The organism is Nocardia sp. NPDC001965 (genome assembly GCF_053594175.1).
In genome coordinates, this window is sequence record NZ_JBSFDZ010000032.1 from 1 (window position 1) to 57,671 (window position 57,671).

General features: G+C 67.3%; 51 protein-coding genes, 1 tRNA gene and 1 riboswitch (1 of these 53 running past the window's edge). Of the genes, 32 read left to right on the top strand and 20 right to left on the bottom strand.

Translation table 11 applies throughout. The features are described from left to right. Positions 1–287: 287 nt before the first annotated feature. Positions 288–1,970, bottom strand: coding sequence for a type VII secretion protein EccE (gene eccE, locus ACWCPQ_RS28820; protein ID WP_449904697.1), 1,683 nt, complete (start codon positions 1,968–1,970; stop codon positions 288–290). A gap of 111 nt (positions 1,971–2,081) precedes the next feature. Here eccE and eccB point away from each other — a divergent pair, with 111 nt between their 5' ends. Continuing rightward, on the top strand, positions 2,082–3,551 hold the full coding sequence (gene eccB / locus ACWCPQ_RS28825) for a type VII secretion protein EccB (protein WP_449904699.1): 1,470 nt from the start codon (positions 2,082–2,084) through the stop codon (positions 3,549–3,551). Positions 3,552–3,582: 31 nt separating this feature from the next. On the opposite strand, the gene ACWCPQ_RS28830 is transcribed toward eccB, so the two are convergent. The 3 genes from ACWCPQ_RS28830 to eccD all read right to left on the bottom strand — a co-directional run bounded on the left by ACWCPQ_RS28830 (position 3,583) and on the right by eccD (position 6,879). Next, a complete protein-coding gene (locus ACWCPQ_RS28830; protein ID WP_449904701.1) occupies positions 3,583–3,864 on the bottom strand; it encodes a hypothetical protein in 282 nt (93 codons plus the stop codon). Positions 3,865–4,006: 142 nt separating this feature from the next. After that, positions 4,007–5,371, bottom strand: a complete 1,365-nt coding sequence (mycP, locus tag ACWCPQ_RS28835) for a type VII secretion-associated serine protease mycosin (protein ID WP_449904703.1) — start codon at positions 5,369–5,371, stop codon at positions 4,007–4,009. A 41-nt stretch (positions 5,372–5,412) separates the two neighbouring features. After that, positions 5,413–6,879, bottom strand: coding sequence for a type VII secretion integral membrane protein EccD (eccD, locus tag ACWCPQ_RS28840; protein WP_449904705.1), 1,467 nt, complete (start codon positions 6,877–6,879; stop codon positions 5,413–5,415). Between the two features lie 171 nt (positions 6,880–7,050). On the opposite strand from eccD, the gene eccCa reads away from it, so the two are divergent. The 9 genes from eccCa to ACWCPQ_RS28885 all read left to right on the top strand — a co-directional run bounded on the left by eccCa (position 7,051) and on the right by ACWCPQ_RS28885 (position 17,881). After that, positions 7,051–11,082: a type VII secretion protein EccCa gene (gene eccCa, locus ACWCPQ_RS28845; protein WP_449904707.1), complete on the top strand. Its 4,032-nt coding sequence runs from the start codon at positions 7,051–7,053 to the stop codon at positions 11,080–11,082. Beyond that, positions 11,082–12,521 carry a type VII secretion-associated protein gene (locus tag ACWCPQ_RS28850; protein WP_449904709.1) on the top strand — a complete coding sequence of 480 codons (1,440 nt, stop codon included), beginning with the start codon at positions 11,082–11,084 and terminating at the stop codon, positions 12,519–12,521. The genes eccCa and ACWCPQ_RS28850 overlap by 1 nt, the downstream gene beginning before the upstream one ends. A 131-nt stretch (positions 12,522–12,652) precedes the next feature. Beyond that, positions 12,653–12,988, top strand: a complete 336-nt coding sequence (locus ACWCPQ_RS28855) for a WXG100 family type VII secretion target (protein WP_449904711.1) — start codon at positions 12,653–12,655, stop codon at positions 12,986–12,988. A gap of 37 nt (positions 12,989–13,025) precedes the next feature. Then, positions 13,026–13,313 carry a WXG100 family type VII secretion target gene (locus ACWCPQ_RS28860; protein ID WP_449904713.1) on the top strand — a complete coding sequence of 96 codons (288 nt, stop codon included), beginning with the start codon at positions 13,026–13,028 and terminating at the stop codon, positions 13,311–13,313. A gap of 355 nt (positions 13,314–13,668) precedes the next feature. Then, positions 13,669–14,403, top strand: a complete 735-nt coding sequence (locus tag ACWCPQ_RS28865; RefSeq protein WP_449904799.1) for a lytic transglycosylase domain-containing protein — start codon at positions 13,669–13,671, stop codon at positions 14,401–14,403. Between the two features lie 131 nt (positions 14,404–14,534). Continuing rightward, positions 14,535–15,818, top strand: a complete 1,284-nt coding sequence (eno, locus tag ACWCPQ_RS28870) for a phosphopyruvate hydratase (protein WP_062998939.1) — start codon at positions 14,535–14,537, stop codon at positions 15,816–15,818. Between the two features lie 5 nt (positions 15,819–15,823). After that, positions 15,824–16,411 carry an FtsB family cell division protein gene (locus ACWCPQ_RS28875; protein WP_449904715.1) on the top strand — a complete coding sequence of 196 codons (588 nt, stop codon included), beginning with the start codon at positions 15,824–15,826 and terminating at the stop codon, positions 16,409–16,411. Beyond that, the gene (locus tag ACWCPQ_RS28880; RefSeq protein ID WP_449904717.1) at positions 16,408–16,941 is read left to right on the top strand and encodes a DUF501 domain-containing protein; all 534 of its coding nucleotides are present in this window, start codon (positions 16,408–16,410) and stop codon (positions 16,939–16,941) included. Before ACWCPQ_RS28875 ends, ACWCPQ_RS28880 begins: the two co-directional genes overlap by 4 nt. Next, the gene (locus ACWCPQ_RS28885; protein ID WP_449904719.1) at positions 16,934–17,881 is read left to right on the top strand and encodes a Ppx/GppA phosphatase family protein; all 948 of its coding nucleotides are present in this window, start codon (positions 16,934–16,936) and stop codon (positions 17,879–17,881) included. The genes ACWCPQ_RS28880 and ACWCPQ_RS28885 overlap by 8 nt, the downstream gene beginning before the upstream one ends. Before the next feature lie 69 nt (positions 17,882–17,950). Here the strand turns inward: ACWCPQ_RS28885 and ACWCPQ_RS28890 are convergent, their stop codons facing one another. Next, the gene (locus ACWCPQ_RS28890; protein ID WP_449904721.1) at positions 17,951–18,646 is read right to left on the bottom strand and encodes an NAD(P)-dependent oxidoreductase; all 696 of its coding nucleotides are present in this window, start codon (positions 18,644–18,646) and stop codon (positions 17,951–17,953) included. A 281-nt stretch (positions 18,647–18,927) separates the two neighbouring features. Between ACWCPQ_RS28890 and ACWCPQ_RS28895 the strand changes: the two genes are divergently transcribed. The 5 genes from ACWCPQ_RS28895 (at position 18,928) to ACWCPQ_RS28915 (ending at position 24,479) form a co-directional block, all read left to right on the top strand. Further along, positions 18,928–20,382, top strand: a complete 1,455-nt coding sequence (locus ACWCPQ_RS28895; RefSeq protein ID WP_449904723.1) for a peptide MFS transporter — start codon at positions 18,928–18,930, stop codon at positions 20,380–20,382. Between the two features lie 39 nt (positions 20,383–20,421). After that, positions 20,422–21,900, top strand: coding sequence for an amino acid permease (locus tag ACWCPQ_RS28900; protein ID WP_449904725.1), 1,479 nt, complete (start codon positions 20,422–20,424; stop codon positions 21,898–21,900). A gap of 5 nt (positions 21,901–21,905) precedes the next feature. Then, positions 21,906–22,460 carry a hypothetical protein gene (locus ACWCPQ_RS28905; RefSeq protein WP_449904727.1) on the top strand — a complete coding sequence of 185 codons (555 nt, stop codon included), beginning with the start codon at positions 21,906–21,908 and terminating at the stop codon, positions 22,458–22,460. Between the two features lie 57 nt (positions 22,461–22,517). Next, positions 22,518–22,591: transfer RNA gene (locus tag ACWCPQ_RS28910), tRNA-Leu, on the top strand. 1,075 nt (positions 22,592–23,666) lie between these two features. Next, complete coding sequence (locus tag ACWCPQ_RS28915) at positions 23,667–24,479, top strand: hypothetical protein (protein WP_449904729.1); 813 nt, start codon at positions 23,667–23,669, stop codon at positions 24,477–24,479. 1,008 nt (positions 24,480–25,487) lie between these two features. Here the strand turns inward: ACWCPQ_RS28915 and ACWCPQ_RS28920 are convergent. Further along, positions 25,488–25,793, bottom strand: a complete 306-nt coding sequence (locus tag ACWCPQ_RS28920; protein ID WP_449904731.1) for a hypothetical protein — start codon at positions 25,791–25,793, stop codon at positions 25,488–25,490. A gap of 261 nt (positions 25,794–26,054) precedes the next feature. Between ACWCPQ_RS28920 and ACWCPQ_RS28925 the strand changes: the two genes are divergently transcribed. Next, positions 26,055–26,810 (top strand): helix-turn-helix domain-containing protein, encoded by a 756-nt coding sequence (locus ACWCPQ_RS28925; RefSeq protein ID WP_449904732.1) that lies wholly within the window; start codon positions 26,055–26,057, stop codon positions 26,808–26,810. A 532-nt stretch (positions 26,811–27,342) separates the two neighbouring features. Continuing rightward, entirely contained in the window at positions 27,343–27,978 is a 636-nt protein-coding gene (locus tag ACWCPQ_RS28930) for a DUF6069 family protein (protein ID WP_449904734.1), read from the top strand. A gap of 88 nt (positions 27,979–28,066) precedes the next feature. Here ACWCPQ_RS28930 and ACWCPQ_RS28935 read toward each other — a convergent pair whose 3' ends face one another. After that, complete coding sequence (locus ACWCPQ_RS28935; RefSeq protein WP_449904736.1) at positions 28,067–29,104, bottom strand: NADP-dependent oxidoreductase; 1,038 nt, start codon at positions 29,102–29,104, stop codon at positions 28,067–28,069. Between the two features lie 184 nt (positions 29,105–29,288). Here ACWCPQ_RS28935 and ACWCPQ_RS28940 point away from each other — a divergent pair, with 184 nt between their 5' ends. Continuing rightward, entirely contained in the window at positions 29,289–30,299 is a 1,011-nt protein-coding gene (locus ACWCPQ_RS28940; protein WP_449904738.1) for a sulfite exporter TauE/SafE family protein, read from the top strand. Between the two features lie 131 nt (positions 30,300–30,430). On the opposite strand, the gene ACWCPQ_RS28945 is transcribed toward ACWCPQ_RS28940, so the two are convergent. After that, on the bottom strand, positions 30,431–30,796 hold the full coding sequence (locus ACWCPQ_RS28945; protein ID WP_449904740.1) for a VOC family protein: 366 nt from the start codon (positions 30,794–30,796) through the stop codon (positions 30,431–30,433). Between the two features lie 452 nt (positions 30,797–31,248). Between ACWCPQ_RS28945 and ACWCPQ_RS28950 the strand changes: the two genes are divergently transcribed. Together ACWCPQ_RS28950 and ACWCPQ_RS28955 are read left to right on the top strand one after the other, a co-directional pair. Further along, the gene (locus ACWCPQ_RS28950) at positions 31,249–31,968 is read left to right on the top strand and encodes a hydrogenase assembly protein HupF (RefSeq protein WP_449904742.1); all 720 of its coding nucleotides are present in this window, start codon (positions 31,249–31,251) and stop codon (positions 31,966–31,968) included. Next, positions 31,965–32,576: a D-sedoheptulose-7-phosphate isomerase gene (locus ACWCPQ_RS28955; RefSeq protein ID WP_449904744.1), complete on the top strand. Its 612-nt coding sequence runs from the start codon at positions 31,965–31,967 to the stop codon at positions 32,574–32,576. The genes ACWCPQ_RS28950 and ACWCPQ_RS28955 overlap by 4 nt, the downstream gene beginning before the upstream one ends. On the opposite strand, the gene ACWCPQ_RS28960 is transcribed toward ACWCPQ_RS28955, so the two are convergent. Beyond that, a complete protein-coding gene (locus ACWCPQ_RS28960) occupies positions 32,541–34,028 on the bottom strand; it encodes an MFS transporter (protein WP_449904801.1) in 1,488 nt (495 codons plus the stop codon). The two genes, ACWCPQ_RS28955 and ACWCPQ_RS28960, sit on opposite strands and share 36 nt — an antisense overlap. 269 nt (positions 34,029–34,297) lie before the next feature. Between ACWCPQ_RS28960 and ACWCPQ_RS28965 the strand changes: the two genes are divergently transcribed. After that, positions 34,298–35,554 carry a serine hydrolase gene (locus tag ACWCPQ_RS28965; protein WP_449904745.1) on the top strand — a complete coding sequence of 419 codons (1,257 nt, stop codon included), beginning with the start codon at positions 34,298–34,300 and terminating at the stop codon, positions 35,552–35,554. Positions 35,555–35,574: 20 nt separating this feature from the next. Here the strand turns inward: ACWCPQ_RS28965 and ACWCPQ_RS28970 are convergent, their stop codons facing one another. Further along, positions 35,575–36,138 carry a TetR family transcriptional regulator C-terminal domain-containing protein gene (locus ACWCPQ_RS28970; RefSeq protein WP_449904747.1) on the bottom strand — a complete coding sequence of 188 codons (564 nt, stop codon included), beginning with the start codon at positions 36,136–36,138 and terminating at the stop codon, positions 35,575–35,577. Positions 36,139–36,170: 32 nt separating this feature from the next. Then, positions 36,171–37,208 (bottom strand): SDR family NAD(P)-dependent oxidoreductase, encoded by a 1,038-nt coding sequence (locus tag ACWCPQ_RS28975; RefSeq protein WP_449904749.1) that lies wholly within the window; start codon positions 37,206–37,208, stop codon positions 36,171–36,173. Between the two features lie 135 nt (positions 37,209–37,343). Between ACWCPQ_RS28975 and ACWCPQ_RS28980 the strand changes: the two genes are divergently transcribed. Both ACWCPQ_RS28980 and ACWCPQ_RS28985 read left to right on the top strand, forming a co-directional pair. After that, positions 37,344–37,796 (top strand): hypothetical protein, encoded by a 453-nt coding sequence (locus ACWCPQ_RS28980; protein ID WP_449904751.1) that lies wholly within the window; start codon positions 37,344–37,346, stop codon positions 37,794–37,796. 8 nt (positions 37,797–37,804) lie between these two features. Next, on the top strand, positions 37,805–41,131 hold the full coding sequence (locus ACWCPQ_RS28985) for an error-prone DNA polymerase (RefSeq protein ID WP_449904753.1): 3,327 nt from the start codon (positions 37,805–37,807) through the stop codon (positions 41,129–41,131). A gap of 83 nt (positions 41,132–41,214) precedes the next feature. On the opposite strand, the gene ACWCPQ_RS28990 is transcribed toward ACWCPQ_RS28985, so the two are convergent. Then, positions 41,215–41,526, bottom strand: a complete 312-nt coding sequence (locus ACWCPQ_RS28990) for a hypothetical protein (protein WP_449904755.1) — start codon at positions 41,524–41,526, stop codon at positions 41,215–41,217. 198 nt (positions 41,527–41,724) lie between these two features. On the opposite strand from ACWCPQ_RS28990, the gene ACWCPQ_RS28995 reads away from it, so the two are divergent. Next, the gene (locus ACWCPQ_RS28995; RefSeq protein ID WP_449904757.1) at positions 41,725–42,873 is read left to right on the top strand and encodes a DUF4349 domain-containing protein; all 1,149 of its coding nucleotides are present in this window, start codon (positions 41,725–41,727) and stop codon (positions 42,871–42,873) included. 4 nt (positions 42,874–42,877) lie between these two features. Then, a complete protein-coding gene (locus ACWCPQ_RS29000) occupies positions 42,878–43,150 on the top strand; it encodes a DUF167 domain-containing protein (protein WP_449904759.1) in 273 nt (90 codons plus the stop codon). Here ACWCPQ_RS29000 and ACWCPQ_RS29005 read toward each other — a convergent pair. Continuing rightward, positions 43,123–43,587 carry a tRNA (cytidine(34)-2'-O)-methyltransferase gene (locus tag ACWCPQ_RS29005; RefSeq protein WP_449904761.1) on the bottom strand — a complete coding sequence of 155 codons (465 nt, stop codon included), beginning with the start codon at positions 43,585–43,587 and terminating at the stop codon, positions 43,123–43,125. The two genes, ACWCPQ_RS29000 and ACWCPQ_RS29005, sit on opposite strands and share 28 nt — an antisense overlap. A 303-nt stretch (positions 43,588–43,890) precedes the next feature. Between ACWCPQ_RS29005 and cycA the strand changes: the two genes are divergently transcribed. After that, complete coding sequence (gene cycA, locus ACWCPQ_RS29010; RefSeq protein WP_449904763.1) at positions 43,891–45,372, top strand: D-serine/D-alanine/glycine transporter; 1,482 nt, start codon at positions 43,891–43,893, stop codon at positions 45,370–45,372. 50 nt (positions 45,373–45,422) lie between these two features. On the opposite strand, the gene ACWCPQ_RS29015 is transcribed toward cycA, so the two are convergent. From ACWCPQ_RS29015 to ACWCPQ_RS29040, 6 genes are all read right to left on the bottom strand, one after another. After that, a complete protein-coding gene (locus ACWCPQ_RS29015; RefSeq protein WP_449904765.1) occupies positions 45,423–46,373 on the bottom strand; it encodes an STM4011 family radical SAM protein in 951 nt (316 codons plus the stop codon). 6 nt (positions 46,374–46,379) lie between these two features. Beyond that, the gene (locus ACWCPQ_RS29020) at positions 46,380–47,720 is read right to left on the bottom strand and encodes an STM4012 family radical SAM protein (RefSeq protein WP_449904767.1); all 1,341 of its coding nucleotides are present in this window, start codon (positions 47,718–47,720) and stop codon (positions 46,380–46,382) included. After that, complete coding sequence (locus ACWCPQ_RS29025; RefSeq protein WP_449904769.1) at positions 47,717–48,559, bottom strand: STM4013/SEN3800 family hydrolase; 843 nt, start codon at positions 48,557–48,559, stop codon at positions 47,717–47,719. Before ACWCPQ_RS29025 ends, ACWCPQ_RS29020 begins: the two co-directional genes overlap by 4 nt. Position 48,560: 1 nt before the next feature. Continuing rightward, entirely contained in the window at positions 48,561–49,706 is a 1,146-nt protein-coding gene (locus tag ACWCPQ_RS29030) for an STM4014 family protein (RefSeq protein WP_449904770.1), read from the bottom strand. Continuing rightward, positions 49,703–50,686: an STM4015 family protein gene (locus ACWCPQ_RS29035; protein WP_449904772.1), complete on the bottom strand. Its 984-nt coding sequence runs from the start codon at positions 50,684–50,686 to the stop codon at positions 49,703–49,705. Before ACWCPQ_RS29035 ends, ACWCPQ_RS29030 begins: the two co-directional genes overlap by 4 nt. A gap of 88 nt (positions 50,687–50,774) precedes the next feature. Beyond that, positions 50,775–51,434, bottom strand: coding sequence for a hypothetical protein (locus tag ACWCPQ_RS29040; protein WP_449904774.1), 660 nt, complete (start codon positions 51,432–51,434; stop codon positions 50,775–50,777). Between the two features lie 481 nt (positions 51,435–51,915). On the opposite strand from ACWCPQ_RS29040, the gene ACWCPQ_RS29045 reads away from it, so the two are divergent. The 3 genes from ACWCPQ_RS29045 (at position 51,916) to ACWCPQ_RS29055 (ending at position 53,702) form a co-directional block, all read left to right on the top strand. After that, entirely contained in the window at positions 51,916–52,242 is a 327-nt protein-coding gene (locus ACWCPQ_RS29045) for a hypothetical protein (RefSeq protein ID WP_449904776.1), read from the top strand. Positions 52,243–52,283: 41 nt separating this feature from the next. After that, positions 52,284–53,348, top strand: a complete 1,065-nt coding sequence (locus tag ACWCPQ_RS29050; protein ID WP_449904778.1) for a DUF6745 domain-containing protein — start codon at positions 52,284–52,286, stop codon at positions 53,346–53,348. A gap of 108 nt (positions 53,349–53,456) precedes the next feature. After that, positions 53,457–53,702, top strand: a complete 246-nt coding sequence (locus tag ACWCPQ_RS29055) for a DUF3017 domain-containing protein (protein ID WP_449904803.1) — start codon at positions 53,457–53,459, stop codon at positions 53,700–53,702. 26 nt (positions 53,703–53,728) lie between these two features. Here ACWCPQ_RS29055 and metX read toward each other — a convergent pair whose 3' ends face one another. Further along, the gene (metX, locus tag ACWCPQ_RS29060) at positions 53,729–54,874 is read right to left on the bottom strand and encodes a homoserine O-acetyltransferase MetX (RefSeq protein WP_449904780.1); all 1,146 of its coding nucleotides are present in this window, start codon (positions 54,872–54,874) and stop codon (positions 53,729–53,731) included. A gap of 248 nt (positions 54,875–55,122) precedes the next feature. Then, positions 55,123–55,233, bottom strand: a riboswitch (SAM riboswitch). 275 nt (positions 55,234–55,508) lie between these two features. On the opposite strand from metX, the gene ACWCPQ_RS29065 reads away from it, so the two are divergent. The 3 genes from ACWCPQ_RS29065 to ACWCPQ_RS29075 all read left to right on the top strand — a co-directional run. Next, the gene (locus ACWCPQ_RS29065; protein ID WP_449904782.1) at positions 55,509–56,726 is read left to right on the top strand and encodes an NADP-dependent isocitrate dehydrogenase; all 1,218 of its coding nucleotides are present in this window, start codon (positions 55,509–55,511) and stop codon (positions 56,724–56,726) included. Positions 56,727–57,119: 393 nt separating this feature from the next. Next, on the top strand, positions 57,120–57,431 hold the full coding sequence (locus tag ACWCPQ_RS29070; RefSeq protein WP_449904784.1) for a hypothetical protein: 312 nt from the start codon (positions 57,120–57,122) through the stop codon (positions 57,429–57,431). Between the two features lie 4 nt (positions 57,432–57,435). Beyond that, positions 57,436–57,671 carry the 5' end (the start) of a hypothetical protein gene (locus tag ACWCPQ_RS29075; RefSeq protein ID WP_449904786.1) on the top strand. Its footprint extends 436 nt past the window's final position, so only the first 236 of its 672 coding nucleotides appear in the window; the start codon lies at positions 57,436–57,438; its stop codon lies beyond the right edge, outside the window.

Consider the following 57,671-nt stretch of genomic DNA (forward strand, 5'->3'; position numbering starts at 1 on the left):
CGCCCTCGAGACTCGAGCCTGCGGCTCATGCGCTTTCGAGGGCGCAACGGCGGGACGGGCCTCGACCTTTGTGGGCCTCGTAAGAGAGTGAGGATGGGTGTGGCCCCGCAGCGCTGGTGTCCGGACCCGTCGTAAGCATCTCGGCACCGAGGGGCGTGACAGTTTCTGAAAGGGGACGGCCCGGTGAGGCCGGGGACTACCGCGTCGGTGTCCGCCGGGATGAGGTCGGGACAGTGGCCGTGTCCACCTGGCGGATTTCGAACTCGCGGGGCCGGTGACGGACCGTGTCAGTGGGTCTGGGGTTGGCGGGGCGGGGCCGGGCGGCTCTGGGGCGCCGGCCGGCGGGTGCGGGGTTCGCCGATGTAGGTGTGTTCCCGGGGGATCGAGACCAGGTTGAGGGGGATCTGGGTGGTCGCGGTGCGGATGATCACCCGGTTACCGATCGCCCCCGGCTGCTGTATCGACAGGTCCGGTTTGGTGGCCGGCCAGCCCATGGGGTCACCGGTGACGTAGATGGTGGTGATACCGGCGTGCGGCGCCGGCGCGAGTACACCGTCGACCACGGTGGCGGTGAACATGGCGTCCGACTGGTGCATCTCCACGGCCAGCATCAGCCGTTCCGGATTTCCGATCGTCTCGATCAGCTGGTACCAGGCCTGCGGACGGTCGGTGCGGACCAGGATCCGCTCGCCCACGGCCAGCGCCCGGAACACCAACTGCTGGGCGAGATACAGTTCGCCGGCCACATACACCGACGAGATACTGGCGCCCACGAGTCGCAGTGCGACACCGTTGCCCTCGTCGTCGGAGCCGATCAACTGGCCGCATCCCGACGACGGCAGCGCCAGCCCGTCGAGCACCTCGATCGGATACTCGATGGTGGGCACGACATCCTCGACATCGGGAATACCGATCGGCAGATGTGCGAGCAGGGCGCGGCGGTGACGGCCGTTCATCGACACCATGCCCTTGGACGCGGTCTTCTCCGGCATCTCCCGCAGAGTCGAGCGCCACGCCGCGCCGATGTGGACGGTATCGGCGGTACTACCCGGGCGCAGCCGCACCGCGACCGTGGTACCGCGGGATTCGGCCACCCACACCTGCGAAAGGATCTCCGACCCCAGCTGTTTCGGGTCGATCGCGGATCCGATGTTGACGCTGTTGCCGAGTTCGGCGTACCGCCAGCGATGGGTCAGCTCGCGCGCGTCGGCGCCGTGCAGGACCTGCCGGACCGCCGCCCGGATCTCCGAAGCGGTCAGGACACGCGATCCGCAGCCCGCGTCCTCCAACGTCCGTACTATCCGCTGGGTCGCGATGGTCACCGAACGCGCGGCCCCCTCGTCTCCACCGCCGCGCCGGTTCGCGGCACCGGGGCAGTCGACCATATCAAATCCGATCGCCAGCCAGACCGTGCGATACGCGGTGGCCGGCAGCGGCCCCAGTAGGGTTTCGTAGATGGCTCCGGCCGGTGTGCCCGAACGGCTGCGATGGCCGTGGCTGATGATGTCGATACCGCTGAGCAGGATGTCGTGCTGTGCGAGGCAGGTAGCGAGTTCGGCCATCGGCAGCAGATGGGAAGCGTGCACCGCGCTGCGGTCGATCCGGGTGAGCCCGCCGCGGGGTGGCAGCACCTCGACCACCGCGACCACTCGGCTCTCGTCCCAATAGAGGCCGATGGACCGATCGTCGGGGCCGCGGAAATCGTTGCTGTCCCCGATCCGGTACTCGCGGTGGGACCGGTAATCCCACCAGGTCCCGGCCCAATCCAGCAGGACGCGCCGGCCGACCGGCACGAGCGGCACGCAGCCGACCACGACCGCGACCCCCACCGCGATCCACACGTTCGCGGTGGCGAAGAGCACGGCCGTCCCCGCGACGAGTGCGAATACCTGCGCGATGAGCAGGTTGCGCATGGAGATACGCCCGAAAGCCAGACTGCGCCTGCGCCCCACTGCGGCTGGAACGGCCATGAGAGTCCCCCCAGGTACCCGGTGTCGGCCGATTATCCGGCGGCCGAGCTGAACTACGTCCCCGGGAACTGTACTGTGTTCGGCGAGCACGAGCACAGTTCGGGGGAGACGATGCCTTCAAAGCCCACTACCAGGTGGCAGATCAGCGGTTACAACTTTCTGGTCCGCCGCATGGAGCATGCGCTGGTGCGGCGGGATGTGCGGATGCTCCACGATCCCATGCGTTCTCAGCTGCGCTCCTACGTCGTGGGCCTGGTCCTGGCCGTCCTGGTGCTGGCCGGTTGCGGTGTACTGGCCCTGCTCCGGCCACAGGACAAGATCGGCCAGAACACGATTCTCATCGGCAAGGAATCCGGCGCGGTCTACGTCGTACTCAACGATGTGGTGCACCCGGCACTGAATCTGGCGTCGGCGCGGCTGGCGGCCGGTGAGGCCCCGGATGCGGCGATCGTGAAAGAGGCCGAGGTCGGTAAGAAGGCGCGCGGTCCGCTGATCGGTATCCCGGGCGCGCCCAGCGCAATCCACTACGACGCGGCGGGTAACGGCCGGCAGTGGACCGTCTGCGACGAGATGAAAACCGACGGAAGCGCAGACCGCACCACCTCGGTACTCGCGGGTGGTCTCGAGCTCGGCGCGAAGGCCTCGATCCTGGACCCGGGCAAGGCCCTGCTGGTACAGGGCGAAAACCATACCTATCTGATCTACGACCGGAAACGCGCACGCGTCGATATGACCGACCGCGCCGTCACCGACGCGCTGAAGATCACCGGCGCCACTCCGCGGCCCGTGAGCGAAGGGCTCATCAACGCGATTCCCGAAGTGCAGCCCATCGTCCGGCCCGCGATCACCGACGCCGGTAGCCCGCCGGCCGGTTATCAGGTCGGGGGTCACCGCATCGGCGATGTCGTGCAGGTCGGCACCTCCGGTACCGAGTACCACGTGGTGCTCGCCGACGGTCTGCAACCCATCTCGGCGCTGACCGGAGAGATCATCCGCAACTCCAACCCGCAGACCTCGGGCGACGACAGCATCGACCAGCGGGAACGCACCGACGCCCCGGTGTCCGCGGCGCTGCGGGTCGGTGACTACCCGCAGACCGCTCCGACTGTTCTGGAAGCCAAGGACCATCCGATCAGCTGCCTGTCGTGGAAACCCATTCCGGAGGCGGGCGAGAACACCGGTACCCGTGCCGAACTCGCGATCGTCACCGGCGTGAGCCTGCCGTTGCCCGACACGGCGAAACTGGTACCGCTCGCGCAGGCGGACGGTTCCGGGCAGAATGTCGATTCCGCCTATCTGACGCCCGGCACCGGAGCCTATGTACAGAGCACCGGCATCGAACCGGACAGCCGGCGTAAGGACAGCATCTTCTACATCGCCGATACCGGTGTGCGCTTCGGGATCAAGAACGCCGACGCGGCAAAGGCACTGGGTATGCCGGAGAAGGCCGAACCCGCACCCTGGCCGATCGTCGGCCTGCTGGCATCCGGCCCGAGCCTGGGCCGCGAAGAAGCTCTGGTCGCGCACGACGGGGTGGCACCGGATCCGTCGCCGGCCGCGCAACCGGTCAGCTCGAAGTAGCCGGGCACGGGCGCCGGCCCGGTCTCCGGTTCTAATCGGGTCGATCGCGGGGGGCCGCGGGCCCGTCCGGCCGGTCCGGCGACCTGTATTCCACTACGAGGGTGCGGTCTTCGGGCAGGCCTGATTCGAAACGCCGGCGCGCTTCTTCCAGGACCGGCTCGTCACGGCTCCAGACCTGTACCTCGATATAGCGCCCGGGGGTGCCGCCGTCCAGTGGTCCGCGGAAACTCCGATGTTCCCCGTCGAAGTCGATCGTGCCGGGGGCATCGCTGCTGCTGAAGACCCGCGGTACGAGGCCATCCGGCCAGCCCAAGGCAGGCTTTCCGATCGACGTCTGCTGCCCCGCAGCCAGTCGACCGATGCCGCGGCTACCCGCTGTGGCAGCCAAGCGATCCTGGCACACAGTCGACGGTCTTCCCGGATCGAGGCTCACCACCGGTGGGCGGGCCGACCGATCAGGCGTCGTCCTCGCTGACGCCGAAGCGCCGGCGGGTGGGGAACGAGGCGAGATAGCCGAGAATCAGACTGCCACCGATGATTCCGCTGCCGATGAGGGCGACATCGCGGGCGGTGTGATCCGGCGGCGTGGGTGGCGGTGGGACCGCGAGTTGTTTGTTCACCGCAGGATTCGGCTGTTTGGGCCGCAGTTCGTCGGGTACCTCGTCGGTCAGTGCCGCGATGGGGTCGATCGCGCCGTATCCCACGTACGGATTCCAGCCTTCGGCCGGTGCGTGCGCGGTCGCTTGGATCCGCTTCATCACCTCGACCGCGGAGAGTTCGGGGAAGCGGGACCGGACCAGGGCGACCAGGCCGGACACATACGGTGCCGCGAAACTGGTGCCGTTGATGGTCTGCTGGGCGTTCTGGGCGTTGACGGTCCCGTTGATCACGCCACCGCTGTGCACATCCAGCGACACGATGTTCTCCCCGGGCGCAGCGACGCTCAGCCAGGGACCGGGCACCGTGAACGCCGAGGGCGCGCCGTTGGCGTCGATGGAGCCCACCGACAGAACGAGGTCGTCGTATCGGGCGGGAGTGACATTGACGGTCGTATTGCTCCAGGGGTCCGCCGCGGGGTGCAACGGATCCTGGATTCCGGTGTTGCCTTTGCAACTGTCGTTATCGGTGTTGCCCGCCGAGGTGACCACCACCGCGTTCTTCTGGTGCACCGCGTAGTCGAGCGCGGCGCCCAGCGATCCGTCGGAGATCGGACTGGAACTGCAGGCCACCTCGGAGATATTGATGACGGTCGCACCCATATCGGCGGCGCGCCGGATGGCCTGCGCCATGGTGGCGACATTGCCGTACCCCTCCCTGGAGAGGTCCTCCGGGGATTTGGTGCTGTTGCTGCCCGCCTTCACATACTTGTCGCTGGTCTGGCGGATCGACAGGATCGTCGCCGCGGGCGCGACACCGGAGAACCCCTCGTTCGGGAGCCGGCTCGCACCGATGATGCCGGCCACGACGGTGCCGTGCGCATCGCAGTCCTCGGTGCCGTCACCGCTGTTGGCCACGAAATCGCCCCCGGCCCGCAGGCCGGTCAGCCGTGGGTGGCGGGCGACACCGGTATCGATCACCGCGACCACCTGGCCGGCCCCCTCGGAGAACTGCCAGGCCCGTGGTAGGTCCAGCGCGGCCTGCGCGGGTGGCACGGTCGGGCCGTCCCCGCCGGCGACGGTGCTGTTACAGGGTGCGTTCGCCTTGCGTTCGGTCGCCTGGGCGGGTTTCGCCGGGTCACCGGCCGGAAGTTGACCGGGGTCCACCGGTGCGGGTCGGTCGGCGTAGGCCACCGGATTCCCGAGCCCCAGCGATGCGCTCATACCGAGCACCGCGGCCACCGCCGCGGCGCGGACCCCCCGGTTCACAGCCCGCGGACGAGGGAGTAGAGGTCGGCCACCCAGAACACGAGCGGCAGCACGGCGGCCACGAAACCGTATTCGATCAATTCGGCGGCCCGCCGCATCGGCGGGGTGGCTGTCTGGTTGGGGACGATGATGCCGAGAATCAGTGCCGCGATCAGCATGACCAGCGCGGCACCGAAAGCAGCCAGCGGGAGATCGGTCACGAACGCCGTTCCCACCAGCATCGCCAGCAGGATCGCCGCGCCGCCCGCGATGAGGATCACCGCCTGTTCGGCCCCGGCGTAGGTGCGGCTGCGAAACATCAGGGCCGCGGCGCACACCAGCGCGAGCGCGATACCCGGCCAGAAGAACCCGCCCCCGGCCGGATCGGTCGCGACGAGTGCGCCGGCCGCGGTGACCAGCGTGGTCGCCGAGACCAGGCCGCTCAGATAGGTCCGTGCCCGGGCCGATTTCGCGTGCAACGCGTCCAGGGTCGGCAATGCGCGGTGATCGTCGGGATCGTCCTCGGTCGGGTCGATAGGTGTTCCGGGTGAGGGGACCGGCGGCAGCGGCAGTTTCGCCAGCGTCATGGAGATCCGCGGGGCCAGCGACAGGGCGCCGAGCCCGACCGCAGCCACCACCGCGCCGACCGCCTTCATCGGTTGTGCGGTGAGCAGCCCGACCAGTGCCGACGGGACCGCGAACAGGGCGACCGTCCCGGCGCCGATGAACAGTCCCAGCCCCACTCCGGTGACCCGCCAGGCCAGGATCGCCGTGGCTCCGAGCAGGGTGGAACCGAGCAGCATATGGGCCCAGTCGTAATGGTCCGGCACGATCAGCATGCCGCCGGCGAAAGCCGGTGGCAGCGCGCAGCCGCCGAGTACCAGCGACGTCTTCGGATCTCCGTACACCCGGCTGAAGACCATCGCCGCGACCACGAGCAGCACCGTGACACCGAGTGCGATCGCGCCGGTGATCCATCCGGGCAGGGCATCCGGGGACGCCAGCAGCGCGGTGCAGCCGGCCAGCATGGTGAGTACCGCGAGCACCGAGCCGGTGATCCGCGCGGTGTTCGGGTTCCAGCCGCGGAAATGCTCGGAGTCGGCGACGGCGACGTTGTACATGATGTCGTCGAAGAGCGGAGTCGGCGCGGTATGCGCCGAGTTCTCCAGCATCAGCAGTTCGCCGTCGCGGATGCCCTGCTCACCCAGACTGAGCGAATTGGACAGCGGCGGCTGGCCGATGCGGGCCAGGACCCAGTCCGCGGGCTCGTACCGTTCGCCCTGGTTGTCGAAGTCGTTGGTTCTGCTGTGCGCGGCGATCATATCGACGACACTCGGGATGACCAGCGCGACCGGGACATCGACCGGAATGGCCATATCGACCTGAGTGTGTTTGGCCAGAATGGTGACCCTGGTCAGATCCGGTGCACGGACTACACCCCGCGAGGAATCTTCCTCCATATGGTCCAGTCGCGCATGCGTCACGCTTCCCCCAGTTGATTCGCTACCCTGCTCTTTTTCCGCATTCTCCCAGGAGATCGCGGGTTGCGTGCCCTCGTCCCGGCCAGCAGAATGCAGGTCGAACTGTACGACATGTTCGGGCTTGCCTCTACACTGAGCCCGAATATCGCATGGCCACAAGGGGGATCTCGTTCGATGACGACTGTCCGTTTTCAGCGGCGTGCGCGCCGGGAGGTCCCGCGAACTCCGGGCGGCGAGGTCACCCTGCAACCACCGCCCGAGATCCCCCGGGTGACCCCGGGAAATCTGCTGGGCAAGCTCATGCCGGTCGTGATGATCCTCGGCATGGTCGGGATGATGGCGCTGATGTTCACCCAGGGCAGCGGTATCGCGTCGAACCCGATGTCGCTGATGTTCCCGATGATGATGATGGTCTCGATGGTCGGCATGTTCGCCGGTCAGGGTAACGGTAAGGGCGCCAAGGCCGCCGAGGCCAACGAGGACCGCAAAGACTATCTGCGCTATCTCGATCAGGTTCGCAAGGATGTCGGTATCACGGCGGCCGAGCAGCGGGCCGCGGTCGAATGGAGTCATCCGGAGCCCGGACTGGTCTGGATGCTCGCCGGCACCTCCCGGATGTGGGAGCGCCGGCCCAGTGACAAGGACTTCTGCCATGTCCGGATCGGGATCGGCGGCCAGCGTCTGGCCACCCGCCTGGTCGCGCCGGAAACCGGTCCGGTGGAGGAACTCGAACCGATCGCCGCGGTATCGCTGCGCCGCTTCGTCCGCGCGCATTCGACCGTCCCGGATCTGCCCACCGCCATCGCCGTGAAGGGGTTCGCCACCATCGCCCTCGACGGCGACCGGGCCCAGGCCCGGGACATGGTGCGCGCGATGCTCGTCCAGCTGGCCATGTTCCACGGCCCGGACCAGGTACTCACCGCGATCGTGTGTGGTCCCGACACCAGCGCGGAATGGGAATGGACCAAATGGCTGCCGCATACCCAGCACCCCGACTCCCAGGACGGTGTCGGCACCCAGCGCATGTTCTTCGGCTCGATCCGTGAGGCGATGGCCGGGCTCGCCCCGATCCTCGGGAACCGGGTCCGCTATTCCCGTAACCAGCCCACCAATTCCGCGATGGTGCATGTGGTGATCGTGGTGGACGGCGGCCTGCTGGAGGCCGAGGACGATCAGTTGCGCGAATCCGGATACGAGGGCGTCACCGTGATCGACCTCTGCGGGTACGCACCGCGGCTGGCGGTATCGCGCGGTATCGGCCTCACCATCCGCAACGGTGAATGCCTGGGACGCGGTGCCACCGGAAACCAGGAACGGTTCGCGGTCATCGACCGGATCAGTCGGGAACAGGCACAGCAGGTGGCCCGCCGCCTGGCACCGTACCGCGCGGCGACCCAGCGCAGCAGCGATGTCGAGGTCACCGAGGGAGAGACCATCAACACCTGGGCCCAGCTGATGGGCTTGGGCGATATCGGCTCCTTCAATCCGGAGAGCGCGTGGCGGCCCCGCTACGGCCGGGAACGGCTGCGAGTGCCCTTCGGTGTGGGGGCCGACGGCCTGCCCGTGGTTCTCGATATCAAAGAGGCCGCCGAATCCGGGATGGGCCCGCACGGTCTGTGTATCGGTGCCACCGGATCCGGTAAATCCGAATTCCTGCGCACGCTGGTACTGAGTCTGCTCGCGACGCATTCACCGGATCAGCTGAACCTGGTCCTGGTGGACTTCAAAGGTGGTGCCACCTTCCTCGGTCTCGACGGCGTACCGCATGTCGCGGCCGTCATCACCAACCTGGAAGAGGAAGCCGATCTGGTCGACCGTATGCGCGACGCGCTGGCCGGTGAGATGAACCGCCGTCAGGAAGTCCTGCGCCAGGCCGGTAACTTCGCGAACGTCTCCGAATACGAGAAGGCGCGGGCCGCCGGTGCCGACCTCGATCCGCTGCCCGCGCTGTTCGTGGTACTGGACGAATTCTCCGAACTTCTCACCCAGCACCCCGATTTCGCGGAACTGTTCGTGATGATCGGCCGGCTGGGCCGATCGTTGCACGTCCATCTGCTGCTCGCCTCGCAGCGTCTGGAAGAGGGCAAACTCAAGGGCCTGGAATCGCATCTGTCCTACCGGATCGGCCTGAAGACGTTCTCCGCCAACGAGTCCCGGCAGGTCCTCGGCGTGCCGGATGCCTACAACCTGCCCAACAACCCCGGCGGCGGGTATCTGAAATCGGATTCGGGCGAGATCCAGCGGTTCCAGGCCTCCTACGTGTCCGGTACCTATGTGGGTGGTGGACCGCAGCGCGATATCGCGGTCGCCACCCGGGCCGGTGAAATCGATATCACCGCGCGCCCGTTCCTCGCCAAACACGTCGAATTCCGGGCGGTGGACCGGGTTCCACTCGCTCCCGAACCCCTCGACGATCCGGAACCACTGGTGGTCGACGGCGAACAGCTCTCCAATATCGGCATGCTGGTGGCCCGGATCCGCGGCCACGGCCGGCCCGCGCACGAGATCTGGCTGCCGCCACTGGATTCTGCGCCGTCTCTGGACGAGTTGGTGCCACGTTCGATTCTCACCGGCGAGTACAACGCACAGGCCGGTCTGCGCGCCCCGATCGGTCTCGTCGACCGGCCCTACGACCAGCGGCGTGACCCACTCGTGGTCGATCTGTCCGGCGCCCGCGGCAATGTGGCGGTGGTCGGTGGTCCGCAGTCGGGTAAATCGACCATGCTGCGCACGCTGATCATGGCGATGTCGCTGACCCACACCGCCGAGCAGGTGCAGTTCTACTGCCTGGACTTCGGCGGCGGCACCCTCGCGAGCCTCGAAGGGTTGCCGCACGTCGGTTCGGTGGCCGGCCGGTTGGATCACGACCAGGTGCGGCGCACCGTCGCCGAGATGACCACGATCGTGCGTACTCGGGAACTGCGTTTTCGTCAGCTCGGTATCGAGTCGATGTCGGAGTTCCGGCGGCTGCGTGCCGGTGATCCGGCCGGGAGTCAGGCCGCCACCGGCGCCCACGAGGACCCCTTCGGTGACGTCTTCCTGGTGATCGACGGATTCGGTTCGATCCGCCAGGATTTCGAACCGCTGGAACAGGCCATCATGAACCTCGCGGTACAGGGTCTGTCCTACGGCGTGCACGTCGTGATCGCCCTGTCGCGCTGGATGGAAGCCCGGCCACAGCTCAAGGACCAGATCGGGACGCGCCTCGAACTGCGCCTCGGTGATCCCGCCGATTCCGAGTTCGGCCGTAAGGTCGCGGCCCTGGTCCCCCAGGGCCGCCCGGGCCGCGGTATGACTCCGGAAAGCCTGCATATGCTCACGGCGCTGCCGCGGGTGGACGGATCCTCCGATCCCGAGGACATCAGCCGCGGCGTCGCCGACGCGGTCGCGCGACTCCAGCAGGCCACCCCGGGCCGCCCCGCTCCACAGGTCCGCATGCTGCCCGAACAACTCGACCGCGAACAGTTCGTCCGCGCGATCGGTCCCTGGCAGGGGCCGGCCGATCGGCGCAATGTCGCGATCCCGATCGGTATCAACGAATCCGAACTGTCGCCGGTGTTCCTCAACTTCGACGACAACCCGCACTTCCTGATCTTCGGTGATACCGAATGCGGTAAATCCACCCTGCTGCGCAATATCGTCAGCGGAATCGTCGAATCCAATGCGCGGGACCGCGCGGCGCTCATCCTGGTCGACTTCCGGCGCACCATGCTCGGATACTTCGATCAGGACCGCCTGGCCGCCTACGCGACCGGTGCCGAGGGGCTGACCACGAATATGCGTGATCTCGCGGCACTGCTGCGTACCCGGATGCCCGGCCCGAATGTCACGCCGCAGGAACTGCGCGACCGCTCCTGGTGGTCGGGCCCGGATCTCTTCGTGATCGTCGACGACTACGACCTGGTGTCCAGCGGATCCAGTGGTAACCCGTTGGCGCAGATCGTCGACTATCTGGCCCACGCCAAGGACATCGGCCTGCATCTGATCATCTCGCGGCGGTCCGGCGGTGCCGGGCGCGCCCTGTACGAACCGGTGATCTCCCGGCTGCGTGACCTGGCCACGCCGGGTCTGATCATGAGCGGCAGCCGCGAGGAGGGCGGTCTGCTCGGCAATGTCCGGCCCAGCGCCATGCCACCGGGCCGCGGCACGCTGGTCGGCCGTTCGGGTAACGAACTCGTCCAGACCTCGTGGATGCCGACCCAATAATGCCGGTCGTCGAGATCGCGCTGACCGAGACCCGATTGTGGGCGTGGAGCGCGAACACCCACGCCGACCTGACACCATCGATCGTGCCCAGCGGCGACGGCCGCAGCCTGGTGGTCGGGGAGCCGATGGCGCCGCCGTCGATCGCGGTATCGCCGGTACAACTGATCGCAGCCGACCGCATCGCCTACGACCCGGGGATGCCGACGCCCGACGAGGCGTTGACCGCAGTCTTCGGCCATACGCTGGCGCAGCTTCGGATATCCGCACCGTGTGCACGGCTCACCGTGGTCCATCCGACCGAATGGGATCCGCATCGGCTGGCGGTACTGGAGTCCGCGGCCCGCCGGTTCAGCGGTCACGTGACGCTGGAGACGATCGCTGTCCGGGCGGTCGCCGCCGGACAGCGGATCCGGGACGCGCGAACGGTTGTGCTGGAATTCGGGCCGCTGGCCACCACCGCCTCCACTGTGGTTCCCGGCGAGCACGGCCCGCGGCTCGAATACTGCGAACACGAGCCGGCACTGGCCGCCGCCGAGATCACCTCCGAGGAGGACGGTGTCGCGCGTTTCGATGCTGTTCTCGAACGGCTGCTACACGGCTGCCGGGTGAGTTCTGTTGTCGTGGTGGGACGTACCGACGCCGGTTTCCTCGAACGTATCGCCGCAGCGGTCGCGGACCGCTGCGGCGGGGTCGAACTCCTGGTGGTGGCAGGTACGGATCTGGTGCGAGTGCACCCGAGCGAGCCGGACGATCATCGCACCGCTCTGCCGCCGGCCGCTGCCGAAGCCGAATGGCTGCAACCCCTGCGGGAACGCGCGGCCGCCACCCGGCCGCCGCGCTCCCGGACTCCGCTCTACCTGGGCGCCGTCGCCGTGTTCGCGGTGGCCGTCGTGGTCGCGGCGGGCGTGGGTATCGCTCGGATATCGGGCGGTGACTCCGATGCCGTGGCCGCCGTGCCGAGTACCACTTCCGGCCCGGCCGTCCGCGTCACGCCGACCGCCGAGTCCGGTTCGGGCCCGGTGACCTTCGGCGCTCTGCGCCTCACGGTGCCCGGCGGCTGGCATCCCGCCGGTCCGGTCGCCGCGACGGACCAGCGCCTCGAACTGGTCCCGGATACCGGCCCGCGTGCCCGGATCACGGTGGCGCAGCAGCCGGTGGCATCCGGTGCGGATCACGAACAGATCGCCGCCACACTGGAAGCTCAGATCGCCCGCCGCCCAGCCGGATCGGTCTCCGCCATCCGTCGTGATGTGGTCTTCGCCGGCCGTCCCGGCCTGGCATATTCCGAGCATCCAGAGGACGGATCGACCGTTGACTGGCATGTTATCGTCGAGCACAGCATCCAGATCAGTATCGGGTGCCAGTATCGGACAGGGGGGCAGGACTCGATCACACCTATCTGTGAAGAACTCGCGAACTCGCTGGATGTCACTCCATGACTCCGGTCGGGACGTTTCCCGAAATCTTATGGAACCGATTGGGCGGGGATCGCGTCCAATCATCATGAAGGCAAGTTCGGACCGTTTGCGGACGCAGGGGGTCCGGATCCGAACTCGATTAAGGAGATATCGTGGCGAACCCCAACGTCACTACCGACGTAGCGGCAATGGAGACAGCTGCCAAGCACGTCGAGAACGTGAATTCGCAGCTGCAGACCGAACTGGGCAACGTGCGCAACATTGTTGCCGGTTCCGCGGGGAACTGGGAGGGCGCCGCCGCCGGAACCTTCCGCAAGGTCATGGACGACTACGATCAGCAGTCCCGCAAGCTGCACGATGTCCTGGCGGAAATCGGCACCCTCATTCGTGAAAACGGTAAGGGGTACACCGCAACCGAGCAGGCCAACCAGGATCGTCTGCATTCGCTCGGTGCATCGGCCGAACTCGGCTCCAGCCTGAAGATCTGAACGTCACCGGTTCACGAGAGTTCTAGGAGTTATTGCTATGTCGCAGATGAAGTATTCCGAAGGCCAGCTGATGGCGATGACCGGAGACCTTCGTTCGTCGAAGGGCCGGTTGACGGAAACCCACGACGAGCTCCAGGGCTACGTCAACGCGCTGGCCGCGGAATGGGAATCCGGTGCGCAGGAGGCCTACCGCCTCAAGCAGGGCCGCTGGGACGAGGCCCACAACAGCCTGCTCGACATCATGGAGCGTCTCGCCAAGATCGTCGAGGACGGTGCCATCGATATGTCGACCACCGATAAGCAGAATGCGGCGCGCTGGGCCTGATTCGATCGACCGGTCCGGTGCAGCGCGAAGCAACGATTGTGCCCCGAGAACAGTTCTCGAGGCACAATCGTTTTCTTTTCTCCCCGGTCGGGGAGTCCGGTCGTAGATATTGTTTCGCAGCCTTCCGATGAAATTCTCGGGCCCGGAATCCGGGTATATCGAGAAATCCGGAAAGGACCCCGGATCGCAGTGTGGGAGAACCCGGTATCGCATCGGAATCTCACCCGAAACGAATCGGTCGATTCCGCGCGGCTTCCTCCGGCACTCCCGTCCCCGGTCGAAGAAGGGCCCGGGGCAGATACCGGCACTGTGATCTGCGTTCCTGTGAAGGGTTGTGGACCTGTCGGTCTGGATGATGGAAGATGTGCGTCCCCGCAGGTTCGGTCTCCTGGCCGCTTCGATCGTCGCGTTACTGCTCACCGGGTGTGGGGGTGGCGAGAATCTGGTGCCTGTACCCGACGGGATCCCGCCCGGACCCGGCGTACCCGTTCCGGCTATCGATATCGACGCTCCCGGGCGAACCGCCGCTCAGTTGAACGCATGGGCCACCGAGCATGCCGGAGCCCTCGAGATACCGGTGACCGCGCTCGAGGCGTACGGGTACGCGGCGGCGGTGATGGAGCGGGCCCGGCCGGATTGCGGTATCGGCTGGACCACCCTGGCGGGGATCGGGAGCGTGGAGAGCGACCACGGCCGGCACCGCGGTGCGCGGGTTCGTGACGACGGGCAGGTCGAGCCGTCGATCATCGGGATTCCGCTGGACGGGGCGCCGGGGGTCGCGGAGATAAGGGATACCGACGACGGCCGGCTCGACGGTGACCGCGTCTTCGATCGGGCGGTGGGCCCGATGCAGTTCATTCCGGAGACCTGGCGTAAATGGGGAGTCGACGCCAACGGCGACGGGGTCGCCGATCCGCACAGTATCGACGACGCGGCGCTCACCGCGGCGCGGTATCTGTGCGTGAGCGGTGGGACGCTGCGCACCGCCGAAGGATGGAGCAGGGCATTGTTCACCTACAACCGGTCGGAGAGCTATCGGCAGGCCGTCCGGGACCGTGCCGCGGCCTACAGTGTCGGGCGCCGGGTCTGAGGTGGCGCCGGAACCGCGGTGCGCGCTGCGGGGCGGCGGATGGACTGGCCGCAACCGGGCCTATTAGGCTCGCAACCGCACGGCTCGTCCCCGATAGCTACCGTGCCAGCAGCCGAAGGAGTGTTGTTTTCGTGGCCATCATCGAACAGGTCGGAGCTCGCGAGATCCTGGATTCGCGCGGTAACCCCACCGTCGAGGTCGAGATCGCCCTCGACGACGGCACCCTGACCCGCGCCGCGGTGCCCTCCGGTGCGTCCACCGGCGAGCACGAGGCCGTGGAACTCCGCGACGGCGGAGAGCGCTACAACGGCAAGGGTGTGCAGAAAGCCGTCGAGGGAGTGCTCGACGAGATCGCGCCGGCCGTGATCGGTCTGGACGCGGTGGAACAGCGCACTGTCGATCAGGCGCTGCTCGATCTGGACGGTACGCCGGACAAATCGCGGCTCGGCGCCAACGCGCTGCTGGGGGTATCCCTCGCGGTGGCGCGAGCGGCCGCGGAGTCCTCGGGTCTGGAGCTGTTCCGCTACCTCGGCGGCCCCAACGCCCATGTCCTCCCGGTGCCGATGATGAACATCCTCAACGGCGGCGCGCACGCCGACACCGGTGTGGATGTACAGGAGTTCATGGTGGCGCCGATCGGCGCGCCTACCTTCAAGGAATCGCTGCGCTGGGGTACGGAGGTCTACCACGCGCTCAAGGCGGTCCTGAAGGAGAAGGGCCTGGCCACCGGGCTGGGTGATGAGGGCGGGTTCGCGCCCGATGTCGCCGGGACCAAGGAAGCACTGGACCTGATCAGCGTTGCGATCGGCAAGACCGGCCTGAAGCTGGGCCGGGATGTGGCCCTCGCCCTGGACGTCGCGGCGACCGAGTTCTACAAGGACGGCGCCTATCAGTTCGAGGGTTCCGCCCGCTCGGCCGCCGAGATGGCCAAGTTCTACACCGAACTGCGGGCGGCTTACCCGCTGGTGTCCATCGAAGATCCGCTGTCGGAGGACGACTGGGACGGCTGGGTCGCGCTGACCGACGAGATCGGTGACAAGGTGCAGCTGGTCGGCGACGACCTGTTCGTCACCAACCCCGAACGCCTCGAGGACGGCATCGCCAAGGGTGCGGCCAACGCGCTGCTGGTGAAGGTCAACCAGATCGGCACCCTCACCGAGACCCTGGACGCGGTCGAACTGGCGCATCGCAACGGCTACAAGACGATGATGTCGCACCGGTCGGGTGAAACCGAGGACACCACCATCGCCGATCTGGCCGTCGCTGTCGGTAGCGGACAGATCAAGACCGGTGCCCCGGCGCGCAGCGAGCGGGTGGCCAAGTACAACCAGCTGTTGCGTATCGAGGACGCGCTCGGCGATTCGGCCCGCTACGCCGGTGATGTGGCCTTCCCCCGGTTCACCTTCGAGGACTGAGGTAGATGACGGAGCGGCGTGCGCGCGGTCCCAGCCCCGCGGGTCGGGGCGACCGCCGCACGTCGCGCGCGCCGTCGCGCCGTCCTGCCGCCGAAGTGCACGGCGTCGCGGAGCGGGTGCGGCGCACGACACGTCGGTCCCGGGCCGGGCAGGAGGGTGCGCGGGACTGGTCGGAGCGGACCATTCTGGGGTTGTCCGCCGGTAAGGCGATCATCCTCGCGATGGTGGTGTGCGCGCTGGCGATGACGCTCGCCGTGCCCATGCGCACCTACTTCACTCAGCGCGCGGAAGCCGATCAGCTCGCGGCCGAACGCCGTACGCTCGAGGACGATATCGACCGGCTGAAGGACCGCCGTTCCCAGCAGGAAGACCCCGCCTACATCCGCTCCGAGGCACGTGACCGGTTGCGGCTGGTGATGCCCGGCGAAACTCCCTATATCGTCCAGGTTCCGGGAATCGAAGTGCCGGCGATCCCGGATCCGCAGGCCCCCCGGCACGAACCCGATCCGTGGTACACGGATCTGTGGCGGAGTATCTCCGAGCCACCCCCCGAAACCGCAGCACCCGCGCCGCAGCCGGAAGGATCCAGGTGAGTACACCCGACGACCGAGATCTGCAGATCGTCGCCGAACAATTGGGCCGCGAACCGCGCGGGGTGCTCGCCATCGCCTACCGGACGCCGGACGGACTTCCCGCAGTGGTGAAGACCGCGCCGAAACTGCCCGACGGCACACCGTTCCCCACGCTCTACTACCTCACCGACCCCCGGCTGACCGCCGAGGCCAGCCGGTTGGAGTCCTCGGGGGTGATGAAGGAGATGACCGACCGGCTCGGCCGCGATACCGAACTCGCCGCCGCCTATCGGGCGGCACACGAGGGCTATCTGGCCGAACGGGACGAGATCGAATCGCTGGGTACCGATTTCAGCGGTGGCGGGATGCCGGACCGGGTGAAATGCCTGCATGTGCTGATCGCGCACGCACTGGCCAAGGGCCCCGGAGTCAATCCGCTCGGTGACGAGGCGGTGGCGCTGGCGGCGGCGAACGGGCTGCGCGGCAGTGCGATCCCGGCCGACTGGCCGGAATACGTAGTGACGGAAGACGAGAGAGGCGCCGATGACTGACCGGGTCGCTGCCGTGGACTGCGGCACCAATTCGATCCGACTGCTGATCGCCGATATCGGCGCGGATTCGACCCTGACCGATGTGCACCGGGAGATGCGGATCGTGCGGCTCGGTAAAGGGGTCGACGCGACGGGGCGGCTGAACCCGGAGGCGATCGAACGTACCCGCGTGGCGCTGGCCGACTATGTGACGCTCATGCTGGAGCACGGGGTGAGCCGGGTTCGGATGGTCGCCACCTCCGCCACCCGCGACGCGTCGAACCGGGAGGATTTCTTCGCGATGACCCGGGCCGAGCTCGGCCGGGTGGTGCCGGGCGCGAGCGCTGAGGTGATCACCGGCGACGAGGAGGCGCGGCTGTCGTTCACCGGCGCGGTCGGTGAACTGTCGGCGGCGGACGGGCCGTTCGTCGTGGTCGACCTGGGCGGCGGATCCACCGAACTCGTGGTCGGGGACGGCGACGGAGTGCAGGCGGCGTTCTCGGCCGATATCGGCTGCGTACGGGTTACCGAGCGGTGCCTGCGGGGAAATCCGCCCGAGGCGGCGGAAGTGGCCGCGGCCCGGGAATTCGCGACCGAAAAGCTCACCGAGGCGTTCACCCATGTTCCGGTGGCCGGCGCGCATACCTGGGTCGGGGTGGCGGGCACCATGACCACGCTCGCCGCGGTCGCGCTGGATCTGCCGGAATACGATTCGGCGAGAACCCATCTGGCGCGGATCACCCTGCCGGATTTGACCGCCGTGTGTGATCGGCTGATCGGGATGGACCACGACGAGCGCGCGGCGCTGGGACCGATGCACCCGGGCCGTGTCGACGTCATCGGCGGCGGAGCGGTGATCACCGAGGTGCTGGCGGCGGAACTGGCCCGGCGTGCCGGGATCGGCGAATTGGTCGTCAGCGAGCACGACATCCTGGACGGGATAGCCCTGTCCATCGCTTGACAGGGACGGCGGCCAGTGGCGGCGTGTGCCACTGCGATTGCGCTGCGGCGGACAAGGGCGAATCAGTACTCAGTGCCCGGCGAACGCTTCACGGCGGAACCACTGGAGAAGGGTGGGGTTGCCGACGGTGGTGACGAGGCCCACCGTGGTGCGCAGGAAGCGGTCGTCGTCCGCCAGAGTCAGCATTCCGGCGGCCAGGTCCGCACGGGCGGTGAACCTCCCGTCGGCGTGGCCCTCGACGATGGAGTAGTCGGTGCTCGACGGCAGGTGGAAGAGTCCGCTAGGTCGCACGATGGTCCAGTCCAGATCGGTATCGCGGATCAGTGTCTCCATCCGCCGCATATCGTCGTACAGCGTTTTGCCCAATACCCGGGTGACGTACGGCAGTATCACCCGGTTGAAGAGGAATCCGCCCTCGGAGTACGGGCGCGGATCCACCCCGCTCGAACTGACCGCGACCAGCCTCCGCACTCGATGCCGTTCCATCGCGGCGACGATATGTGCCACACCGCGTGAATAGGTGTCGATCGCACTCTTTCCGGGCGGCACCCCGAGGGTCGACAGCACCGCATCCCGGTTGGCCAGTACCGCGTCGACGGCGGCCGGGTCGAGCACGTCGGCACCGACCACCTCGAGCCGATCGTGTTCCAGCGGAAACAATTCCGGTCGCCGGGTAACCGCGGCGACGTGATGCCCGGCGGCGAGTGCCCGGCCGGTGAGCAGGCGGCCGGTGGGTCCGTTCGCTCCGAAAACTACGATCCGCACGATAGTTCCCTTCCTCGTTTACTGCGTTTCCGATCGCCGTATAGGCGCTGCTGTGCGCAGCGCACTGCGCCCCGGCGATCTTCGGGCGGCCCGCGTGGCCGCTCGGTCCGGTCGGACAGCGATAAGACGCCGGCCACCGCGCCCACGTCACAGGGCCGACTGTGTAATGTGCGCCACGACGTGAACGCAGGGATGTAATCGTCGCTCGCGTTCGTGAAGCTGCGGTATCGGTTCGGTCCGGTATCCCACGCGCCGGACCGGGTGCATGGGACAGTCTGAGCATGTCCGAAGTACCAGACGTAGCCGAGCGCACCTTTTTCGGTCACCCGGTCGGACTCGTCAACCTGTTCGGTGTCGAACTGTGGGAGCGTTTCTCCTTCTACGGGATGCTCACCATCCTGGGTTACTACCTGTACTACTCGACCACCGACGGTGGTCTCGGTATGGATCAGGATGTCGCGATCGGCCTGGTCGGCGCCTACGGCGGTCTTGTCTACCTGTCCACGATCATCGGCGGCTGGGTCTCCGACCGGTTGATCGGGATGGAGCGGACCGTCTTCTACGGCGGCGCCGTGGTGATGGCCGGGCATATCGCGCTCGCGCTGATCCCGGGCCTGATCGGGGTCGGGGTGGGACTGGTGCTGGTCGCGCTGGGCAGCGGCGCCTTGAAATCGAATGCGTCCGCCCTGCTGGGCACGCTCTACCCGAAGGGCGATCCACGGGTCGACGGCGGTTTCACCCTGTTCTATCTCGGTATCAACCTCGGTTCCTTCGTCGGGCCGTTGATCACCGGGTTGCTACAGCAGGAGTGGGGTTTCCACGCAGGCTTCGGGGCGGCGGCGATCGGAATGGCGTTCGGACTGATCCAGTATGTGGTGTTCCGCCGCAACCTCGGCACGGCCGGCCGCGAGCCCACCGATCCGCTGCCGCGCGGCGCTTACGGCCGGGTCGTCGGAGTCGTGGCCGCGGCGGTCCTGCTGATAGTCGTGGTGCTGGTGGCCGGTCTGGTCACCGTCGACAATCTGCCGGATGTGACCACCGTGCTGATCGTCCTCGCCGCGGCGGCATACTTCGCCGTGTTGCTCACCCATCGCCGGGTGACTCCGGTCGAGCGCAGCCGGGTGCGGGCGTTCGTACCCCTCTTCCTGGCCAATGTGGTGTTCTGGGCTCTGTTCCAGCAGATCTTCACCGTGCTCGCGGTCTACTCCGACGAGCGGATGGAATGGAATATCTTCGGCTGGACCGCACCGTCGAACTGGATCGGTTCGGTGGAGCCGGTCTGGATCATCACACTGTCGCCACTGTTCGCGCTCCTGTGGACCAGGTTGGGCGATCGGGCGCCGAGCACGCCGCGCAAATTCGCGCTCGGCGTGGTCGGGATGGGCGTGGCGTTCCTGTTGTTCGTGCCGCTGGCCGGGACCACAGGGCGTTCGGTGCCCGCACTGGTGGTGCTGTTCATCATGGCGGTATTCGCCGTCTCGGAACTGCTGATCTCACCGATCGGGCTGGCGGTGAGCACTCAGCTCGCACCCGAGCACTTCCGCGCGCAGATGATGGCCCTCTACTTCCTGTCCGTCGCGCTGGGCACCACATTGTCGGGTGTGCTGGCGCGTTTCTATTCGCCCGACGACGAGTTCGCCTATTTCGGGATCACCGGCCTGGTGGCGGTCGCGGCGGGCGCGGTGATTGCCGCCCTGTCGTCGTGGATAACCCGATATATGTCGGGAGTGCACTAGCGTTCCCGGTACTCGCGCCGGAATTACGAGGAGGCCGCAGTGTCGACGCCTACCAGCCGCAGTTCACTGTTCCGCACCAAGTCCGTGGAGCAGTCGATCCGCGACACCGACGAGCCCGGAACCAAACTGCGCAAGGACCTGACCTCATGGGATCTGGCGATCTTCGGCGTGGCCGTCGTCATCGGCGCCGGTATTTTCACCCTCACCGCCCGGACCGCCGGTAATGTCGCCGGGCCCGCGGTATCACTGGCCTTCGTCTTCGCCGCTGTCGCCTGCGGTCTCACGGCGCTGTGCTACGCGGAGTTCGCCTCCACCGTTCCGGTGGCCGGTAGTGCCTACACCTTCTCCTACGCCACCTTCGGTGAGCTCACCGCCTGGATCATCGGGTGGGACCTGCTGCTGGAGTTCGCGCTCGCCGCGGCCGTGGTGTCCAAGGGCTGGTCACAGTACCTCGGCCAGGTGTTCGACCGCGGGGCCGCCGTGGTGGAGATAGCTGGTGTCAGCTTCGACTGGGGCGCGGTGCTGCTGATCGCGGTGCTCACCACCCTGCTCGCACTGGGGACCAAGCTCTCCTCCCGTGTCTCGATGATCGCGGTGGCCATCAAGGTCGGGGTGATCCTGCTGGTTATCGTGGTCGGCCTGACCTTCTTCGATTCCGACAATCTGACCCCGTTCATCCCGGAATCGGAGCCGGGTGCGGGCGGCCAGGGCCTGACCCAATCGTTGTTCTCCTGGGTGACCGGGGCCGGTAACAGCAATTTCGGCTGGTACGGCCTGCTGGCCGCGGCGAGTCTGGTGTTCTTCGCGTTCATCGGTTTCGACGTGGTGGCCACCGCCGCCGAGGAGACCAAGAACCCGCAGCGCGATCTCCCGCGCGGCATTCTGGGCTCGCTGATCGTGGTCACCATCCTCTATGTCGCCGTGTCCATCGTGCTCACCGGCATGGTCCCGTACACCGATCTGGCAGGGAACGACGCGACACTGGCGACCGCGTTCGCCTTGAACGGCGCCACCTGGGCAAAGAACATCATCTCCATCGGCGCGCTGGCCGGTTTGACGACCGTCGTGATGGTGATGTTGCTCGGCCAGACCCGGGTGCTGTTCGCGATGTCGCGCGACGGTCTCGTGCCGCGGCGGCTCGCGCAGACCGGCAAGCGGGGGACCCCGGTGCGGATCACCGTCATCGTGGGCATCGTCTGCGCGATCCTGGCCGGTTTCGTGGAGTTCGGGACGCTCGAGGAAATGGTCAATATCGGCACCCTGTTCGCCTTCCTGCTGGTCTCCATCGGGGTCGTGATCCTGCGCCGCACCCGTCCCGACCTGCCGCGCGGATTCCGGGTGCCGCTGGTCCCGCTCGTGCCGATCCTGGCGGTGCTGTCCTGCCTGTGGCTGATGGTGAATCTTTCGGTCGAAACCTGGCTGCGTTTCGTAGTCTGGATGCTGCTCGGTTTGGTGATGTACTTCGCATACGGCCGACGGCATGCGCTGGTCGGTAGGTCCGCTTCCGAACAGGGGTGATCGCGATGGGTCCGTCGTGGCGGTGGTTCCGGCGCCGGGAGGTACAGCCCGCACAGCAACTGGTGCCGCGGGACGCCTCGGGCACGGAACTGGTGGTGGAGTGGATCGACGCCGTGACCACCGGCCTGGCCACCGCGCCACCCGGACCGCCCGAAGCCGCCCCCGCCCGGGTCTGCGACGGTATGTTCACCGCGGCGACCATCGCCGCGGTGCTGATCGAGAAGATCGCCGACCGTACCGAGTACCGGGTCGCCAACAACCGGTGCATGGCCTCGGCGGTCGATTTCATGAAAGTCCTCGGGGAGGACACGCTGCGCCGCTACCGTATCGACGGCGTGCAGCCGGTGGGCTGGGAGAACATGGGCACCGAGATGGACGAGATGGTGATCGCCCGTCGGCTCGGACAGCTCGGTGAGGCCCTGCAACTGGCCTTGCTGGCGGTGACCACGGACTACAACCTGTCCGACGAGGTGCGGGAGGCCGCGGAGGAGTCCGGTTTGCTGGCGGCGGACGTGCTGGTGGAGGCATGCCAGGCGATTCAGACAGATCCCACAGTGTGACTCCCACTCACGGGTATTCCGGTACGGGTGTACGAGTCGGTAGTGTGTGGTCCGCACGCCCCCATAGCCCAATTGGCAGAGGCAGCGGACTTAAAATCCGCCAAGTGTGGGTTCGAGTCCCACTGGGGGCACTACTGCGCCGCAGGTCGGACAGGGTGTCCGAGGCTGGCGCGGGTGTCCGGAGGTTGCGCGGTCTGCAGTGAGTCCGCAGCAGCCAGCGCCCCGCGATGCCGCAGACCGTGCGGGACCATTCCGGCCAAACCCGTAGCTTCCACCGCCCGATCGAATGCCCAGCGGAACTCACCGAGTGGCAGCGTTCCACTGTTATGGCTTTCGAACACGGGCGCGCTCACCTTGCGGTCCTCGACTGCGCTCGACAACTGCTCAGCGAGGAACTGGGGATCGGTACCGAACGTGAGGTGTGGTTCTTGGTGTCCCCCTCCACGATCCCCAGCCCCGCGACACGAGCTGCCGAACGCGAGACGGTGATCCTCCGCCGTGCCAGGTCTATCGTCTCCCCAGTTCTCAACGCGGTCGGTTGCCGAATTTCGCCTTATAGGTTCAAGAGAGGCGGCGCCTGCGCGCCGCCGCCACGCAACCGGCCGGGCCTGGCTGCGCTGGCGGCCCAACCGGGCGCGTCGGCGACACGCTGACGCCACCCGCTTCCGACCCGAAATGGTTCATTTTCGATAATCGAGAAGTGTGGGCACGACGAGAGCCGTACCCGACTTGCTCTCCCGCAGCCTGAGCACGAATCGGCCGGCAACGCCCGGGATGACTGGCCGTGGTCCCGTCCCGCCGAGTTGCCGAACAGATGAATCGACCGGTTCGCGGGATAGATGTGCGCGACCTCCGGCCGCGTGGCCCTGCTGACTGGTGGCCTGCAATGTGTTCCCGCGCCCCTCCACCGTCAAGGGCGCCCAAGGGCGTCAGCTGCGCTGATGGCATTCGCCACCCTTGACCGCGGAGCCTCTACGCGAGAAGGGCAGGCCCTATCGGGGCAGGCGGGTAGCCAGCCCCACTTATGCGCAGCCCACCATCCAGCAGGGCCAATCCGTCTCGTCCAGCTGGGGGCCGACTCACTTTCGCAGAGCTTGGCGCGAGCCAGCCATCGCAGGCCCCCACCGACTTCCGTAGAACTGAAGCGGGAACACACCGCTCGATGCGAATATTACGAGGCAACCGGGCATAGCCGATAGGGGACTCATGAACGAAAACGGTTTGACTCTCTCTGAAGAATCAGTATTCAGGCGTGTCCCTAAATTTCTCGCACCGCATCAAGCTCTACTATTCGAAGCATTCGCATATTCGTCAGATTCGCTAGATATTGCATACAGCTCGATCTTCAAATTGGCGAACTTTGTGGAGAATGATAGCGACAAACTAGATCGCGTAGTTTCCGTCCAGTTCATTACCAATGCTTGGTCTATGGTGGATGCGCTTCATAACGTACGTCATATCCTGCAAGCGTTGGATGTCAGAAGTCCCGAAAGTTTGGTATTTCTTGCGCTCTGCGAACCGGCTTCTCATCTGCGAAACTGCATGGACCACCTGAAGGATCAGGCAAAGAATCTTGCCATGAAGAAAAAAGTGGAGCCCCCTCTGCTCGGCGCCGTGAGCTACAACTACGTGCCCAGCGATGCACTTGAGTTCAGCAGTGAAGGAAGGATCGTTGAAATTAGCAAGGGGACGGCTATAACTATTTCTATTGGCCGGTTGCCGAAGAAGGTAAAGACGGGACTTTTGAATCCAGCGGATCAGCAGCCCGTTCATGGAAACATGGCCGGGTTACGGCTGGAAGCATTTGCCTATTCGATCGAACTCATGGAGGCATATCGAGCCTTCAAGGTATTTGCAGGAAAGCTGGAGAAGATTTATCTGGCCGCGATGACAGAACAGGCGAATCGACTGGTAGGGGAGCATAATGTCGCTTATAAAGATCTAATGGGTCATTTCGGATCTGGGCTTTCGGTATTTGCAGAATGGTCTACATGCCCGACACCTGAAGAGGCGACCTGAACTCAAGCCGCATCCTTCGTGGCGGCAGAGTAGTCCGGTCATTGATTCGAGTCTGGTCAGCCCGATCGGCGCTGATAGCGGCGCAATTGATCTGAAGAGTCCGCAATCGGTCCGCAGCGGTGGCGCACACGACAAACTCCGCCAACGTTGCCAGCGGAGGTTTTCCCAGGTCGCGACGATTCGCCAACATCCACCAACGAACCCGTGACCTGCAATCATTCAGCTTGCCGACCTTAAAATCCGTCAAGTGTGGGTTCGAGTCCCGTTGGGGCACTACTGCGCCGCAGGTAGGACGCCTATGTCCAAGGTCGTGCTTGTGGGAGCACGACCTCGGCGTCGGCCTCAGGCTTCGAGGGTGACCTCGCCGGGTTCGTGCTGAAGGTGATGGCGATCGTGCCCGGCCCGGTGTTGGCCTCGGTTCGTGCGTAACCGTGGTCGGTCTCGCACCGTCCCTGCGCGGGGGCGGAAGAGGCGGTGATATCGGTCGCCCCGTGGCCCCGGATCGACATTGCGCCACGACGCGGTCCCTGTCAGTACGCAGGACGGGTCCGAACGGTCCGCCGTGAACATCAGCGTCAGCGATACGCCTGGGTTTCCGTTCGGCATCGGCGCGACGGCTGCGTCGGCCCGGCCGGTGCCCGCGCGCCCGGGTGCAACGGTGACCGGGGCTCGCTCGAATTCAGGAAAACCCTGGGCTCCAGCGGGGCTGCCGATGCGGACAGGGCAGATACGGCGAGTGCTCCGACAAGGAGCGGAGGCATGGAAGCGCGCACGAAGATCCTCTCTGAACGTTGCTTTCGCTGATTACTCCGTAGGGCCGTACAAGCAAGCGAAGAGCTGCTCCGGCGCCCGAGTTTCCGGTGGCCGCGGGCGCGGGTACGAAATGAGGTTTCAACTCGGCGCAGCGAGATCCGGCCCCTCATCGGTCCCGAGGTCCGGGCAGAGTGACGGCCATGACGAAGACTGCGATCCCGATGACGGCGAGTGCGGCCAAAGTTGGGCTCCAGATCACGACCCACCCCCGAACGGGTCGAAGAGACCGACCTGCGGTGGGTACACGCGAGTTCCCGTGATCAGTTCTGCTACTTCGGTTATCACCCACCACGGCGTATCCGGTTCGAGTGATCCAAGGTGCGGGATCACGACCGCCTCGGCGGCATGCTCGAGCGCGTATCGGACGGCGATCAGTGCCGCCAGTACAGCCCGAGTGTCTGTTCGTACCGTGAAGACGAGGCGGAGTCCGTTTCGCTCCGTCAGTGCTCCCAGTTCGGATGCGTCATGGTCGTTGTGCAGCAGGGCAACTGCCCGCCTCATGAGTCGAGTTCCCATGCCGTCTCCGGGAACTCCCACGATACGACGATCGGCCTGTGATGCGTTCGGAGTACCACTGCGTTCTCGCTCTCTTGCTCGACAGCTCGGAAGGTTGTGAGTCGAGAAAGCCCGATATACAGCGCTTCTCGACGACTGCTCTCCGGAGCCTGACGGTCCGGACCGGGAAAAACGGCGACGGAAAGGGCGACGATCAGGCGCCGAAATAGGGCGACATTAAGGCGTCTTAACCGTTATCGTGAGCGCATGACGGGACCCAATACGGCGCTACGGGCAGCGCGGAACGCCCGGTTGATGAGCCAGGACGACTTGGCTCGAGCGTTGCGTGAAGCCGGTTGTCTCAGTGCTACGAAGCGCCTGGTGCAGCGCTGGGAGGCTGGACACACCGTGCACCCACGTCCCGTGCATGCCCGGGCGCTGGAGAAGGTGATGGGTTTACCGATCGAAACGCTCGGCTTCGGTGCGGTGATGGCGGGGCGCGCCCTCTCCGGTGCGGATGACGGCAGCCGCGAAGTCGAATCGACCATCGGCCGAGTGCCTGCGGACCAGCAGCCGAGCATCTCCGCTACGCGCCCGCGCCTGCCGGGCAACTACGCCGGAGTGTGGTTGTCGCGGTACGAGTACTACTCGAGCGGTCGAGACGCGACCTTCACCGCCGCTCACTACGCGGTCGTCCTCCAGCACGATGATCGCCTCACGATTCGCAGCCTTCCGGGCTCGTCGCCGTCCTCGCTGGAGATGGACCTGACCGTCGACGGCCATATAGCCACCGGTGCGTGGAGCGAGCGCACCGCCGCGGAGGGCTACTACCGAGGGGCGCGATACCACGGCTCCGTCCAACTGCTGATCGAGTTGACCGGTAATCGGATGGCCGGTAAGTGGGTCGGGTTCGGGAAGAATTTCGAGATCAACACCGGTCCGTGGGAACTCGTGATGCAGGAACCTTCGACGTCCAAGGCAGCCGTCGACGCCTACGACCGGCCGGTTCCGCTCGACGACTGAGCGCTCGACGTTCGCGTATTCGTCCGGCTCGACTGTTCGGTCGGGTTCACCGCCGTAATGTTCCCGGTATGCCGAGCCAGGGGATTCACATTGCGATCGGGAAGATATGGCGGTGGAACAGGAAGCGCGCGACCGGGATCGTCGAATCTGCAGGTGGGGACCAGATCTGGTTCGGGCTGGATTCACTGCGTGGTAGAGATTTCGACGATATAGGGATCGGGGATCCGGTCGAAGTCGAGTACGAACTCGCGCAGCAGGATTCGCACACCCTGCGCGCAGTGCGAATAACGTGGGTCGATGTCGTTACATGATCGGTTCGACAGGGATGGATCGAATCGTGAGACAACGCGCCTGCACCGGCGCCGCCGCGCCACCCGAGCCGATCGTGAAGTGTCCGGCCGGTCGGTAGAGCCTGTGTCACACGCGGGTCGACGTGTTCTCCCGTGTCGGCCTGTGCTCGTGTCGTGTCGATGGACGACATGCGCGCCCGATTCGGGTGGGTCGTCTCCGTCATAAGGGGTACCTTCCCCCTATGACGGAACCGCCGCACAACTATGGGCGCCAGGACCCCCGCCGCCAGGGTTACCCGCCCACCCAGGCCTACTCCCAGCAGCAGGGTCGCGCGCCGCATCAGCCGGAGTACGGCCACCAGTCCGATTACGGGCATCAGCCCGAATACGGCCATCAGGTCGAATACGGGTACGAACCGGATCGGCCCGAGCCGCGGTCCAACGAGCCGAAGATCAACCTCGGGCGCCTGTGGGCGGGCGGGGTGGGCACAGCCATCGTGGTCGCGCTGGTGATCGTCGTGCTGATCATGCTGGTGCGCGGGATCCTGAACATCTCGGTTCTCTCGCCGGAGGGAGCGGGTGCCTACGGCACCGTATCGACCACGTCGTACGCGTTGGCCGGTGGTGCGGCCGCGATCGCGGCGACCGGGCTGTTGAATCTGCTGCTGGCGCTGATGCCGAGTCCGATGCAGTTCTTCTACTGGATCACCGGCCTGGTCACCGCGCTGGCGACACTGGTTCCGTTCACCCTGGTCGCCGGGGTGGACGCCAAGATCGCCACCGCCGTGATCAATCTGATCGCGGGGCTGTGCATCATGTCGCTGCTCGGTGGCGTGGGGTCCGGCGCGATCATCAAGCGGCCGCAGTCGCAGTACTGAGTTCCGTCGGACCGGTCATGGCCGTCCCGTGGTCGCGGGCTTACCGGTGTCCGGTCGGATGCGCTCGGTGAACGATCCGTCCGGTGGATCAGCCGGCCTCGGATCCGTCCGGATGTACCCGGACGAGCTGTTTGCCGAGGTTGTGTCCGTCGAAGAGCCGTTGCAGGGCGGACGGGGCCGCGGTGAGACCCTCGGCGATGTCCTCTGCCCAGCGCAGCTCACCGGTCGCGACCCAGCCCGCGAGCCGTGCCAGCGCGGCGGGGAAATCGGCGTGATGGTCGTAGAAGACGAAACCCTCCATCCGGGCCCGGCGAAAGGCCAGCTGCATGTAGTTGGACGGTCCGTCGCCGTAGCCGGCAGGCGTGTATCCGGAGGAGATCGAGCCGCAGAGCGCGATCCGGGCGTGCAGGGCGAGATGATCGAGCGCGGTCTCCAGCAGGGTGCCGCCGACATTGTCGAAGACCGCGTTCAAGCCGTCGGCGGCGAATGCGCGCAAGGCGGCCGGAATATCGTCGTCGCGATAGTTCACGCAGGTATCGAAACCGGCGATATCACGTACCCAGGCCACCTTCGCCGCCGACCCGGCGGTCCCGATCACCCGCGCACCGAGCAGGCGCGCGATCTGGCCGGCCAGCGAGCCGACGCTACCGGCGGCACCGGTGACCAGCACCGAATCGGATTCCGCCACGTCGAGTACCCGGGTGACCCCCAGATAGGCGGTCAATCCGCTCACACCGAAAACGGTGAGCATAAGGCGCGGGTCGATGCCCGGCGGCACCGGATTCACCCCGAACAGGCCCGAGCGGCGCGCCACCGTGTACTCCTGCCAGCCGAGCTCGCCGTAGACCCACTGGCCCTCCGGTAGTGCCGGGTCGCGGGAGGCGACGACCTGCCCGACCCCGCTGCCGCGCATCACCTCGCCCACACCGACCGGAGTCGTATAGGTCGCCGCGGGGTTCAGCCAGGTCCGCTGGGTGGCGTCGATGCCGAGCCAATGGACCCGGACGAGGGCCTCGCCGTTTTCCAATATCGGGAAGGGGCTACGCTTTTCGGCAAAGGTGCCGGTGGTGATCCCGGCGGCCGGTCGTTCGTTCAGGACGATGCGGCGGAAGGTCCGGTCGGTCACAGCGGCCAGTCTTGCGCAGGGACCCGGCCGGTGTCATGTCGATTTCCGCGCCGTCGTCCGGCGCCGTACCGGCTGTCATCGGGCAGGCCGGCAGTATTGCGTTCACGGTGATCGCAACCCGTGTCAGCCGGTGGATTGCGTCGTACCCTCGGATCTCCGGTCCAGGTTCGGGGAGCACACCGTCATGATCAAGTTACTGGTTTTCACCCTTGTGGGTATCGGCGCGCAGATCGTCGACGGCACGCTCGGGATGGCCTTCGGAGTCACCGCGACGACGCTGCTCGTCCTCAGCGGTACGGGTGCCGCGCATGCGAGCGCGGCGGTCCACTTCGCCGAGGTCGCTACCACCCTGGCCTCCGGTGCCTCGCACTGGCGGTTCGGCAATATCGACTGGAAGGTCGTGCTGCGGCTCGGTGTGCCCGGCGGTATCGGCGCCTTCCTCGGCGCGACCGTACTGTCCCGGATCTCGACCGAATCGGCCGCACCCATCACCGCCGGTATCCTGCTCGCGATCGGTATCTTCCTGGTCATCCGGTTCTCGTCGCGGCCACCGGTGGAATTCGCCGCCTCGGAGAAGACCGCTCATTCCGCGAAGTTCCTGACCCCGCTGGGCCTGTTCGGCGGTTTCATCGACGCCAGCGGTGGCGGCGGCTGGGGCCCGGTCACCACCAGCACCCTGCTGACCACCGGCCGGAGCGCACCGCGCACGGTGATCGGCTCGGTGAGCGCCTCGGAGTTCATCGTCTCGGCCTCGGCCAGTGTCGGCTTCCTGCTGGGCCTCGGTTCGGACTTCTTCGACAACCTGCTGATCATCGCGGGTCTGGCGCTGGGCGGCGTGATCGCGGCTCCGATCGCCGCGTGGCTGGTCAGCCGGATCACTCCCGGTGTGCTCGGTACCGGGGTCGGTGGGCTGCTGGTGCTCACCAACGCTCGCTCGCTGTTCAAGTACTTCGGTATCGACGGCGCGCCCCGCACGATCGGTTATGTGCTGATCGTCGTGGTCGCGGTCGGCCTCACCGTGCTGGCATGGCGGAAGTCCCGGGCCGCGGCGGCCGCCGCCGCGGACGCCCCCGCCGAGACTGCTGCCGCGGTCGAGACCGAGGCCGATACCGCCACAACCGTGGTCGATACCGCCGCCGATACCGAATCCGCCGGTAAAGGCTCCGCGGATACGGCGCAGGTGCCGGTCAGATAGTCATGGATCGCCCGGTTGCGCCGCGCACGCGGGTGACCGGAAGGTGAGGGAACAGCGCGCCCGGCCGCCCGGACAACGAGTCCGGGCGGCCGGGCGCCCTCGTCGGTATTTCCACGACCCGCTCCGCGGTATCAGTCGATGGGGGCGACCCGGATCAGGTTTCCGTCCGGGTCCTCGACCACGAACGTGCGCCCGAACACCGCGTCGTGCGGCTCCTGGACCACCGTCACACCGCGGGCCAGCCACTGCTCGAACTGCCGGTCGATCGCGGCCGGATCGCCCGGCAGGTTGAGGCAGACCTCGGCGGTGCGGGCACCGGCGTGATCCAGCTGGTCGGCGTGTCCGCTCCACAGGGCGAGGTCCACGCCCGCGTTCAACTCGAAGGTGACGAAGCGCGGGGATTCGAACTCGGGTGCCATATCGAACAGATCCGAGTAGAAACGAGCCGAAGCGGGTGCGTCGGCGACGTACACGATGAACATGTTCGGGGTCGGCATGGTGGTGGGCCTTTCGCGTCGGGACGGACAGGTCGAGAATGCCGCAGCGGTCCGGCAGAGTGGCAGAAGCCGCGTCCGGGCCGTTCGGGTGTCGCGGAATCCGGGCCGCGCTGTGGATGTGCCCGCCGCCCGGTGTAGCGTGACCGAGCCGCATCGCACACCGCGGCAGTTCTTTCCGCCGGACACCGGCGCTCGGGTAGGTGCGACCGCACGTTGCGCGGTCGCCGATTCGTATTTCCGTGACAGCCGGGTAGTACCGCACCGATAGGGCTGAACAACGATCGACGGCCGGAAACCTCGGTACGCCATCGTGATTCGGCGATCGCTTCCGTTCGCCAGAGGAGGAGGACTGAGATGTGTTGGGGTATTCCGGGCCGGATCGACGTGAGCTCCGGTGACACAGGAGCGGCCCCGGTCGAGTCGGTGGGCACCGGCGGCGGGGAGAAGTCGTGATGACAGATTCCGTGGCGGATGCCGTCTTCGGTCCCGAGCTGGCCGACGATCTGGCGGTGGCGGCGCTGGCGCTGGCCCGCCGATTCGCGGCCGGTGCGACGCTGTGGTGCGTGGCCCCGTCCTGGGAACCGCACGCCCAGCATCTCGCTCTCGAATTCGTCCACCCGGCGGTGACGGGTGAGCGCGCTCTTCCCGCCGCCGCCCTGACCGGGCCGTATCTGGTCGATACCGCGCGGGTTTCGGCGCGACCCGGCGATATGGTGGTCGCGGTCGCCGACGCGAACGAAACCGAGGTGAAGTCGCTTTTCCTGCGCGGTCCCGCCTGGGGCGTGCACTCCATCTGGATAGGCTCGGGACCGCGACCGGGTACGCGGATCGCCGACCATGTGCTGTGGCTGGACGGTCCCGATTCGCGAACGTCGGCCACCGGCGATCTCGTGCTGCTCTACCACCTGCTGTGGGAGCTCACCCAGCGGTGTTTCGACCACCCGGAACTGCTGGCACCGGACCGCCGGGCGAGGCACCGGGGGATATGCCGCGACGAGGGTCGCTTGGGCGAAGTGGTGACTCCGCTCGGTGACGGGACGGCGCGTATCCGCACCTCGCTCGGGACCGAAACCGTCACAACGACTTTCGTCGAGCCGGTGCGGACCGGTGATCTGGTGCTGGTGCACGCGGGTATGGCGGTGAGCACGGCCGGAAGGGAGGAGGGGCTGTGACCGGGTACGAAACCGGTGTGCTGCTGGGCGAACTCGCCGCGTGCGCGCGGACGCGGGCCACCGAGAGCACCGGATTGCGCATCCGAACCCTCGCGGACAACGCCGAACGGATCGCCGCGGCCGCCCGGGAGCTGGCTCGCCGATTCAGCAGCGGCGGCAGGCTTTTCACCTTCGGTAACGGCGGCAGCGCCACCGATGCCGCCGTACTCGCCGGGTTGTTCGCGCGGCCGCCGGACGGTGTCGCGTTGCCTGCCTGGTCGTTGTCCGCCGACGAGGCGGTACTCACCGCGGTCGGTAACGATATCGGGTTCGAATCGGTGTTCGCCCGGCAGTTGGCGGCGCGTGGCCGGGCCGGGGATATCGCGATCGCGATGTCCACGAGCGGGAATTCACCCGATCTGCTGGCCGGGCTGGCGGAGGCGCGGCGCCGCGGTTTGTACACGGTCGGGTTCGCCGGTGGCGACGGCGGCGCCTTGGCCCGTGCGGACGCGGTGGACCGGTGCCTGACGGTCGGTTCGTGCAGCGCGCACCGGATCCAGGAGGCGCAGGCGCTGCTCGGGTACGCGCTGTGGTCATCGGTTCATGAGCACGGGATCCTCGGCGGCTGACGCTGTGGTGGCCGTCTTGCGTCCGGGTGCCCACGCGCCCAGTACGAAAGCCATCACCACGGTGAGGATGCCCAGGGACAGGGCGGCCTGCTGCGCGCCGTGGACGAAGGCCTCCGCGGCGAAGGCCGCCAGCGGATCCGCCACCGGACCGGCCTTCTCGGCGACCTCGAGCGCGGCGGCCAGCGAATCTCCGACCGGCCCGCGGGCCGCGTCCGGCAGACTGGGCAGCGCCGGCGCGATCCGGTCGGCGTAGCCGACGGCGAGGATGCTGCCGGAGATCGCGATACCGATCGCCGCGCCCACCTCCCGGGAGGCATCGTTGACCGCGGAGGCCACGCCGTGCTTCTCCGGCGGTGTGCCGTTGATGATCGCCGCGGTCGCGGGGGCGGTGCACAGACCGAGCCCGGTACTCAGGATCAGCAGCGGCCAGAGCACATCCAGATAGGTGCTGTCCACGGTGGTCCGGGAGACGAGGATCAGTGCGCTGCCGACACACAGCAGCCCGATGAAGGTGGGCAGCCGCAGACCGAACCGTTCGGCCAGTCGCGGCGCGACGACCGAGATTGCGATCAGCGGCGCGATCATCGGTGCCATCGCCACCGCCGACATGAGCGGTGAGTACCCGAAGATCAGTTGCATGTACTGCACGAACAGCAGGAAGTAGCCGAAGGCGACCAGGAACTGGACGCCGACGCTCACCGCGCCGCTGCCGAAGCCCCGGTCGGCGAACAGCCGCACATCCAGCAGTGGATTCGGCACCCGCAGTTCGACCGTCGCGAAGCCGACTCCGGCCAGCAGTCCGGCCCCGAACAGTCCCAGGACCAGCGGATCGGTCCAGCCGCGTACCGGCGCCTCGATGGCCCCGACCACGATGGCGCCGACGGCGACCGACGCGGTGATACCGCCCCAGAAGTCCAGCGGCGGCCGGGTGTCGTCCACCGATTCCGGAACCGTGCAACCGGCGATCGCCAGTACCGCCCCGGCGATCGTCATCGCGAGGAAGATCGCCTGCCAGGACCAGATCTGCAACAGCAGTCCGGAGCCGAGGATGCCCAGCACCGCACCGCCGCTGACCACTCCGGCCCACAACCCGACCGCCACCCCGCGCCGTTCCGGCGGGAATCCGCCGGTCAGCAGCGACAGTGTGGACGGCATCACGAGTGCGGCACCGACCCCGGCGACGGCCCGGGACACGATGATCCAGTGCGGTTGGTCCAGGGCCGGCGGCACCGCGGACGCGGCGGCGAACACCACCAGGCCGAGCACCATCATGATGCGGCGGCCGAACCGGTCGCCCAGCGCGCCGGAGAACAGGACCAGGCAGGCCAGCGCGAGGGTATAGCCGTCGACCACCCAGGTGAGCTGCTGTTGAGTGGCGCCGGTATCGGCGGCGATCTCGGGAAGCGCCGTATAGAGGGCGGCCATGGCCGCGATGACCAGCGCGACCGCCATCGACGACAGGGTGAGCAGCCAGATATGCGCCCGGGAAAGGCGCGGATTCACCGATGTCACGGCCACCTCCCGGCAGATGGAAACAAGCGGTTGCTTCCCATTGATCAGAGCACAATTCAGCCGGACGGCTACCGGTGATCTCTGTCACGGTAGCCGTCCGGCGGTGGACCGCCTGGTCACGAGCGGTGCGTGGTGGGCGCGCCGAGCAACCCGTCCGCCGGATTCCCGGTGCCCGTCACCATCCCGGCGGCGTGGCTACCCTGGGGCGTGTGAAGGCAGATACCGCGCTCCTGGTCCCGGTCGCCGCCGAACTGGACGACATCACCACCGTCGGTCCGGAAGAGGACGCCGGGGACGGTGGGCCGACCCGGGCGGAGATCGAAGGTGTCTGGGAATCGGTGCGGGCCTGGTACCGGATGGGAAGTACGCCCGCGATCCAGGTCTGCCTGCGCCGCAACGGGCGGGTGGTGCTGAACCGGGCGATCGGCCACGGCTGGGGGAACGCGCCGGGGGACGCTCCGGACACCGAGCGGGTCCCGGTGACCACCGATACGCCGTTCTGCGGATTCTCCACCGCGAAGGGCGTTTCCGCGGCGGTGATGTTCATGCTGATCGAGCAGGGCGCGTTCGCATTCGACGACCCGGTCAGCGATTACATCCCCGAATTCGCCGCCAACGGTAAAGGCGCCATCACCATCGGGCACGTCCTCACCCATACCGCGGGTGTCCCGTTCGTGACCCGCCCCTACCGTGGACACCGGATGGTTTTCGACGAGGACCTGTGCCTGCGCGGGCTGATCGATCTGAAACCGAGCTATCCGGCCGGCCGGTTCCGGGTGTATCACGCGCTGACCAGCGGGCTGATCCAGCGATTGCTGGTGCAGCGGGCGACCGGTAAGCGGATCCGGGACCATCTCGCCGAGCGCGTGCTCGAACCGCTGGGCTTCCGCTGGACGAACCTGGGTGTCGCGCCCGAAGACGTGGACGCGGTGGTGCCGAGTGTGAAGACGGGCCCGCCGCCGTCGAAGATCGCCTCGTTCGTGGCGGGCCGGGCGCTGGGCGGGGGATTCGACTCCGATGCGGTGAACCGGGATTCGAACCGGGCCTTCCTCACCGCCGAACTGCCGTCGGGCAATCTGGTGACCACCGCGGCCGAACTCTCCCGGTTCTACGAGATCCTCGCGCGCGGTGGAGAACTCGACGGTGTCCGGATCATGCGGGCCGAGACCCTGCGTGACGCGGTCCGGCCCGCCCCCCGGGCGCCGGGGGTGGCGGGCCGGGTGAGTCGCGCGGGATACGAATTGGGCGGGCACCGTTCCAAATTCGGGCCCGACACCGCCGCGCATTTCGGTCGCAGCGGTTTCACCACCCAGTACGGCTGGGCCGATCCGGACCGCGGCCTCAGTGGCGCCATCCTGACCAACGGGAAATCCTCGCTGGACGGGGAACGGCCCTGGCAGCTGGTGGCGCAGATCTCGGGGGTGTTCCGGCCGCTGCCGCCGGCGCAGCGGATCTTCGAACTCTGAGACCGCACCACATCGCCGGGTCAGTGCACCAGGGAGGCGATGTGGTGGCGCACCACTCGGTCCGCCGTGCCGACACCGGCGCCGTGCGGATAGGCGAGTTCGAAGGCCAGGCCGCTGATCAGTGCCACCAGCCGCTCCGTTTCGAGTTCGACCTCGGGTACCGCGGCCCGGGTGAGCGCGGTGGTGACGACGGTCCGGGTGGATGTGCCCATCCACTCCGTCTCGGCCGTCATTCCGTTCACCAGCCGGGCGTTCGCGACGATTTCGGTGCGCAGCAGCAGACGCCGGCGGTCGGCAGGATCGAGCAGGAGCGCGCGGACGGTCGCCTCCAGATAGTCCCGCCGGTCGGCCACCGAATCGCTGCGCGGCCCGTCCCCGATCGCTGTGAGGCGGCGGTCGCGGTCCAGTTCGAGTTCCTTGGCGGCGGACATCAGTAACCCGTACTGGTCACCGTATCTGCGGCGCAAAGTCTTCCCGTCCACGCCGCAGTGGTCGGCAACCCGGCGCAGTGTCGTCGCGGCTACGCCGCGGGAGGTCACCAGGTCGAGTACGGCGTCGAGTACCGCGTGCTGCTCATCGGTCACGATCGACGATCCTTCCGGGCGGTCCGGATCGGTCACCAGTGGGTGCCCGGCACCCAGCGGGCGGCGCGGCGCAGGGCGGTCCCGGTGCCCCGTGCTACCCGGGCTCCCGCGCGGGGGAGCGGTGCGCGGCGGGCCCGGGCCGGCGACGGGCGACGACGGTCGTCGATGCGATGCACGACCGCGGTGGTGTCACCGGTTGCTGCCGGATCCGGGAGTGCCCGGTCCGCGGGGGCGGTGGCCGGTTCGTTCGGTTCGCCCCGGGCGGCGGGGGAGTCGGGGATCATCCGGTAGTAGCGGTGCAGGACCAGATCGCGCAGCCGCGGCGCGAACATCGCGCCGTATTCGCCGAGGGTGCCGATCGGTACATCGATACGCCGCGGCCGTTCGGTGAGCGCGCGCACAATGGTCGCGGCAGCCCATTCCGGTGATTCGGCCCGTCCCTGATCACCCGACGGGGCGATCATCGGGGTCTGGACCAGCGGCATGTGGATGGTGGTGAAAGTGACCCCGTCGGCCATGGTCTCCACCGCCGCGACCTCGGTGAACTTGTCCAGGGCGGCCTTGCTCGCCAGATAGGCGGAGTACCGCGGGGTGGCCACCTGGACCCCCGCACTGCTGATGTTGACGATATGGCCGAAGCCGCGCTCCCGCATCTGTGGGAGCAGCGCCAGGGTGAGTCGCAGCGCGCCGAAGTAGTTGACTGCCATGGTGCGTTCGTAGTCGTGTAACCGGTCGGTGGAGCGGTGGACGGCCCGGCGGATGGACCGGCCGGCGTTGTTCACCAGCATGTCGACCCGTTCGTGCTCGCCGAGCAGTTTCTCCAGGGTCGCTTCGACCGACTCGGTGTCGGTGATATCGCAGGGGTAGCCGTGGGCCCGGCCGCCCGCTGCCCGGATCTCCGCCACGACGGTGGCGAGTTCGTCCTCGCGGCGGGCGAGCAGGAATACCACCGCGCCCTTCTTCGCAACCGCCAGTGCCGCGGCCCGCCCGATCCCGGACGAGGCGCCGGTGATGAGGACGTGCCGCCCGGCGAGTTGGTGTTCTGCCTGGTAGGTCCCGGATTCGCTCATGAACAGCCCCTTTGCGCAGGTCTTTCGGGGCCGAACTTACTCCAAAGTAAGAAGCTGCGCCAGGGTCGGTTCCGTGTTCGAAAACAAGTTCGATTTCAACTCTCTGTATTCGAACGTATGTGCGATACTCGAACCATGACGGACGATCGGATGGCGGATATCTATGCCGCGGTGCGGCTCGGCGGTGTGAATCGGGAGGCAGCGCGACAGGCGCTGCACCAGCTGTGGGATCAACTCGGGGCGGCCGGGGAACCGCTGTCCCGGAGTGTGGTGGCCCATCATCTGGCGGATGTCCAGGACACCGCCGAAGACGCGCTGTTCTGGGACACCCGGGCGCTCGACTCGGCCTTCGTCCCCGGTGTTCCACTCGGCGAAGGACTACTCGGATTCCTGCCGTCGCTGTATCTGAGCCTGGCCGACAGTCACCGGCTGGTAGGCGATTTCGACGCGGCGCGGATGCAACTGGCATTGGCACGCGGACATGCGAACGTACTCGCCGACGATGCCTACGGGCGGGTGATCCGGGCCGGTGTGGATCATGTGGCGATCCTGCTGGAGGCCCAGTCCACCGAACGGGTCGCCTGCTGACGCGCGGCATGGGATGGAGCAACGGCCCGCCGAGCTGGGCCGAGATGGAGCGGGTACTGTCCGGCCGGTCGAAACCCGGACAGTACCCCGGCGATGCGATACCTCCGCCTTCGCTTCGGCCTCCGCGGACCGCATGTACCTCCCTCGAAGAAGGCTCCATCACCCCGCCGACCGGTCCGCTGGTGCCGTACGCGGAACTGCATACGCATTCGGCCTTCAGTTTCCTCGACGGAGCCTCACAACCGGAGGAGATGGTCGCCGAAGCCGCGCGACTGGGACTCTCGGCGATCGCGCTCACCGACCACAACGGCTACTACGGGGTGGTCCGGTTCGCCGAAGCCGCCGCCGAACACGGGATCGCCGCGGTGTACGGCGCCGAACTCACCCTGGTGGAAACCGGTTCCCGGCAGACGGATTCGGCGCCCCGCACCGGCGAACCCGACCCGGACGGTGAACATCTACTGGTCCTGGCCCGTGGCGAAGAAGGATACCGGCGGCTGTCCCGGCAACTCGCGGCCGCGCACATGGCGGCCGGGGAGAAAGGGATCCTGCGCTACGACCTCGATACACTCACCGCCGCGGCCGGTGGGCACTGGCAGATACTCACCGGCTGCCGTAAGGGCCGGGTCCGGCGGGCACTGGAACGGGACCTGCACACGGGCGGTCCGCCGCGGCGTGCCGAGGCGGCGTTGCGGGAACTGTGCGAGCGGTTCGGCACCGATCGGGTGACCGTGGAACTCACCCGGCACGGTCTACCCGTCGACGACGAGTGCAATACCGCACTGGCCGCGATCGCCGAGCGGGCCGGAGTCCCGGTGATCGCCACCACCGCGGCACATTTCGCGACACCCGACCGCGGCCACCGCGCCGCGGCCCTGGCTGCCATCCGCGCCCGGCGCAGCCTCGACGATATCGCCGGCTGGCTCGCCCCGGCCGGCGGCGGATATCTGCGCTCGGGCGCGGAGATGGCCCGGCTCTACGCGGAATTCCCGACAGCCGTGCCGAATTCGGTCCGGCTGGCCCGTGAATGCGCGTTCGATCTGCGCTTGATCGCGCCGAGCCTGCCACCTTTCGATGTACCCGGCGGATACGACGAGAACTCCTGGCTGCGCGAACTCACCCGCCGCGGCGCCGCTGATCGCTACGGGCCACCCGCCGCGAACCCGGCCGCCTACCGGCAGCTCGAACACGAACTCGCGATCATCGACCGGCTCGGGTTCCCGGGGTATTTCCTGGTCGTGCACGATATCGTGCGATTCTGCCAGGAACACGACATTCTGTGCCAAGGCCGGGGCTCGGCCGCCAATTCCGCGGTCTGCTTCGCCATCGGCATCACCAATGTCGACCCTGTCGCGAACAAACTGCTCTTCGAACGATTCCTCTCCCCCGAACGCGACGGCCCCCCGGATATCGATATCGATATCGAATCCGATCGCCGCGAAGAAGCGATCCAGTACGTCTACCGTCGGTACGGCCGGGAGAACGCGGCACAGGTGGCGAATGTGATCACCTACCGCGGGAAATCCGCCGTCCGGGACGCCGCCCGCGCACTCGGTTTCGCCCCCGGCCAGCAGGACGCGTGGAGCAAACAGGTGAGCCGGTGGACCGGCGTCGGAGCGGAGACCGGGACCGATATCCCCGAACCGGTACTGGCACTGGCCGCCGATATCGAAGGCCTGCCCCGGCACCTGGGTATCCACTCCGGCGGCATGGTGATCTGCGACCGGCCCATCGCCGATGTATGCCCGGTGGAATGGGCGCGGATGCCCGGTCGCAGCGTGCTGCAATGGGACAAGGACGACTGCGCCGCGGCAGGTCTGGTGAAATTCGATCTGCTGGGACTGGGCATGCTCTCCGCACTGCACTACATGATCGATCTGGTCCGGGAACATATCGGTGTCACGGTCGAACTGCACGCCCTGGACCTCACCGAACCCGCGGTGTACGACATGCTGTGCCGCGCCGATTCGGTGGGCGTCTTCCAGGTGGAGTCCCGGGCACAGATGGCCACCCTGCCTCGATTGAAACCGCGAAAGTTCTTCGACCTGGTGGTCGAGGTGGCGTTGATCCGGCCCGGCCCGATCCAAGGCGGATCGGTCCATCCCTACATCCGCCGGAAGAACGGACTGGAAGAGGTCGTCTTCGATCACGAGGCACTGCGGAATTCACTCGAACGCACGCTCGGTGTACCACTGTTCCAGGAACAACTCATGCAGATGGCCGTGGACGTCGCGGGATTCACCGCCGCCGAAGCCGACCGACTGCGGCGGGCCATGGGCTCGAAACGGTCACCCGAGAAAATGGAACAACTCCGGGGCAGGCTGTACCAGGGTATGCGCGATCTGCACGGAATCACCGGCGAACTGGCCGACCGCATCTACGAAAAACTCCGTGCTTTCGCGAATTTCGGTTTCCCGGAAAGCCACTCACAGAGCTTCGCCGCGCTGGTCTTCTACTCCGCCTGGTTCAAACTGCACTATCCGGCCGCGTTCTGCGCCGGACTGCTGCGCGCGCAGCCGATGGGTTTCTACTCACCGCAGTCACTGGTCGCCGACGCCCGCCGGCACGGAGTACCGGTACACGGACCGGATATCAATGCCAGCGATGCCGAAGCCACACTGGAACAACGAGGAACCGAGATACGACTGGGCCTGGCAGCCGTCCGATCCATCGGCGCGGACCTCGCGGACCGAATCGTCGCGGCCCGAGCCGCGGACGGCCCCTACACCTCCTTCCTCGACCTCACCGGACGAGTGGAAATGACTGTCCCGCAGGCCGAATCCCTGGCCACCGCCGGTGCGCTCGGCTGCCTGGGATACTCCCGGCGCGAAGCACTGTGGGCGGCCGGTGCGGCAGCCGGAGAACGAGCCGACCGCCTACCCGGGACCGGCGCCTCCACCACTACACCCGCCCTGCCCGGTATGAGCGAACTCGAATACGCCGCCGCCGACGTGTGGGCGACCGGGGTCTCGCCGGGCAGTTACCCCACCCAGTTCCTGCGCCCCCGTCTCGACGCACTCGGCGTCATCCCGGCCGCCGGCCTGCTCGCGATCCCCGACGGCACCCGGGTCCTGGTCGGCGGTGCGGTGACCCACCGGCAGCGCCCCGCCACGGCCGGCGGGGTCACCTTCTTGAACCTGGAAGACGAAACCGGCATGGTCAACGTGGTGTGCTCGGCCGGACTGTGGACCCGATACCGCCGCATCGCACAGAGCTCCCCGGCGTTGCTGATCCGCGGGCGGATACAGAACGCGGAAGGGGCCGTGAGTATCTACGCCGAACATCTGAGCCGCCTGGACCTGCGTGTGGGATCGCGCTCCCGCGACTTCAGATAGTCCGGCGTTGTCCGGTCGCCGTGCCTCGGTACCTCCGGTACACCGTTTCCTGCTTCCGGGATCCCACGGCGCGGCCCGATACCTCAGGCGCAGGCGCGATTGAGTTCGTCGGTGTAGGGGGCGAGGTCGGAGACGCTGTCGTCCGTCAGCGCGTGAGCGTAGGCGCCGATGGCGTCCTTCTCCGGGCCCTGGGTGGTATCTGCCAGGCCGCCCAACCTTTCGGAGAGTGCCGTCGCCGTCGCTCGGTCGAGAGTGCCACCGTTCGAGTCGAGCGCGATATTGATCAGCTCGATGGCCTTGGCGCACTGAGGGGACGAGGCGTGCGCCGGAGCGGCGGGCAGGAAGAACAGTGCGGCCGCGGCTGCGGCCACGGACAACGCGACAGTCGGCGACATCGGTTTGATCATCATTTCCTCTCGGAGTTCTCGCATGAACATAGCCGCCGACTTGTGTGAAGTCAGTTCGTTTCCCAACAGCGGTGAGGTTTCCGCTCCGGAGTCTGCGCGAGCATTCGACGGACGCCCGCGCCAGAACGTCCACGCTGCCCCGCCATTCGGGTATCACATCCCGAAATCGCCCATTACGCTGCCAGCATGCGAAAGCTCGGCGTGTTGTTGCTGGTTGTCTGCGGGTCCGTTCTACTAGCCGGGTGTGGTGGGGAAGACTCCCGTTCCAGTACGGCGGAAGGCTCCTTTTCCTACGAGGGCGGTGCCCCCGCACCCGCGACAGCGCCGGGGATCCGGGTTCAGAAGGCACCGAGCCGGGAGCAGGCTCCCGCACCTGCGCAGGACGCTCCCGACCAGGCCGCCGATCGCAAAGAGGTCATCACCGGGACGGTGGACCTGACCGCCGATGATCCCGTGGCGGCGGCGCAGACGCTCGTCGACCGGGTGGGCGAGCTGGACGGCCGGGTGGATCAGCGGACCGAGAATCCGGGGACCGACGGTATCGAACCGCACGTCAACCTGGTCATCCGGATTCCGGCCGCCGATACCGACGCGTTCATCGACGGGCTGGGCGATCTGGGTGAGATCACCCAGATCAGCACCAACCGTGACGATGTCACTCTGCAATGGCAGGATCTCGACGCAAGGATCACCGCGCTGCGGGCCTCGGTCGACCGGTTACGCGATCTGATGGCCCGCGCCGCCAACACCGCCGATCTGATCGCCGCCGAGGAGGCGCTCGCGGACCGGCAGGGCGAACTCGACAGTCTCACCGGGCAGCGCCGCTACCTCGACGATCAGATCTCGCTGTCCGCCTTGACCGTCGATATCAGCAGCACGGTGACCGCGACCGGTGACGACGGACCCACCAATTTCCGGGACGGGATCGTGGACGGCTGGAACTCGCTGTTCGACTGGCTGAAGGGCGCCGTGGTCTTCGTCGGCCAGGTCCTGCCGTGGCTGGTCTTCCTGGCCCTGCTCGGTGCGATCGTCGGGGCATTCGTCGGACTGGCCCGCCGGCTGCGTGCTCCACGAGCCGCCGCCACGGCGGCCGGGAGCAAGACGACGTCGGTCGGAACCGCACCAGCTGCCGCCGAGCCCGCGGTCGCCTCGGGCGAGTCGGCGGAGAGTACGCAGAAGACCACGGCCGGTGGAGGCGGGAACGCGGGGCAGACTGCGGCTGTCGCGGCCGAGCCCGTGCCGACCGGGGAGAAGTCCGTGCCGACAGCGGGCGAGTCCACGGTGACCGGGGACGAATCCGCGAAACCGGAGGACCCGGACAAGGGCCGGGACTGACACCGTGCCGACCACCGTGCGCGCGGTGATCACGCCGAACAGCAGGAAAGGTCCGTCGGTCGCAACTCTGCCCGACGGCACCCTGCAACTGTGGGTGCGGGCGCCCGCCGTGGAAGGGAAAGCGAACCGGGCCGCGGCCGAGCTGCTCGCCGCTCATCTCGGTGTAGCGAAGAGCGCGGTCCGGCTCACCGGCGGAGCGACATCCCGGCACAAACGATTCGAGATCGCCGACCGATCCGCGCGGCCGGGTCAGACCCCGCCCGGGAATCCGTGCTGACGCCACGCCTCGTACACCGCGACCGCGGCCGCGTTGGCCAGGTTCATCGACCGCCGGCCGGGCAGCATGGGAATGCGTATCTCGGAGCTGATGTGCTCGTCGGCGAGTACCTCGGCCGGTAACCCCGAGGGTTCCGCGCCGAAGAGCAGCACGTCGCCGGGCCGGTAGGTGATCTCGGTGTGCGGGGTGGTGGCCCGGGTGGTGAACGCGTATACCCGCTCGGGCCGCAGCCGCTCCCACGCGGTCACCAGATCCGGGTGCACCGTCACCGAGGCGAGGTCGTGGTAGTCCAGCCCGGCGCGGCGCAGTTTCGCCTCCGACATGTCGAACCCCAGCGGTTCGATCAGATGCAGCTCACTGCCGGTTCCGGCCGCCAGCCGGATGGCATTGCCGGTATTTCCGGGTATGCGAGGTTCATGGAACATCAATCGGAACACAGCCGCCCAGTCAATCAGGTTCGGCCGCCGGGGCGGTGATCGAGCCGTCCTTCCACACCGCCCCGGCCGGTCGGGGTCGGGGCCCCGAACGGAAATCGTGGAGTTCCGCCGTGGTGCCGGCCACCCGCGAGTATCGGTGCGGCGCGCTCGCACCTGCCTCTGCCACCGGAAATACCCCTGCGGTGGCGGTGTGGTGCGGAGCACACCATAGGCTGCTCCGGCATACGGTAAAGGCTGCCCACTCTGCACGAATCCATCGCTGATGGTCGAATGGGCTGTCCGATTGGTTCCGGAGGGAGAATTATGGCCGTGCTGCAGGGCCACGGGGGTTCAGGTGACGACGCGAGCGGAGTGAGCGATCCGGGCGGCGGCCCGGAGAAGCTGAGTCGCCAGCTGGCGAATCGACATATCCAGCTGATCGCGATCGGCGGGGCCATCGGCACCGGTCTCTTCATGGGGTCGGGTAAGACGATCTCGCTCGCGGGCCCCTCGGTGATCCTCGTCTACATGGTCATCGGCTTCTTCCTCTTCTTCGTCATGCGGGCGATGGGGGAGCTGCTGCTGTCGAACTCGCAGTACAAATCGTTCAGTGATTTCGCCGGTGACCTGCTCGGCCCGTGGGCCGGATTCTTCACCGGCTGGACCTACTGGTTCTGCTGGGTCGTGACCGGTATCGCCGATGTGGTGGCGATCGCCGGATACGTGTCGTACTGGTGGGCCGATCTACCGCTGTGGATACCCGCGCTGGTCTGTATCGCCGTCCTGCTGGTGCTCAACCTGCCGACCGTGCGCGCGTTCGGTGAAACCGAGTTCTGGTTCGCGCTGATCAAGGTGATCGCCATCGGCGCCCTGATCGTGACCGGCCTGGTCATGGTGATCACCGGTTTCACCGGCGACAACGGCAGCACCGCCTCGCTGGCCAACCTGTGGAACGACGGCGGTTTCTTCCCGACCGGGCCCATGGGTTTCGTGGCCGGATTCCAGATCGCGGTATTCGCCTTCGTCGGGATCGAACTGGTGGGTACCACGGCTGCCGAGGCCAAAGATCCCGGCCGCACCCTGCCCCGGGCGATCAACTCGATCCCGGTACGTGTCCTGCTGTTCTACGTCGGCGCGCTGATCGTGATCTGCGCGGTGACCCCGTGGCGTCAGGTCTCGGCCGACGAGAGCCCGTTTGTGGCGATGTTCTCGCTGGCCGGGCTCGGGATCGCCGCGAGTGTGGTCAACTTCGTGGTGCTGACCAGCGCCACCTCCAGCGCCAACTCGGGGATCTACTCGACTTCGCGGATGGTGTACGGCCTGGCCGGCGACGGTGACGCGCCCGCCCTGTTCGGGCGGCTGTCCCGGCGCAAGGTCCCGGCCAACGCGTTGCGGTTCTCGTGCGCGTTCCTGCTGATCGGGGTGGTGCTGCTCTACGCCGGCCAGTCGATCGTGGAGGCGTTCACCGTCGTCACCACCATTTCGTCGCTGTGCTTCATGTTCGTCTGGACGATGATTCTGGCCAGCTACCTGGTGTACCGGCGGCGCCGCCCGCAGCTGCACGCCGCGTCGACGTTCAAGATGCCGGGCGGTGTTCCGATGGTGTACGCCGTGCTGGCGTTCTTCGTCTTCCTGATCTGGGCACTCACCCAGGAGAGCGACACCCTCCAGGCGCTGCTGGTGACTCCCATCTGGTTCGTGGTGCTGGGCATCGCCTACCTGGTTGTCCGCCGCAGCCCGCATCATGCCGAGCTGCGTGCACAGCATCGGGAGAAGGTACTCGCCGAGACAGCGGCGTCGCGCTGATCCGGCCCGCGGGGGCATTCGCTGTGCGCGGATGCCCCCGTGACCAGAACCTATCCCGCGGGCTGTGCGGAAGTGCCCTGATCCGAATGCGTTGCCCGGCTTCGAACCGAGACGATGCGGTGGGTGGGATCGGGTAGAAACACGCTCTCCCGGCGGGCCTCGGCGGTCGGTATCCGCTCCAGGACCCCGCCCGCGAAAATATCGTAGAGCGGCAGCGATTCCAGATGGACGTAGCCGATATGGCAATCGCAGAGTGGGCGCGGGCACGGCCGCGGCCCCAGCGCGGCGCGATAGGAACCGTCGTAGAGGTTGCCCAGGGATTCCTGCACGAAATGGCAGCGGCGTACGGTGCCGTCCCCGTCGACCGAAAGTACCGACGACCCGGTGCGGCAGGCGCGGCCGAGCGAACGGTGTGGGTCTCTGCTGAACGGGAAAAGCGGGTCGATCGCGGTCCAGCGGGCGGCCTCGGGGTCGGTGTAGGTGTGGTCTTCGGCGGCGTTGATCCAGAGATAGACGTGTTCGGGGAGGTCGGCGCGTAGTCTGCGGGCGTCGTCGAGATGTTCGGGCAGGCCCACCACGCCCACACTGAACCGGATACCGGCCCGGGTGAGCGCGCGGGTCTTGTCGAGGAAGCGGTGGTACGGCGTCTGCCCGGGATGGTAGGTGCACCACAGGGCGACGGTGTCGCGGTCGGCCTCGCCGAGCCATTCGGTGCGGCAACTCAGGTTGGTCTGGACGGCGACTCGGCGTACATGGGATTCATGGGAGAGTTCGACCAGTGCCCGGCGATACCAGGACCGGACCAGGCCCTCACCCCACGGGGTGAACAACACCGAGATCCGGTCGCCGCGCCGGTCCCGCACCCATTCGGTGAAGCGTTCGAGCGCCGCCCGGTCGGCGCGTAGTTGTGCCCCGCTGTCGCGGCGTTTGGCGAACGGACAGTAGGGGCAGTCGTAATCGCAGGAGGCCAGCGGACCGCGATAGAGCAGGGTGAGATCCACCGCGTATCACCGCAGTTCGTATTCGGCCATGGCCGCGCGGACGGCGGGAGAGAAGAACTCCGGGCCGATGGCGTCGGAGTAGGCGAGACCGTCGGGGGAGAGGCGCAAGAGTGCGGGATCGGTGTCGTCGAGCCAGCCGCGATCGGCCAGTAGTTCCAGCTCCACCGGGAAATCGGTGTGCGGATCCGTGCCGAAACGGGCGCGGTAGTCCGCGACCGGCAGCCCGTCGGCCTGTAGGATGGATTGGAGCAGGTGACGGCGCCGCGCCTCGTCCGCGTCGACGGCGCGGCCGACGAGAGCCCGATCGAAATCGGTGGTCGCGGTGTAGCTGTCGATGATCGCGCGGACCTCTTGCGCCGATACCGCGTAATCGAACGAGTAGTGCAGTTCCCGCGTATAGGAACGGGCACCACAACCCAGGCCGATCATGCCGTCGGTCTGGCAGGAGTAGTCATCGGGCCCCGGCGTGGCCGCGTCACGACGACGGAACATCCGCAGGGACCGTTGCTCGTAGCCGCGGGCCAGCAGATGATCGCGGCCCGCGCGGTACAGCAGCAAACGCTGATCGTCCCAGGCCAGATCCGCCGCGACCCGGTCCCGCCGGGACAGACCCGTCAGCGGGCGGACGTACAGGGGGTAGAGGTAGATCTCCTCGGGCCGCCAGGCCAGGGCCGCGTCCAGGGAAGAACGCCAGCTCGCGGGCGTCTGCCCGTCGATACCGTAGATCAGGTCGATATTGAGGACATCGACGGCGCTCGCGCGGATCCGGCCGAGCGCGGCCTCCACATCGGCGCGGCGCTGCGGCCGTACGGCCGCCCGCGATTCGTTCTCGTCGAAACTCTGCACGCCGAGACTGATCCGGGTGGCACCGCGTTCGGCGAGCACCGCCAACCGGTCGGCGGTGGCCGTGGCGGGGGAGGTCTCGACCGAGAACCCGATGGTCGGTAGGTCGGCGCCCATGATGTTCTCGGCGATATCGCAGAGCCGGGTGAGTTCGCCGGGGTCCAGGAAAGTGGGGGTACCACCGCCGAAGGCGGCGTTGGCGAAACGCGGGCGCGCTTCGTCACCGAGGCTCGTGCGCACGGCTTCGGCCTGCCGGGTGAGAGCGTCCAGATAGCGGGTGGTGAGGTCGCCCGGGGCGCCGACCCGGGTGAACAGATTGCAGAAACCGCAGCGTATCTCGCAGAACGGGATGTGTAGATAGAGCGAGAGCGGATCGCGCGGCTCACCGGACCAGATATCGCGCAGTGCGGGGGGTGGTTCCAGCGGGCGATAGGCCGTCTTGTGCGGATAGGCGTAGACGTAACTCTGATAGGGCCGCGGTAATCGGATGTGGGCGTGGGTCATACGTGGTCCTCGGAGCTTTCGGGCGGGCGGCCGTCCGGGTGCGGTTCCAGGAAGAAGTGGGCGTAGGGCACGGTCCACACCGATTCGTGCCCGAGGCGGTGCCCGGTGTAGCCGTCCTCGCCGTAAGCGGTGCCGTGATCGGAACAGACGATGGCGAAACAGCGGCCGCGGGCGCGCAGGGCATCGAACAGGTCCGGAATATGGCGGTCCACATAGCGCAGCGCCGCGGCATGCGATTCCCGGGTGTCACCGGATTCCCGGGTGGCGCCGGGCAGATGGAACCAGTTGGGCTGATGCAGCGCCGACACATTGAGGAAAAGGAAGAGCCGCTGCGTATCGGGGGTTTCGGCGATCACCCGGCGGGCGTAGGCCACCTGCGCTTCGAACGAGACGGGTGAAGCGACCGAGAAGTCCGGCTCCCAATGGCTCTCGGCGAACAGGCCGGGCAGGGTGCTGCCCAGCGCGCCCTGGTTGTTGAAGAAACCGACCCCGCCGACGCATACCGTCCGATGGCCGAGTGCCGTCAGCGCGGTGGGCAGATCGGGCTCGTCGAAGACGAAGGTGTCGGGGGCAGTCGTTTCGCTGCCGGCGAACCGGGCGGCGAACAAGCGCGGATGTGGACCGGGCGCGGCGGGGGTGGGCAGGAACCCGGCGAATATCGCCTGATGCGACGCATAGGTGAAGCTGCCCGGGGCGTGGCGTTGCTCCCACACACCGCCGGGCAGCGCCGCCGTGAGATTCGGCAAGCGGCCCGCCGCGGTCTCGGCCACCGCGACGTCGTAACGCAAGGTGTCCAGGGTGAGCAGGAGCAGATCGTCCCGGCCGACCACCTCGTTCATATCAGGCCGGTACATGCTCGTCCTCCGGTGCGAATGCGGTGCGCACCGCACCGTACCAGCGCGGGGCGGCCGCGATCTGCGCCGTGTAGGTGTCCGCTCCCGCCGCGGGTGAACCGGGCAGACCGGTGATCCGGGGCAGCAGATCGCCGAACGCGTTCACCTCCCCGATCACGAATTCCCGCCAGTGTGTGGTGGGCAGCAGGTCCACTCCTACACACATGGTGCGGGGAAAACAGGCGGCTGCTCGTTCCGCCAGTTCCAGTGCCCGCGTCCAGTGCTCGCCCGCCGCGGCGCGCACGGCGTCCGGGTCGCCGCGCTCACCACCGAGATGCAGATTGGTGATGGGCATCGTCGACCGCCGTGCCACCAGATGTGTCGCCCGGCCGGCGACGACCAGAATCCGCAGATCACAAGGTCTGCCCTGAAGTGAGGATTTCGGCACCCACTGTTCGATGTGCAGCCCGTCGGGGGCGAGCCGGTCGACGATCGCGGCGATCTCGGATTCGGTGTGATAGCGGCGGACCCGTAGCGAATTGTGCAGGGCGCCCGACGGTGTCACCTCGACCGACGTGGTGGCGCGAATCCGGCCGGCCGGATGGGTTTCCAGGGCGAGGACGCCGGAAGCCGAGGACCCGTGCGCGATCTTGACGAACGCGCGTGCCAGCCCGGCAGCCCGCATCCGTGCCCGCAGATCGCCCCAATCGCGTATCGGCGCGACCGGGCCCGAGGTCGGCGAGGCCGGCACGGCGACCCCCGCGGCGGTGAGCCGCGCATGACACAGTCGTTTGTCGAAGAGCACGGCGAGCTCCGCCGGATCGTCCAGCCGGCAGCCCCCGCGCAGCGATGCGACCGCCGCACCGAAACCGGTGTACCAGCGCGCGGTGCCCTCCACCCGGGTCGGATCGGTGACTCCGCGCAGGACGCGATCCACTTCGCTGTGTTCGCCGGGCGAATCCAGCCGTACCAGTTCGTCGTCGGCGAAGTGGTGCCCGCCGTCGCGCAGCACATCGAGCCATTCCACCACCCGCGGTGTGGGCAGCCCGGCCGCTGTGGCCGCCGCCCGGAACAACCGGACCCGCCGGTTCTCGCCGTTACCGACCACCACCCAGCGGTACCCGCCCGAATGCGCCGGAGACAGCGGGGTCATTCGCCGATCGAGACGTAGCGCCACACTTCGCCTTCGTAGGAATGGGTCTCGGCACCCCCGGTGTCCAGGTCCAGTTCCACCTTCGGGGACAGGGTCTCGCGCAACCGCTCCCGGATCTCGGGGCTGAGGTAGTTGTAGTGCAGGTCCAGCCGTTTCAGATGGGTGAGCGGTTGCCCGCCGAGCAGTGCGGCGGCCCCCGTATCGGTGAGGATCCCCAGGGATAGGTCCAGGCTCTCCAGCCGGGCCACCACCGGCGCGGCGGCCAGCGCGGCGCACACCTCGTCCTGGATCTCGCTGTTGCGCAGGCCCAGATGACGCAGCGCCGGGAGGCGGTCGCCCGCGAGGATCGGTGCGAGGTCGGCGATCTCGGCATCTCCGTGGTAGTTGGGTGTCCCCAGCCACAGTTCCAGGTGGGTGAGGGCCGGGAAGTCGCCGGCCGCCAGCTCGCGTACCACGGTCGCCGGTAGGCCGCCGGTCTGGATGGTGAGCTTCTTCAGCCGCTCGTGCCGTACGGCCGGGAAACTCAGCTGTTCCGAACCCCGGACCACGATCTCGGTGAGTTCGGGGAATGCGTTCAACAGACCGGTGAGCTGTCCCTGATAGATCCAGGAGATCTCGTTCTCCTCCTGGGTGATATCGCCGAGGAACAGTGCGCGCAACGCCGGGAACCGGTCGCGGGCGGCCACCAGTCGTTCCAGTACCGCGTTCACCGGTTCCTCCGGGTCCTCTTCGATATCGACCCAGGACCCGACCACGAACGCGCGGATCCGGGTGGTGTCCACGAGTTCGAGGAACCGGTCGAACAGATCCGTCCAGGAGACTTCCGAATCCCAGCCGATCCGGCCCACCCGCCAGGCCACCGATTCCACCGCGGGATGGTCGAAACTCGCGGTATCGGCGTGTTCCGGTTCGGCGAGGCGCTCGGGAAAGTCGAATACCGGCAGGCCGCCGAATTCGGACAGGTGGTCGTCGTTGATCATCGAGTGTGCCTTTCCGCGGCCGGGCCCTCCCCGGGTGTCGCGATGGTTCTACCAAGACCGGCCGACACACGCGCAGTGTGTGCGCCGCTCATTCACCGCAGGAGACGAAACGCCATACCGACCCGTCGTCCTCGACATCGTCCTCGGCGTCGCCGGGGCCCAGATCCAGATCCACTCCCGCCGGTTCCAGCGTGCTCCGCAGCCGGTCGCGGATCGCTTCGCTGAGGTAGTTGTAGTGCAGGTCCAGCCGTTTCAGGTGGGTGAGCGGTTGCCCACCGAGCAGAGCCGACGCCCCGGTATCGGTGAGCACGCCCATCGACAGATCCAGGGTTTCCAGCCGGGCGAGCACCGCCGCCGCGGCGAGCGCGGCGCAGATATCGTCCTGGATCTCGCTGTTGCGCAGGCCCAGATGCCGTAGCGCGGGCAGCCGGTCCCCGGACAGTATCGGCGCGAGGTCGGCGATCTCGCCGTCGCCGCCGTACTCACCTGTCCCCAGCCACAAGTCCAGGCTTCGCAGGGCCGGGAGATCGCTCGCGGCGATACCGCGCAGCACGGCGCGCGACGTCCCGCCCGACTGGACCGTGAGCGATTCCAGGCAGTGGTGGGCTGTCGGCTCGAACGCCAGGCCGTCGCTGCCGCGGATACCGAATTCTCGAAGTGCGGGAAAGGCGTTCAGCAGTTCGCCGGCCGGGCCGGATCCAGGAGATCTCGTTCTCCTCCGAGGTGATATCGCCGTGGAAGAGCGCACGCAGTTCCGGCAGCCGGTCGGCCGCCGCCGCGATCGCCTCGATCACCGGTTCGCCACCGCTGTGCGGATGCGCGGCCCGGGTCACCCAGTGACCGACGATCAACGCGCTCACCCGGTGGCTGTCCACTGTGTCCAGGAAGGCGGCGAACACCTCGGCCCAACTGTGCCTACTCGTCCAGGAGCCGACGCTGATCCGCCAGGCCACCGCGTCCGCCGCGGGTAGCTCGGACCGCGGTGTACCCGCCGCGTGCGGAAAATCGAACGCGGGCAGGCCGCCGAGTTCCGCGAGATGCTTTCCGATTGCCATGACGTCCTCCGGGGCGTAGCGACAACGAGAAGGTTCTATCAGCGGTGGGTGACCGGTCGGGAACGAGCGGTGCAGGCTCCCGGGCGCGCGAGGCCGCCGGCCCCGAACCTGTCGGTGTGCGGCGTTATGTTCCCGGCAGCACGGCACGAGATTGCCGTAACGGGAGGAAATCACATGTATCGCCAGGGAGATGTCCTGATCGTCGGGGTCGCCGAGAACGAGGTGTCCGAGGCCGCGGCGGCGTGGCAGCCGGCCCGCCGGGATGCCCGGGGCCGGATGGTGCTCGCGCTCGGTGAGGTGACCGGGCACGCCCACGCTGTCGCCGCGCCGGGCACCCTGTACCCCGAACCGCACCGCTCGCACACCATGGTTCTGCATCTGCCCGAGGGCGGCCGCCTCGTGCACGAGGAACATTCCGCGATCACCCTGCCGAAAGGGTGGTACCGCGTGGTCCGCCAGCGCGAGTACGTACCCGGCTCGGTACGCATCGTCGCGGACTGACCCGGCCGGTGGAACGACGAGAAGACAGGACCGATCGAACTGTGAGCGAATTGGCCGAATGGCGGGCTCTCGCCGCCGTGACCGGCCCGGGCGACCGGGCAGCCGCCGAACGAGGGGTGCGGCTCGCCTACGAACGGGCCGGTCTGCGCGCACCCGAGCGGATCCTCTGGGCCCGTTCGCCGTTGGCGGCGGTGCGCATGCTGTCGGCGGCGGAACTGTCGCGCGAGGCCGGTGCCTCGGTGCGGGAGCGGGTGCGCAGCACCCCCTGGGCCACCGAGCGCGACCGTCTGCACACCGAACTGGGCGCCCGTGAATTCGCCGGGCACTGGCAGTCCACCGGAGCGGGGCTCTGGGAACTGATCGAACCCGTGGTGGGCCGGATCCGGGACGGTGTGGTCGCCGCGATCGCCCCCGGTTCGGCGGCACCGGCCGACGAACCGGGGCTCGCGGAGCAGGCGGAGCAGGCGGAGCAGGCGGAGATCCGGGCGCGGCTGTTGTTGTTGGACGCGGTGCTGGGACAGCACGACGCGGCCTGGTTGTGTGCCTTCGATACCGGCGCGGGTACACCGCTGGAAGGGCTGGCCGCGGTGGCGCGCGAGGCGGGATGGTGGTGGCCGTACGAGAACCTCGTCGTCATCAGTGAACGACCCACGGCGCTGTATCGCGACGAAGCCGGCCGCCTGGACCGAGCCGACGGCCCGGCAGTGGGTTACTCCGACGAGTTCGCACTCTACGCGTGGCGGGGCATGCCGGTGCCCGGTGAATTCCTCGCCGAGCTCGCTTCGCTCACCCCGGACCGGATCCGCGGCGAGGAGAACGCGGAGTTGCGCCGGGTGATGCTCGAGTTCTACGGATACGACCGGTACCTGTCGGAATCCGGTGCCGAACCCGTGCAGCGCGACGAGACCGGAATCCTGTGGCGGATCCCGCTGGCCGATGACGAGGATGTGGTGATGGTCGAGGTGGTGAATTCGACGCCCGAACCCGACGGCGCCAGTCGCACCTACTGGCTGCGGGTACCGCCGACCACGCGGACCGCTCGAGAGGGTGTCTCCTGGACGTTCGGCGTCACCGAAGCGGACTACGAACCGCTCGTGCAGACCTGACCCACCGGATCTGGAACAATCGCCCTCGTGACCGACGCCGCGACTGGAACCGACGACGATCCCGGCACCGGCAACCGTTGGGCCGGTTTCCTCCGCTGTCATCTGCCGATGGTCGTGGTTGCTGTGGTGGCGCTGATCGCCGTGGTGTTCGTCGCGCAGGATCGCTGGCGGCGTGGCGCCTTCTTCTTCGGTGGTGCCGCCCTCATCGCGGCCGCGTTCCGGTTGTGCCTGCCGACGGTTCGGGTCGGTCTGCTGGCCGTCCGCAGCAAACCGTTCGATGTGGGTGCGCTGACGTTGCTGGGCGGTGCGATCGTCTTCCTCGCCGCGACCATCAACACCCTGGGCGTGGGCTGACCGGTCCCGTCCGGACCGACCGGGAATCAGCGTCCGGCGCGCGCCAGGTTCATCGTCTGGACCAGCAGTTTGCCGATGGCCGCCGCTTCGGTGAGAAAGGCGTCGTGGCCGTCGCGGGAGTTGATGACCTCGAAATGTCGGCAACCGGGCAGCCCGTCGGCCAGTTCCTGTTGCGTGTGCAGGGGGTACAGCCGGTCGGAATCGATACCGCCGACGATGCACGGCACCTCGGTGGCGGCCATCGCGGCCTCGATACCGCCGCGGCCGCGGCCGATATCGTGCCGGTTCATCGCCTCGCTCAGCAGTACGTACGTTGCCGGGTCGAAACGCCGCCCCAGCTTCTCGGCCTGGTACTCGAGGTAGCTCTGCACCGCGTAGCGACCACCGTTGCGCGGATCCTCACCCTCCTGCGCGCTGTTCGCGAACCGGCTGTCCAGCTCGACCTCGGTGCGGTAGGTGAGGTGCGCGATCCGGCGTGCGATACCCATACCGGCCATCGGTGCGCGACCGGTGCCGTGATAGTCGCCGCCCTGCCAGTCCGGGTCGCCGGTGATGGCCGCGATCTGGGTGCTCTGGGTGCCGATCTGGTCGGCCGTGGCGCGTGGGCCCACCGCGAGGATGAGCGCGGCGGCCAGGCGTTCCGGCGCCAGCAGCATCCATTCGAGGACGCGCATACCGCCCATCGACCCGCCGACGGCCGCGGCCAGCCGGGGCACACCCAGCAGATCGAACAGTTTCAGCTCCGCGGTCACCTGATCCCGGATGGAGATCTCCGGGAAACGCGAACCCCACGGCGCGCCGTCGGATGCGAGCGAGGCCGGACCGGTGCTGCCCTGGCAGCCACCCAGCACATTGGTGGCGACGACGCACCATTCGTCGGTATCGATCGGCGCGCCGGGGCCGACCATCCCGTTCCACCATCCGGCCTGTGGATGTGCGGCGGTGGGCTCACCCGCGACATGGGAGTCGCCGGTGAGCGCGTGCTCGATGAGCACGATGTTGTCCATGGCCGGAGACAGCTCACCCCAGCGCTGCACGGCCAACCGGACCTGTGGCAACCGGGCGCCGCTCTCCAGGGTGAGTTCGCCGATATCGATATGGCCGAGGGTGCCGTCGGCCGGCGGCAACTGGGCCACGGGCCGCGCCGTGGTCGGTTCGGTACTCACCTTCACGCGCGGACTTCCGCGGAACCGATGGCCGGTGATGTCCGGAACGTATGAATGGCCGCCGTGGGGCCGGGGGTACGGGTGCCGAGGACGCCGAATGCGACCGACCGTGTCCGGCGGGTCGCTCCGGCAACGGTCGCAGCGGCGAAGCTGTGATCGGTCATATCGTGCTCCAGAAAATGGGGGATTTCTCGTCGAATCGTGAGAACGCCGCTATCAACGCGACCAGCACCGGCACAAATCGACAACCTCCTGACGTGCGCTTGCTCCCGGCTCTCGGAAGCCCGGTCATCACCCGGAGCACCCCACCGCAGCAGGAGGGTTGCCGGCCAGCGAGCCGGGGCTTGGCGCTGGCGCTCATGACCTGCCGAATATGGTAGCCGGGCGCCGATACGGATCGAAATCGGCATACGGGCCCACCGGGTAATCTTGTGGTGCGATTCACCCATGTGAGATCTCACGACCGGGGCTGGCTGCACCGTGAGACAACCACTAGCAGTACGCTCGTCTTGGTTACACCAGACGTCTCGTGGACAACGCGGGATGTATACGTTGTCTGTTGAACAGCTGGGGTCCGCTCACAAGCGTGTTCGCCTGGCCGTGCAATGAGGGCACCAGTCTTAGGAGGACACGAAGATCCATGTCCAAGATCAAGGTTGAAGGCACCGTCGTCGAACTCGACGGCGACGAGATGACGCGGATCATCTGGCAGTTCATCAAGGACAAGCTGATCCACCCGTACCTCGACGTGAACCTCGAGTACTACGACCTCGGCATCGAGTACCGCGACAAGACCGACGACCAGGTCACCGTGGATGCCGCCAACGCCATCAAACAGCACGGTGTGGGCGTGAAATGCGCGACGATCACCCCCGACGAGGCCCGGGTCGAGGAGTTCGGCCTCAAGAAGATGTGGCGTTCGCCGAACGGCACCATCCGCAACATCCTCGGCGGCACCATCTTCCGCGCGCCGATCATCATCTCCAATGTTCCGCGCCTGGTCCCGGGCTGGACCAAGCCGATCATCATCGGCCGCCACGCATTCGGCGACCAGTACCGCGCCACCGACTTCAAGGTCTTCCAGGCCGGCACCGTCACCCTCACCTTCACCCCGGAGGACGGCAGCGAACCCATCGTGCACGAAGTGGTGCAGATGCCCGAGGACGGCGGCGTCGTCATGGGTATGTACAACTTCAAGAAGTCCATCGAGGATTTTGCGCGCGCCTCCTTCAACTACGGGCTGCAGCAGAACTACCCGGTCTACATGTCGACCAAGAACACCATCCTCAAGGCCTACGACGGCATGTTCAAGGACACCTTCGAGGAAGTGTTCGAGGCCGAGTTCAAGAGCCAGTTCGAGGCGGCCGGCCTCACCTACGAGCACCGGCTGATCGACGATATGGTCGCCTCCTCCATGAAATGGGAGGGCGGTTACGTCTGGGCCTGCAAGAACTACGACGGCGACGTGCAGTCCGATACCGTCGCGCAGGGCTTCGGCTCGCTCGGTCTGATGACCTCCGTACTGCTGACCCCGGACGGGCAGACCTGTGAGGCCGAGGCCGCGCACGGCACGGTCACCCGGCACTACCGCCAGCACCAGCAGGGCAAGCCGACCTCGACCAATCCGATCGCGTCGATCTTCGCCTGGACCCGCGGCCTGGAGCATCGGGGCAAGCTGGACAACACCCCCGAGGTGATCGGTTTCGCGCAGACCCTCGAGGACGTCGTCATCAAGACCGTCGAGGGCGGGCAGATGACCAAGGACCTCGCGGCGCTGGTCGGTGGGGATCAGGGCTACCTGACCACCGAGGAGTTCCTGGCGGCACTGGACGCCAACCTGGCCCGCGCGCTGCGCTGAGGTGTCGATCGGCGTCGTTTGCGGCGCCGGGGAATCGATGCCGTGAGGTCTCGCTGTCAGCCCTACGAGGTGCGGTATGTGCTTCGAGGACCGGCGGCGGGACCTTTGTGCTGTTCCGGGGAGTTCGCCGCCGGCCGCTCCGACCCCGCCGGGAGCGTGGCTCTTCCGGCCGGGGCGGGTGGCGCCGGGGGCCTCTGTTCAGTCGACCGTGATCGGCTGCGCCGGATCGAGGGAGTAGCCGGTCACGATCACTGGAGCGCACTCCGATTGTCGATCACTGCCGCGTAGGCGAAGATGCCCTGTGCTGATAGAGCCGCATGGGTGGACGTGCGAATCGATCTCGGATCGTGCGATTAGTGTTGGCTGTCTTCTCGATTCCCCGGCGAGTACCGGATGATCGAGGGCGTGGGCCGCGCGATCGGGACTGTGACCAAGCGGCTGGGCGCGGCGATCATCGATGCGGGCGGCGAGATCGTTCGCCGCTATCACGGGACTCGTGCGGGGGCCGGCGTCGATATGTCGACGAAGAACGAAGTCGACGTTCGCGGTGCGGGCGATATCGATGAGCCGAACCGAGACGCACGGCCCAGTGCGGCGGGCGGAGGGGATCGAGTGGCGGGATCGCCGGCGCATCTGATGTCGGTGGATGAATTCACTGCCCGCTTCCTCGCTGCCGATCGTTCCGGTGATCCGGTGATCCGGTGATCCGGTGATCCGGACACCGGGGTACATGTCGGCCGAGGGGAATGCCGATACGGATCTCTTCGAGTATCCCGACGGCTTCGAGGTGGTGTGCAAGTACGACCTGACACCGGGGCAACAGTCCGCCGAAGTCCTCGTCGCCGCTGTCGGCCGGGTGGTCGGAGCTCCGGTCGCCCCAGTGGTCGCGGGAGAAGGCGGCAGCGTGATCATGCAGCGGCTGCCGGGGCGTGCTGTGTCCGGTAC

Excerpts from the sequence above, each read along its gene's own strand:
- cycA (WP_449904763.1), top strand. The coding sequence starts at position 43,891 with ATGGCCGTGCTGCAGGGCCACGGGGGTTCAGGTGACGACGCGAGCGGA.
- mycP (WP_449904703.1), bottom strand. The coding sequence starts at position 5,371 with ATGAGCGCATCGCTGGGGCTCGGGAATCCGGTGGCCTACGCCGACCGA.
- ACWCPQ_RS28925 (WP_449904732.1), top strand. The coding sequence starts at position 26,055 with ATGACGGGACCCAATACGGCGCTACGGGCAGCGCGGAACGCCCGGTTG.
- ACWCPQ_RS29055 (WP_449904803.1), top strand. The coding sequence starts at position 53,457 with ATGGTCGTGGTTGCTGTGGTGGCGCTGATCGCCGTGGTGTTCGTCGCG.
- ACWCPQ_RS28905 (WP_449904727.1), top strand. The coding sequence starts at position 21,906 with ATGGGTCCGTCGTGGCGGTGGTTCCGGCGCCGGGAGGTACAGCCCGCA.
- ACWCPQ_RS28860 (WP_449904713.1), top strand. The coding sequence starts at position 13,026 with ATGTCGCAGATGAAGTATTCCGAAGGCCAGCTGATGGCGATGACCGGA.
- ACWCPQ_RS28960 (WP_449904801.1), bottom strand. The coding sequence starts at position 34,028 with ATGGCGGTCGCGCTGGTCATCGCGGCCATGGCCGCCCTCTATACGGCG.
- ACWCPQ_RS29045 (WP_449904776.1), top strand. The coding sequence starts at position 51,916 with ATGTATCGCCAGGGAGATGTCCTGATCGTCGGGGTCGCCGAGAACGAG.
- ACWCPQ_RS28980 (WP_449904751.1), top strand. The coding sequence starts at position 37,344 with ATGACGGACGATCGGATGGCGGATATCTATGCCGCGGTGCGGCTCGGC.
- ACWCPQ_RS29030 (WP_449904770.1), bottom strand. The coding sequence starts at position 49,706 with ATGACCCCGCTGTCTCCGGCGCATTCGGGCGGGTACCGCTGGGTGGTG.
- ACWCPQ_RS28930 (WP_449904734.1), top strand. The coding sequence starts at position 27,343 with ATGACGGAACCGCCGCACAACTATGGGCGCCAGGACCCCCGCCGCCAG.
- ACWCPQ_RS29065 (WP_449904782.1), top strand. The coding sequence starts at position 55,509 with ATGTCCAAGATCAAGGTTGAAGGCACCGTCGTCGAACTCGACGGCGAC.
- ACWCPQ_RS28850 (WP_449904709.1), top strand. The coding sequence starts at position 11,082 with ATGCCGGTCGTCGAGATCGCGCTGACCGAGACCCGATTGTGGGCGTGG.
- ACWCPQ_RS29025 (WP_449904769.1), bottom strand. The coding sequence starts at position 48,559 with ATGAACGAGGTGGTCGGCCGGGACGATCTGCTCCTGCTCACCCTGGAC.
- ACWCPQ_RS29020 (WP_449904767.1), bottom strand. The coding sequence starts at position 47,720 with ATGACCCACGCCCACATCCGATTACCGCGGCCCTATCAGAGTTACGTC.
- ACWCPQ_RS28950 (WP_449904742.1), top strand. The coding sequence starts at position 31,249 with ATGACAGATTCCGTGGCGGATGCCGTCTTCGGTCCCGAGCTGGCCGAC.
- ACWCPQ_RS28915 (WP_449904729.1), top strand. The coding sequence starts at position 23,667 with ATGAACGAAAACGGTTTGACTCTCTCTGAAGAATCAGTATTCAGGCGT.
- ACWCPQ_RS28885 (WP_449904719.1), top strand. The coding sequence starts at position 16,934 with ATGACTGACCGGGTCGCTGCCGTGGACTGCGGCACCAATTCGATCCGA.
- ACWCPQ_RS28920 (WP_449904731.1), bottom strand. The coding sequence starts at position 25,793 with ATGAGGCGGGCAGTTGCCCTGCTGCACAACGACCATGACGCATCCGAA.
- ACWCPQ_RS28865 (WP_449904799.1), top strand. The coding sequence starts at position 13,669 with ATGGAAGATGTGCGTCCCCGCAGGTTCGGTCTCCTGGCCGCTTCGATC.
- ACWCPQ_RS29070 (WP_449904784.1), top strand. The coding sequence starts at position 57,120 with ATGATCGAGGGCGTGGGCCGCGCGATCGGGACTGTGACCAAGCGGCTG.
- ACWCPQ_RS28945 (WP_449904740.1), bottom strand. The coding sequence starts at position 30,796 with ATGCCGACCCCGAACATGTTCATCGTGTACGTCGCCGACGCACCCGCT.
- eccB (WP_449904699.1), top strand. The coding sequence starts at position 2,082 with ATGCCTTCAAAGCCCACTACCAGGTGGCAGATCAGCGGTTACAACTTT.
- ACWCPQ_RS28875 (WP_449904715.1), top strand. The coding sequence starts at position 15,824 with ATGACGGAGCGGCGTGCGCGCGGTCCCAGCCCCGCGGGTCGGGGCGAC.
- eccE (WP_449904697.1), bottom strand. The coding sequence starts at position 1,970 with ATGGCCGTTCCAGCCGCAGTGGGGCGCAGGCGCAGTCTGGCTTTCGGG.
- eccCa (WP_449904707.1), top strand. The coding sequence starts at position 7,051 with ATGACGACTGTCCGTTTTCAGCGGCGTGCGCGCCGGGAGGTCCCGCGA.
- ACWCPQ_RS28940 (WP_449904738.1), top strand. The coding sequence starts at position 29,289 with ATGATCAAGTTACTGGTTTTCACCCTTGTGGGTATCGGCGCGCAGATC.
- ACWCPQ_RS28985 (WP_449904753.1), top strand. The coding sequence starts at position 37,805 with ATGGGATGGAGCAACGGCCCGCCGAGCTGGGCCGAGATGGAGCGGGTA.
- ACWCPQ_RS29035 (WP_449904772.1), bottom strand. The coding sequence starts at position 50,686 with ATGATCAACGACGACCACCTGTCCGAATTCGGCGGCCTGCCGGTATTC.
- ACWCPQ_RS28990 (WP_449904755.1), bottom strand. The coding sequence starts at position 41,526 with ATGTCGCCGACTGTCGCGTTGTCCGTGGCCGCAGCCGCGGCCGCACTG.
- ACWCPQ_RS28975 (WP_449904749.1), bottom strand. The coding sequence starts at position 37,208 with ATGAGCGAATCCGGGACCTACCAGGCAGAACACCAACTCGCCGGGCGG.
- ACWCPQ_RS28995 (WP_449904757.1), top strand. The coding sequence starts at position 41,725 with ATGCGAAAGCTCGGCGTGTTGTTGCTGGTTGTCTGCGGGTCCGTTCTA.
- ACWCPQ_RS28895 (WP_449904723.1), top strand. The coding sequence starts at position 18,928 with ATGTCCGAAGTACCAGACGTAGCCGAGCGCACCTTTTTCGGTCACCCG.